Source organism: Mizugakiibacter sediminis (genome assembly GCF_000953855.2).
Classification (GTDB): Bacteria; Pseudomonadota; Gammaproteobacteria; order Xanthomonadales; family Rhodanobacteraceae; genus Mizugakiibacter; species Mizugakiibacter sediminis.
In genome coordinates this window covers 1-57304 of sequence record NZ_DF970163.1, presented here as the reverse complement: position 1 = coordinate 57304, position 57304 = coordinate 1, and the positions used below count along the sequence as shown (strand labels likewise).

The window sequence follows — 57304 nt, the reverse complement described above, 5'->3', positions numbered from 1 at the left end:
GGTGGCTTCGAAACTGGAGACGATGGCCGCGGTTTGATTAAGCGTCCTGGCATTGTCCGCCTGGTTGGCGACGCCGCATGGAACGTTCTGGCACAGAAGATTGGGGTTGGAGAAGACCTGGACCGATTCCTGCGTCATGTCCTCGTAGGCCATGATCGTGCCGAAGCCGGTGTTGCCGCTGACGGCGGTCTTGTAGCCATAGGAATAGGGATACGCGCCGGGAATCGGATTCTGGTTGCTGTCCTTGCTGGCGTGGGCGATGTCGTGCGCGGCCCCCATGGTATGGCCGAGCTCATGCGTCAACGTTTTGTCTTCGCAGTAATAAGTCTTGTTCGTGGCCGGATCGACACTCGTGCCGTCCTCGACGACCGCCATGCCCGCCGGATAATCGTCCTGGACGACTCCGACCGCACCGGCACCGTTCAGCCAGGCGATGCCGCAGCTTCCGTTGGAGGCGTAGTCGTACTTGCGCACCAACGCGACCAGGTCGGCACCGTACTGCACGCGCAGGGTCGGCAGCGTCGACAACGAGGACGGCATCGTCACGCTGTTGCCGTTGTTGTCGAAGCCGGAGAGATCGTACAGCGCGTTGTCGTTGAGGGTGTTGTCCGGATAGCTGACCTTGACCGTTTTCACCAGCCGCAGGCGCAGGTTGATCTGGCTGTTGACATAGCTCTGGTTCGCGTACGCCACCAGATAGTTGAGCCGGGTCAGGGCAGCGGCGTCCGAGCCCTGCGCGGCCGCGAAACCCGAGGTGTAGGCGATCATCAGATCGATCACCGGACCGGAGGTGGCGACCGCCCCCGCCGTGGCCTGCGCCGGCGCGGACTGCAACGGCGCGGTCGTGTCTTCGCTCGTCTTGAATCGCAGGTTGACGCCGCGACGGAAACGCGCCACCGGCGGCGCCAGCGCATCGTCGCGGCGCATCGCGGTGCCGACCAGCGCCGCGCTTTGCGCGGCCAGGCCGGGATCCACCTGCGCGAGCCACGCCTTGCCCTGCCGCCGCACGATGTGGAGTGCGCGGCCGGAGGGCGTGGGAATGGTGCCGAACACGGCGTCCTTGCCGAAGGTCAGCACCACCGGCTGCTTGCCGATCGCGGTGTCGGCTTCGCCGATCCAGCTCCAGTCGCCGTTCGCGTATAGTTCGTGCCGCACGTACTTGAGGTAGGTGCGTCCGCCCGAGGGCAGCGGCATCCACAGGCCGGTGCCTTCCGCGGCGGCTTCGATCGCCTGGTTCTCGTCGATGGCGGCGGGATAGAGTTTGCGCACGCCTTCGGTGACCGAATTGGCGTACGCTGATGCGCCGAGCAGATAGTGGTCTTTGGATTGCGCTGCGGTGACGGGGGCCAGTGCCGCCAGGATCATCAGGACCAGGAAGTAACGCACGCGGAGATTCCTCACTACTGCGATCGAACGTGTCCCTTTCCGGAAGGGATGGCGGGGGATTCTAGCGGACTCATCGGCATCCAAATCGTGCTTCGTCGTTAAGAGACGATTAAAATCCTCTGAATCTTTCGCTAGGCTTGCGTATACTATTTTGCATTTTTGACAACGCAGCCGCCCGATCACGAATAGCCCGCCGCATGGAAACGGAACGCATCTGGACCCCCAGCGAAGAGCGCATCGAGCGCTCGAACCTGAACCGCTTCCTGCGCTTCGCGCGCGAGGAGACCGGCAACGAGGATCTGCGCCGCTACGCGCCGCTGTACGACTACTCGATAGCCCATCCGGAGCGGTTCTGGACGCTGGTGTGGGACTTCTGCGGCGTGCGCGCCAGCGGCGAGCGCGAGCCGGTGCTGGTCGACGGCGAGCGCATGCCCGGCGCGAAGTGGTTCCCGAACGTGCGCCTGAACTTCGCGCAGAACCTGCTGCGCTACAAGGACGACAGGCCCGCGCTGGTGTTTCGCAACGAATGGGGCCATCGGCGCCAGTACACCTATGCCGAGCTGCACGCCGAGGTGGGCCGCGTCGCGCACGCGCTGCGCGAGGCGGGCGTGGTGGCCGGCGATCGCGTCGCCGGCTTCCTGCCGAACATGCCGGAGACGGTGATCGCCATGCTGGCGGCGACCTCGCTGGGCGCGACCTGGTCGTCGTGCTCGCCGGACTTCGGCATCAACGGCGTGGTCGACCGCTTCGGCCAGATCGCGCCGAAGGTGCTGTTCACCGCCGACGCCTATCCCTACGGCGGCAAGACGCACGATTGCCTCGACAGGATCCGCGGCGTGCTCGATCGCATCCCCAGCATCGAGCGCCTGGTGGTGATCCCCTACTCCGGCCAGCCGCTGCGACTGCAGGGCCTGCGCGGCGCCGTCGCCTGGCCGGAGTTCGCCGATAGCGTCGAGCACGCGCTCGAGTTCGTGCCGACGCCATTCGACCACCCGGTCTACATCATGTATTCCTCGGGCACCACCGGCGCACCGAAGTGCATCGTGCACGGCGCCGGCGGCACCCTGCTGCAGCACTTGAAGGAACTGGTGCTGCACACCGATCTCAAGCGCGAGGACCGCATCTTCTACTACACCACCTGCGGCTGGATGATGTGGAACTGGCTGGTATCCGGCCTCGCCGTCGGCGCCACCGTGGTGTTGTACGACGGCTCGCCGTTCCATCCCGACGGCAACGTGCTGTGGGACCTGGCCGACGAGATCGGCATCAGCGTGTTCGGCACCAGCGCGAAGTGGATCGCCGCGATCGAGAAGGCCGGCATCCGGCCGCGCGAGACGCACAAGCTGACGGCGCTGAAAACCATCCTTTCCACCGGCTCGCCGCTGGCGCCGGAGAGCTTCGACTACGTCTACCGCGACGTGAAGGAGCGCGTGCTGCTGTCGTCGATCTCCGGCGGCACCGACATCATCTCCTGCTTCGCGCTGGGCGCACCGGTGCTGCCGGTGTACCGCGGCGAGCTGCAGTGCCGCGGGCTCGGCATGAAGGTCGAGGTGCTGGACGACGCCGGCCAGCCGGTGCGCAACGCGCCGGGCGAACTGGCCTGTCTGGCGCCGTTCCCCTCGATGCCGGTCGGCTTCTGGAACGATCCGGACGGCGAGAAGTACCGCAACGCCTACTTCGCCCGCATCCCCAACGTCTGGTGCCACGGCGACTACGCCGAGCTGACCGATCGCAACACCGTGATCATCTACGGCCGCTCGGACGCCACGCTCAATCCCGGCGGCGTGCGCATCGGCACCGCCGAGATCTACCGCCAGGTCGAGCAGGTGCACGAGGTGCTGGAGTCGGTCGCGGTCGGCCAGAAGTGGGAAGGCGACGAGCGCGTGGTGCTGTTCGTGCGCCTGCGCGAAGGCCTCACCCTCGACGACGGCCTGCGCGAGAAGATCCGCCAGCAGATCCGCGCCAACACCACCCCGCGCCACGTGCCGGCGAAGATCCTGCAGGTGGCCGACATCCCGCGCACCATCTCCGGTAAGATCAGCGAGATCGCGGTACGCGATACCATCCACGGGCGCACGGTGAAGAACACCGACGCGCTGGCCAATCCGCAGGCGCTTGCGCACTTCTGCAACATCCCGGATTTAACCGTCTGACGAACATCGCCGGGCCGCGACGCCCGCCTGCATCAGGAACCGCACGGTGACGACGAGCGAGAGGATACTTGCGTATTCAGCACCCGACAGCGCGCGCTTTGGTTTTCACGTCGTGCGGGGGTACGCCCCCGATGCCGACCCCGATCGGCTGTGGAAAGCAATCGTCGATGCCAACGCGGATCTGGCGATCATCCGCACGCCGACGACCCTCGCGCATCGGATGTCGAAGCTAGGCGCCTTCGGCGCAGAAGTCATCCACGCCGATACGCTGGTTTACTATGCCGCCGAGCTCCGCAACCTCGATCTTGTCGCCCCTGCCAATACGCGCGTGAGCATCGCCACGGCCTCGACGGCGGACATGGCAGAACTCAGCGCGGTGGTCGCAAGCGTGTTTCGGGATTATCGCAACCACTACCACTCGAATCCCGTTCTCGACGCAGAAAAGGTGCTCGCCGGTTATTGCGAATGGGCCATTCGTCATCTCGGCGATCCCTCGAACAAGATTACCTGGCTCGCCCGCCATGAAGGGCGGATCGTGGGCTTCCTGTGCTGCAGCCACGATGTCGCCGCCTCGACGGGCGAATTCGTTCTGAACGGCGTCCTCCCCGAATTTGCCAGGAATGGCATCTACAGCAGTCTTGTGCGTATCGCGCTGCAGTGGTTTCACGAGAATGGCTTTGCGCGCGTGCGCGTCTCAACGCAGATTGGCAACCTCGCCGTACAGAAGGTGTGGCGGCGCGAAGGCTTTGCCATGGTGGAGGCTTACGACACTTTTCATGTCAACGCCTTTCTGCACGCGCCGGATGTCGAACACTGCGCTGCGTACAGCTTTTCGATTGAGCCGACGGCCCCACCATATACGTCATCGTCGGTGACCGACTTGATCGACTGGACTTCGCGCCGCGCAGTTCTCGATGCACCGCGTTTGCGCGTCCGTAGCTTGCGCGTGGCAAGCTTCGAAGACGCCTTCGCTTTGCAAACGGCGGCACACCGCGAGTACAAGCTGATTCCCTCGGCGAATTCCAGCGGTGCGATGAAAGCCGTAGGTATTCTTCGCGATGGCGAAGGACGGCCGTTGTATGCGGCGTACATCGATCTTTCACCTTAATAGAAACGTCTTTGCCACCATGGACGCGCTCATGGGCTATTTCCTCATCCTGTTGACGGTGCTTTTGACGGTTTACGGGCAAATCGTGATCAAATGGCAGGTCAATCTCGCCGGTGCGTTACCCGCGCAATTCTCCGAGAGAACACTTTTCCTGCTCAAACTTATCGTCAACCCATGGATCCTGAGCGCCCTGGCCGCCGCCTTCCTGGCATCGATCGCCTGGATGGCCGCCATGACGCGCTTCGAGTTGAGCAAGGCTTACCCTTTCATGGCACTCAACTTCGTGCTCGTCGGCATACTCGCCGTGCATCTTTTCGGGGAAACCGTCAACCCGGCCAAGATCGTCGGACTTGTCCTGGTGATCGCCGGACTCATCGTCTCCAGCCAAGGATGAATCATGCGGATTCCATTCAATAAGCCGTACATGACGGGCCGCGAGCTCGAGTACATCGCCGAGGCGCATGCCAGCGGCCATTTGTCGGGCGATGGTTTGTTCACGAAACGTTGCAACCAGTGGCTGGAAGCCCGACTCGGCGCAAAGCGCGCGTTGCTGACCCATTCCTGCACCGCCGCTCTCGAAATGGCGGCGCTATTGCTCGACCTGGCGCCCGGCGACGAGGTCATCATGCCCTCGTTCACTTTCGTGTCCACTGCAAACGCTTTCGCACTGCGCGGCGCGGTGCCGGTGTTCGTCGATGTCAGAGCCGACACGTTCAACATCGACGAAACCTTGATCGAGGCAGCCGTCACCCCGAGGACCAAGGCCATTTGCGCGGTGCATTACGCCGGCGTCGGTTGCGACATGGATGCCATCATGGCCGTTGCCGAGCGCCATCGATTGTTCGTAGTCGAAGATGCCGCGCAGGGTGTCCTTTCCAGCTACAAGGGCCGGCCGCTGGGCAGCATCGGTCATTTGGCCGCGCTGAGTTTCCATGAAACGAAAAACGTGATCTCGGGCGAAGGTGGCGCCCTCCTCATCAACGACGATCAGTTCGTCGACCGCGCCGAGATCATCCGGGAGAAGGGCACCAACCGATCCAAGTTTTTCCGCGGGCAGGTCGACAAGTACACGTGGGTCGACCTGGGTTCTTCGTATCTGCCTGGCGAGATCGTCGCCGCCTTCCTGTGGGCGCAACTCGAGGAAGCCGACAGGATCACGCGCGAACGGCTCGCGATATGGGAAACCTACCACCGCGCTCTGGAGGAACCCGAACGGGACGGGCTGCTCCGCCGCCCGATCGTGCCAGAAGGATGCGTACACAATGCGCACATGTACTATGTGATCCTGCCGTCGCTCGCCATACGCAGCGGCGTGATCGAGTACATGAAGCAGCAGGACATCCACCCCATCTTCCATTACATACCGCTGCATGATGCGCCGGCAGGCAAGCGCTACGCCCGCAGCATCGGCGATCTTCCGGTTACGCGTCGGGTAAGCGATACCCTGCTCAGATTGCCCTTGTGGTTGCCCGACCTCGATGCTCATCGCGTCATTGCCACGCTCCAGGATGCCCTGCGTGCCCACCGCCAAGCCTGACATAAGTGTGCTGGTCCCCGTGTACTGCTGCGCGGATTGTCTCCACGAGCTTTGTGCACGCGTCGACAAGGCCCTGACGGCCATCACGCAACGCTACGAGATTGTCCTGGTCTGCGACGGCAGTCCGGACGACTCCTGGCAGGTCATCGAACAGCTCGCGCGCTCCGACGCGCATGTGCGCGGCCTGCTGCTTTCACGCAATTTCGGCCAGCACTATGCCATCAGCGCCGGGCTCGACCGGTGCGAAGGCGAGTGGGTGGTCGTGATGGACTGCGACCTGCAGGACAGGCCCGAAGAAATCCCGCGCCTGTACGCGAAGGCCCAGGAGGGCTACGACATCGTTTTCGGTGCGCGGGCCCGCCGTCAGGACGGACTCCTCAAACGCTGGTTGTCCCGCATCTTCTACGCCGTGCTGAATTACCTCAGCAGCGCCGATTTCGACGCACGCACCGCCAACTTCGGCATTTTCCACCGGCGGGTAGTCGACGCGATCCGGCGCATGCCGGAGAAAACCCGCTTCTTCCCGGTCCAGGTGAAGTGGGTGGGATTCAGGCGTTGCGCGATCGAGGTCGAGCACGGCGCCCGCGAGCACGGGAGCAGCAGCTACGATCTGCATAAGCTGCTCAAGCTAGGCGCCGATATCATCCTGGCCAATTCGGACAAGCCCTTGCGCGTCTCGGCCGTACTCGGATTGCTCATCTCACTGCTGGCATCCGTCTACGCGTTGTGGACGCTGGTTCGCTACCTGCGCGGCGAGGTCAGCGTACTGGGCTATACCAGCTTGATCACATCCATTTGGCTGCTGGGAGGCCTGATCCTTTTCAGCCTCGGCGTGCTCGGCCTTTATCTCGGAAGGGTGTACGAGAGCGTAAAGGACCGGCCGATTTACCTCATCTATCGCGATACCCGAGGCACCGACGCTGCCGGCACTGGGGACAAGATGCCATGAAGAATGCGCAACACCTCATGTTCGACAGATTCTCGAGCGACGTGGCGCTGCGTCAAGCGCTGCTGTTCGCTTGGGTTTTGCTATGCGTCTTTTTGAGCAAGGGGTCAGCGCTTTTGGGAGGATACGCGCTAGACGACTACAAGCTTTCGCTTGGCGCCGATAGCGAATCCACTCGACAGCTCGCAGCGCACTTTCTGTCGCAGGGACGCTACACATTCGTTCCAATCACGCTGGCTCTTGATGCCGTCGGAATTAACTTCGTCCAAATACAGTTTCTTGCTGCTGCTCTTTGTATCAGCGCTTATGCATATTTCATCGCCACGGTTTTTTCTTACCCGTTATCCCTAGGAACATCATTTGCCGCGTGCTTAATCGGATCAGCAGTAGCCGCTTCCCATCCATACGCCGCTGAATACTTCACATTTCGCCAAGCCGATCTACCCATGGCCATTGCTTGGCTGCTATCCGCCCTATCGCTCCGTTTGGCGGCAAGGCAGTTCCGGCAGAGCACCGATGAGGCCATCGAAAAAAATTCTTTACGACAGCGAGTTCTGGTTTCGTCGTTGGTGCTCACATTGGCTGCAGGCATCAATCAGCTTGTGGTTCCGGCCACTTTTTGTGGGCTGATCGGCATGTTTGCGCTTCCGAGACACAGAAGCGGTCACGGAGATCAGTTCTCATATGACGGCATAAGAATTGCGTTTCTTGTTCCGGCATTCGCAACGATTGCGTATGTAATCATCAATCTTCTTTTGTCCCGCCTTTTTTCGCTTCCCCATGAGAATAGGGCCACATTGATCGGGGTGGCCGATATCCCTCAACGCTGCATCGAGGTGCTCTCGCTGCTGAAGCGCATGGTATGGGATGGTGAACCCATACTTTCACACGGAGCGAAAATCGCTTTCGTGGCAGCCCTTCTCCTCTCAGCGGGCCTCGCGTTCATCCAAAACCGCTACCGCACTGTCCTCATTTTGGCATGTGGCGTTTTGATGCTGGCAGCCACGATCGCCCCCGTCGCGGTAGGCAAGAGCTGGTGGCCTGTACCACGCTCGATCTCTGCTTATGCGATTGCTAGCGGTATCGTTGCCGCAGGTCTTGTTGGTGGCGCTCTGCTCTCCCGATCCGGAGCGTTTGTGATCTGGTCTTTCCCCCTATTGGCACTCTCTTTCAGCAGTGCGTCCGTATTTTTCGACCAGACGCGATTGAACCGCTGGGATCAATTGCGAGCTGCCTTAATCCTTCACGACGTCGAAACTCATTTTGGCAAGAATGACAGTCGACCTATACTGATCGGCAATCCCTCATGGGGATATCCTTCGGGCCTCGGTACAACTCAAGGCGACATGAATATTTCGGCATTTGCCAAGCCATGGTCCATCAGCGGTCTTTTTACTGAGGCCACGGGCACGACGCGGAAAGTGTTCATCGGTGACGACATTAATAAGGCATGTATCGGAAAGCCGAACTGGCCGACTGCAGGTTCTCTGTCCGAGCGTGGTGACGCCATACTTGTTTGCTTGTAAAGCACGATGCAAAGTGGGCACTTCTGGGATCCAGCCATCATTCCTTCGATGAACATCACTGCATTCAGTCCACGTCTCGTACCTGACGCGCTTGGTATTTACCGCCCCCAGAGGAATGATGCGCATTACTCCTACCCGGACGATGGACATGAGCGCTGCATGCAGGTGGAGGACCGCTCATTCTGGTTCCGCCACCGCAACGACTGCATCGTTGCGTCGATGCGCCGGTTCCCGCCTCCTGCGGGTGTCTTTCTCGACATCGGCGGCGGCAACGGCTACGTTACGGCGCGCCTGCTTGCCGAAGGACATCAGGCCGTTTTGCTGGAGCCCGGCCCTGTAGGCGCCAGGAATGCACGTTTGGCCAGGGGAATCCCCACCGTGATCTGCGCCACCTTTGAGCACGCGGGCATCTTGCCCGCCTCGCTTGCGGCGTCGGGCATGTTCGATGTCATCGAACATATCGAGCGCGACGCGGCCTTTCTGGATCGTGTGGCCGACGCTTTGCAACCTGGTGGACGCGTGTATGCGACTGTGCCGAGCTACGCGTGGCTGTGGTCGCGTGCCGACATCTCCGCAGGGCATTTCAGACGGCACACCCGCGCGACACTGGACAAGCTTTTTTCGGCCCGCTTCGACATCCTTTACGCGACCTATTTCTTCACGGCGTTGGTGTTTCCGATCTGGCTGCTGCGATCGCTGCCCTACCGACTGGGACTGGGCAGGCGCGATGGACTGATGAGCAGCGAGGATGAACACGGATCCGGCGGCAGCTGGGCCGCCTCGCTGCTGGAGAAGATACTGCGCCCCGAGGTCCGGGCGATCGCCGCGGGCCGCACCTTACCCTTCGGCGCCAGTTGCCTGGTGGTGGCGCAAAAGAAGTCCGTCTGACGGCGGAACCGGCGCGCTCGGCGCGCGAAACCATGCGCCGCCCCGCGCGGAAGGGGTTTGCGCGCGCTGCCGATACGACGGACGCCCATCAGCCGAGCGGCACGCTCACGTCGTCGCCGCACGCGCCATGCTCACGCCCTGCTTTCAGGCCACGTACCCCTCGATCCCCGCCAGCCGCCGAACGAACACTTCCCAGCGACGCTCGGCGAGCTTTATGCGCAACGATTCGACGCGCGCGGCCCGCAACGCGGGGTTCTCCGAGAGGTCGCGGATCGACTTCACGTAAGCGGGCACGTCGTCGGCGGATGCCACCAAATCGGCGGCAGGAATGAAATCGGTGATTCCGCCCACATCGGGCGCCACGACCGGCAATCCTGCTGCCGCAGCCTCCAAAAGAACGTTCGGCATGCCGTCCCACGCCGTCGTGTACAGCAACGCCAGATGGTCGTCTTTGACCACATCATCGAAGCATGCGTAGGCGCCGTGCATGACGACGTTGGGCAACTTGCGCAGCATGTCCAGGTCGCCCTGCTCGCAAACACTCGTTCCGTGCACATCGAACCGGAAATCCGGCATGGCGGCCGCGATGCGCGCAAGCAGATCCGGGCGTTTCTGCCGGTCGAGCCTCCCTGCCCATAGGATCGCCTTGCCAGCGCCGCGGGTGGTTGGCGCCGCTGTAGCGGGGGCCGGGAAAGGGAGGACATTGAAAAGCGAGGCCGGTACGCCCATCGTCTGCACCCAGGCGCGCCATGTCCGCGTGTTGTCGCTGAGTATGCCATCGAGCATGGTGTAGCAGCGCGGCAGATAGCTGCGCGCGTAGCCCACGGGAACGCCATGCGGCGTAAAGTCGTCGCAGTACAACGAGGCGAAAATTCTCATGTGCTGGCGCAAGGCCAGACCGTTGCGCACGACGGCATCCCACCCAAGACGCGAGTTCATGATGTGGAATACACGCGGCGAAAGCTGCAGCAGCAGGCGCACGAGGACATCAAGTCGGTGCCCCGGCGCGAGCGGCGCCAGTGGCCGTCCGATGGGCAGGAACTGCACTTTCGCCGAGAGCCGGGAGGCCCATGGTGAATCCTGGTCCTCGGTCGCCATGACCAGGACGCGCCGATCCAGATCTTCGGCGAGCGCATTGGCGACATGGACCGCTCCAAGGTCGGCGCCCCCGGTCTTGAGCCAAGGCACGGCAATGGCTACATCGACCGGCCGCTCGACGGAGTGCCACAACTGCGCATAGACCTGTCCCGGCTGGTCATAACACCACGGTGCCGAATAAAAGCTAGCCCGTGCGATCGCTTCGTTTTCCGGATGCAGCTCCGGATCGATGGCGGCAAGCGCGCGCAATTCATCCTTGACCCAAGCGGGCAAGGCCGGCGGCTGCCAGGGCCGATCGCTGCTCAGCGAACCCGACATGTCGACCAACTGGCTGGCGTGCGCCGCCTGGATGCGTTCGGGAAACATGCCGCGCGCTACGCGCAATACGCCGGCCTTGAGCGCCAACTGCTTCTGTAGGGGCATGCGTGAAAACAAAGCGCGATCGAGCGCGCGATAGGTGGCTCTGAATACGCGGTACATGGCTCAGAGTTGCTCGAAAAAGATGGAGGGGCGGATCACCGCGCCGACCTGCTGATGAGCGATATTAAGGGAGCCGCCGTGTTTCCTCCGCTCGAAGCGGACGGTTCCGCGCGCAAGTCGGTGCACGAATCCATGCGCGATGGTCTCGCAGTTCCAATGCCAATCCTCGAAACCGAAACCCGCCTCGCCGACGCGCGAGACATGGTATGGGCATCGCTCGAAAACCGAGCGAGCCGCGAATGCGCATGCATTCCAATAGTTGGTGATCAACAACGCGCCGGGACGGTAGTACTCATCGAGCTGGTCGACTTGCCACCAGTAGGCGTTCCATGCGCCAAAGGCGAACATGATCTCCGGGTGATAGATGAATTTCTCGCCATGCTGGCGGATGAGTTCGACGCAGCGCGCGATCCAATTGGCCGAGAAATAATCGTCTCCGTCGAAAGTGCCGATATACCGGCCGCGCGCGTGTTGTATGGCGTGGTTACGGCAAGTAGACAGGTCTCTGTAGTCGACCTCGTGGAGTTGGTCGCCGGGGCGGAGCGCCTGGTGCCCTTTCACCACTCGCAACGTCTCGACATCGGCGTTGTCCAGCGTGATGACGAACTCGACGGACAAGCCGGCTTCCTCAGCGAATCGCCGGCACCGCTCGATCGAAAGCAACGTGGTGTGAGCCAGAAGGCCCTCGCGATGAAACGTAATGACCGCGCTCACGTCATGGCTTGTGTGCGACATCCTTCGCCTCAATCCCCTTCGGTTTTCCAAATATCCTGAACACGCGCCGGACGGCCGGTCAATCGCTCCCGCAACGAGAGCCGGCGATGCTGTGCGGCCTCATGGCACTGGCGCAGCGCACCGAAGCGCTCGCGGAGATCGTTCAGTTCGCGCTTCAGGTGCTGGTGTTCGTCTCGCAGTGTCGCCCGTCCGGCCTGTTCGATGGCCAACGACTTCTCCAGATCGGAGGCCCGTTGCGCCGTCGCCTCGGCCTGCTCGCGGAAACGCTCTTTCTCATGCCATACGAATTCCGCTTCGGCCTGCTTGGCGGCGAGGTGTCTTTCCAACGCATCCACCTTCTGCCGCAACGCGTCCGTCTGTTCGCGGAACCATTCTTTTTCGCGCCATAGGCCTTCCGCTTCGCCTTGACGCGACACCATCGCGGCTTGCAGGTCTCGAATAAAAGCCGCGGCGTCCGCTCCGCGCGCGGTGACACCCGCCGCTTTCGCCGCATCCTCCGAAAACTCGAACACCCTGGAAAGATCATCCAGGCAGCGGCCGAACATGGAAAGCCCTTGCTCGTAGACCGCGCCTATGTGCGCGATGCGCGCCCAGGCGCGACTGTCGTCCCTGGCGTCGAGGCACGCAGCGTAAATCGTGCTCGAAACATTCTCGCTCGGCGCCTCCAAAGCGTTGAAACGATGATGCCGCAACCCGCTGTCGAGAAAACCGCGCACCTCCTCCTCGATCCCGGGCGACGTAGATAGACCGATGTCGAGCTGTGCCTCCACGCGAGCGACCACCGACCGCCAGTCGTCGAAAAGTTCGCCATAGGCCACCATCGCGCGTTTGTGCTCGCGCGTGGCGCGTTCGGGCTCCAGGACATGCTGCGCCCAGAGCAGCTCCCCGATCGGAGGCATGCGCCGGTCTCGCACCCACATCGATTCGACGACTTCGCGAGGATCACGCACCACGAAAAGAAATCGTGGCTCGACGTCACGTTCGGCCAGAAGGTCGATCCACATGGGCACGAGCCGGCACAGCCGCGGGTCCTTGACACCCCATACCGGCAATCCGGAAAACTCTTTGTCGATCAAAGCATGCAACCGCTCGCGCGCTTTGGCGGCCGCAGGGTGGTGACGCCATCCTGCCGGCATGGGCGCGACGGAAGCCCACCTGTGGTCCAACGCGGAGAGCAACTGCTCATGGATCGCCACAACCTCACGGTGCTCCCAGAAGCCGCGAGGGTTATCAGCGGAAGCGGGCACGAAATCGCTGCCCAGGGGCAAGCCGCAGAGATTAAGCACTCTGGTCAACGCCGAAGTTCCGCTGCGATGCATGCCCAGCACGAGGAGAGCCTTCACGGCCATCATTAGGTTCCTGCTGCCTGCACCCGTCTCAACAGATCGACGCTCGGTTTGACGTCAAAATCCACCAGCGCCGTCGCCAGGCGCGAAGAGTCCGGCATGACACGAAACATCGCGACGTCGATGTGGCGGTCGACGAAATCGTCTCCCTCGCCCAGGTCTGCAACGACACCGGCATTGAGGAAATAAACGCCGGGCGCCAACAGGCAACGGAATCGGAAACGCACACGCGCGCTGCAACCGGCATCGACGACTTCAATGGCCTCATTCGGCGTCGCCGAGATCGCGCCGCCGAGTTCGAGGCCGGTGATCGACTTTATCAGCATGCCGAAGCGGACACGGCACAGGCTGCGGGCGAAATCCGCTCGGTATGAATAAACATACTCCCTCCCTGCATGCAGCACGTTGACCCGCCGCCCTGCGAGGGTGGTCAGCATCGCGTCGTGGATCGTGGCTCCTTTGGAAACGTATTGAATCGTGCTCTTGGGCACGAGATAGGGGTCGAAATATTCATCATCGACGGTGCGGGCAGGCAGCGATTCATCGCGCGTTCCCGCATCCTCGCCAAGCACGGGTTCACCGCCGCACCCTTCGGCGCGGATCTGCTCGCGTATCTCCCTGGCGCGGGACTCAGGCGCATAGAGCAGCTTGTGGTATCGGGAAACCACATACTTTGGCGTCCCCTCGACCAGCTGCTCTCCACGGTCGAGAAGGATGGCCCTGTCGCAAAGTTCGACCACGGTGCCTGCCGAATGCGAAACGAACAACACCGTGGCGCCGTTATCGCGGATCGCGTTGATGCGTGCAAAACACTTGCGCTGAAACGCCTCGTCGCCGACGGAAAGGGCTTCGTCGACGATGAGAATGTCCGGATCCACGTTGATCGCCACGGCGAATGCCAACCTCACGTACATGCCGCTCGAATAGTTCTTGACCGGTTGATCGATGAACTCGCCGATGTCGGCGAAAGCGGCGATCGCATCGAACCGCGCGTCGATTTCACTCTTGTCGAGCCCGAGGACGGTGGCGTTGAGGATCACGTTCTCGCGGCCGGTGAACTCCGGATTGAAGCCGGTACCAAGCTCCAGCAGCGCCGCGATTCTTCCATTGACCTTGGCATCGCCACGGGTGGGTGCGAGGGTGCCACAGATGATCTGCAGCAGCGTCGACTTCCCCGAACCGTTGCGCCCGACGATACCAACCGTTTCTCCGCGCCGAACATCAAAATTGATGTCCTTCAGTGCGTGAAACTCGCGGTACCAGCGTTGCTTCGGCCCCGGCATCACCATTTGCAGGAATCGATGGTGCGGCTTGTCGTATATCGGGAAGACTTTCGACAGATTGCGCACGGTGATGGCAACGTCAGAGCACATCTGCGAACCCTCGTCGCGTCTTCTCGAAGAACGCATGCCCAAGATACGCCACGCACAGCGCCAGCAGGCAATAGAGGCCGAGCCCGGACCAATCCGGGAACTCCTGCCATAGCATCACGTTGCGCGCCTGATCAATGATGAATGTCAGTGGATTGATAAAAAATACCCATCGATACGATTCCGGAATGACTTCGATGGGGAGCATCGCCGAGGAGAGGAAGAACATGGCCGTGGCCAACACGCTCACGATCTGGCCGATGTCCCTGAAGTAAACCCCGGCCGAAGCCAGGAACCACGCGACCCCGAGCGTCAAAATGAACAGCGGCAACAGCACAATGGGCGCGAATACCATCGTCCACGCCACGTCGCCATCCAACAGCAGTCGCAATACGATGAAAATCAGTATGTTGGTGCACAGATGGAAGAGCGCCGAAAACACCATCGACACCGGCAGCACTTCCAGAGGGAAGATGACGCGTTTGACGAAATTCTGGTTACTCACCACCAGCCCGGGCGAACGCGTCAGACACTCGGCGAAGAAACTGTGCACGATCACACCCACGAAAAGGATGATCGAATAATGGGTGTGCCCGGCCTCGAGTTGGGGCCACTTCGATTTCAGCACCGTGCCGAACGCGAACGTGTACACCATGAGCATGAGGAACGGGCTCATCAGCGACCACAGCAGGCCAAAACTGGCGCCGCGGTAACGTCCGAGAACATCGCGCTTCGCCAACTGGTAAGTCAACGCCCGATGGCGGATAAACGCGGAGATTGGAGCAAGCATACGCGGCAGCGGCACAAACGTGCGGTCCATTGTATCGACGCCCACAGGGCGTTCGGTGGCGTACATCGCCATTCACTCATTCGAGGGCCGACGCCAGCTCAGCCCGCAAATCATCGAGGTCCTCCACCCCCACCGACAAACGCACCAGCGCGTCGCTGATGCCGAGCCGCTTGCGGTTGGCCGGCGGCACCGAGGCGTGGGTCATGATCGCCGGATGCTCGATCAGGCTCTCGACGCCGCCGAGCGATTCGGCCAGCGCGAACAGCTCGCAGCGCTCCAGCATGCGCCGCGCCTTCCTCAGGCCGCCCTTCACCACGACGGAGACGATGCCGCCGAAACCGTCCATCTGCCGCCGCGCCAGCGCATGCTGCGGATGCGATTTGAGGCCGGGGTAGATCACGCACTCGATCGCCGGGTGCTGCTCCAGCCACTTCGCCAGTTCCAACGCGTTGGCGCAATGCGCGCGCATGCGCAGATGCAGCGTCTTCAGGCCGCGCATGGCCAGGAACGCGTCGAACGGGCCGGCCACGGCGCCGACCGAGTTCTGCAGGAATGCCATCCGCTCGACCAGCTCAGGATGGTCGCCGGCGACGACGATGCCGCCGACCATGTCGGAGTGGCCGTTGAGATACTTCGTCGCGGAGTGCAACACCAGGTGCGCGCCGTACTCCAGCGGGCGCTGCACCATCGGCGAGCTGAAGGTGTTGTCGACGACGAGGAGCAGGCCGTGCTTCTTCGCGAACGCGCCCAGCTTGGCCAGATCGACCAGCTTCAGCATCGGATTGGTCGGCGTTTCCGCCCAGATCATGCGCGTGTTCGGCTTCAGCGCCGCCTTCAGCGCCTGCATGTCGTCGAGGTCGATGAAGGTGAAATCGAGTCCCGCGGAACGGCGCCGCACGCGCTCGAACAGGCGGTAGGTGCCGCCGTAGAGGTCGTCCATCGCGATCACGTGGCTGCCCGAGTCGAGCAGGTCGAGCACGGTGGCGGCCGCGGCCAGCCCGGAGGCGAATGCGTAGCCCGCCTTGCCGCCCTCGAGGTCGGCCACGCAGCGCTCGTAGGCCATGCGCGTCGGGTTCTGCGTGCGCGAGTACTCGTAGCCCTTGTGCTTGCCGGGGCTGGCCTGCACGTAGGTCGAGGTCGCGTAGATCGGCGTCATGATCGCGCCGGTGGACGGATCGGGGCTCTGGCCGGCGTGGATGGCGCGGGTGCCGAGGCCGTGCAAGGCAGCTTTGTGCTTCTGGGCAGTCATAGCTGAGGGTGGCTACGCCGGAGGCGGATTGCCGATTCTACCCGTTAAGCGGTCGGCTGCCTGAATCGCCCGCCGATGCCGCTGTCTTCCGCGACGATTGACGAATGGCCCACACTGACGGCATAAACCCGCCATGTTGATCCCCCTGATCCTGAGTGGCGGCAGCGGCACGCGCCTGTGGCCGGTGTCGCGGCGCAACCTGCCCAAGCAGTTCCTCGCCCTCAGCGGCGACGGCACGCTGTTCCAGCAGACGGTGCAGCGGGCGGAACAGCTGCCCGACGCGGCACCGCCGATCGTGGTCGCCAGCGAGGACCACCGCTTCCTGGTCGCCGACCAATTGCTGGATGCGGGCGTGGAGGGTGCGGCGATCATCCTCGAGCCGCTGCCCCGCAATACCGCGCCCGCCATCGCGCTGGGCGCGCTGAAGGCAATGGCGAGCGATGCCGACGCCGTGCTGCTGGTGCTGCCGGCCGACCACCTGATCGGCGATCCCGCCAGCTTCCGCAACGCTGTCGCACGCGCACGGCCCGCCGCCCAGCAGGGATGGCTGGTGACCTTCGGGATACGCCCGGATCGACCGGACACCGGTTTCGGCTATATCCGCCGCGCCGATCCCATCGACGCGCACACGTATCGGGTCGGCCGGTTCGTCGAGAAGCCCGATCTCGCCACGGCGCAGTCCTACCTGGCCGACGGCGGCTACGAATGGAACTCGGGGATGTTTCTGTTCAAGGCATCCCGTTATCTGCAGGAGTTGCAGCAGCACGCGCCCGCCATGCTCGCGGCCGCGCGCGAGGCCTTCGCCTCCGCGCGCGCGGACCTCGATTTCATCCGCATCGATCGCGACGCTTTCGCCCGGGTGCCCGAGAACTCCATCGACTACGCGGTGATGGAGAAGACCGCGCACGCCGCGGTGGTACCGGTGGACTGCGCCTGGAGCGACATCGGATCCTGGTCGGCGCTGTGGCTTGCGGGCACGCGCGACGCGGACGGCAACCTGCGCGAAGGCGACACCGTCGCCATGAACACGCGCAATTCGCTGCTGCGCTCGCATGCGCGGCACCTCGTCGCCACGGTAGGCGTGGAAGACCTGATCGTGGTGACGACGCCGGATGCCACCCTGGTCGCCCATCGCGACGCCGCGCAGGACGTCAAGCGCGTCGTCGACGAGCTCAAGGCCTCGGGGCGCAGCGAACATGCGCTCCATCGCGTCGTGCATCGCCCGTGGGGCTGCTACGACTCGCTGGAGGCAGGCGAACGCTTCCAGGTGAAGCGCATCGTGGTCAAGCCGGGCGCCAGCCTCAGCCTGCAGAAGCACCACCACCGCGCCGAGCACTGGATCGTCGTCTCCGGCACCGCCGAGGTGACCTGCGACGACAAGGTCTTCCTGCTCGGCGAGAACCAGAGCACGTACATCCCGCTGGGCAGCGTGCATCGCCTGCGCAATCCCGGCAAGTTGCCGCTCGAATTGATCGAGGTGCAGTCCGGCAGCTACCTCGGCGAGGACGACATCGTCCGCTACGACGACGCCTACGGGCGCAGCTAAGGCGCCAGCCACGCAGGCTGCGGGGCGCACCGGGCGCCCACAGCGCGTCTACTGCACGCGCCGCCGCAGGTAGTTCAACAGGTCGATGCGGGTGATCAGGCCGAGGAATTTCTCGCCGTCCATCACGATGGCGACGTGGCCGGCGCCGAACACCGGCAGCAGCGCCTCGATCGGCGATTTCACGTCCAGCACCTGCAGCTTGCTGATCATCGCGGTCGAGACGGGATCGCGGAAACGCGCCTCGTCGCCGTAGACGTGCATCAGCACGTCGGACTCGTCGAGGATGCCGACGATGCGGTCGTCCTGCATCACCGGCAGCTGCGAGACGTCGTACAGCTTCATGCGGTTGTAGGCGGTGACCAGCAGGTCGCCCGGCGCGACGACGACGGTGTCGCGCTGGGCGTAGGGGCGCAGGATCAGGTCGCGCAGGTCGCCGTACGCCGGGCGCTCGAGGAAGCCGTTGTCGAGCATCCAGTAGTCGTTGTACAGCTTCGACAGGTACTTGTTGCCGGTGTCGCACACCAGGGTGACGACGCGCTTCGGCGCGGTCTGCTCGCGGCAGTACTTCAGCGCCGCGGCCAGCAGCGTGCCGGTGGAGGAGCCGCCGAGGATGCCTTCCTTCTGCAGCAGCTCGCGCGCGGTGAGGAAGCTCTCCTTGTCGGTGATCGCGTAGGCCTTCTTCACGCGGGAGAAGTCGCTGATCGACGGCAGGAAGTCCTCGCCGATGCCTTCCACCATCCAGCTCGCCGACTTGGTCGAGAGCGTGCCTTCGTTGATGTACTGGGCGAGGATCGAGCCGACCGGGTCGGCCAGGATCAGCTCGGTCTGCGGCGAGACGCGCGCGAAGTAGCGCGACAGGCCGGTCATCGTGCCGGAGGAGCCGCAGCCGAACACGATGGCGTCGACCTTGCCGTCCATCTGCTCGAAGATCTCCGGGCCGGTGGTTTCCTCGTGCGCGGCCGGATTGTCCGGGTTGCCGAACTGGTTGATGAAGTAGGCGCCCGGTGTCTCGTCGGCGATCTTCTCGGCCAGGTCCTGGTAGTACTCGGGATGGCCCTTGGCGACGTCCGAACGCGTCAGCACCACCTCCGCGCCCATCGCCTTCAGGTTGAAGATCTTCTCGCGGCTCATCTTGTCGGGCACCACCAGGATCAGGCGGTAACCCTTCTGCTGCGCGACCAGCGCCAGGCCGATGCCGGTGTTGCCGGCGGTGCCTTCGACCAGGGTGGCGCCGGGCTTGATCTTCCCGGCGCGCTCGGCGGCCTCGATCATCTTCAGGCCGATGCGGTCCTTGATCGAGCCGCCGGGGTTGGCGCTCTCCAGCTTCAGGAACAGCTCGCAGCGGCCGGTGTCGAGGCGCTGCGCCTTGACCATCGGCGTGTTGCCGATGAGCGCGAGGACGCTGGATTGGACCTTCATGCGGACTCCGTGCGGGGCGCCGCCGCGGCGGATGCCGCGGCGGCGGGGATGTCGTCGGCTCGATCTGCCCGCGTACGGGCAGGCACGGATGATAGCCGAGCCGGCGGCCGGCCCGCGATGCGGGCCGCAGGGGGATCCTTCAGTGGGTGCGTCCTCGGTGCAGCTCCCACATCTTCAGCAGGCGGTCCTTGGCCCGCAGCTTTTCGCGTTTCATGGTGGAGAGCGTGATGTCGTCCATGGGCAGCACGCCCAGTTCCGCGTCGCGAACCTTGCTGTCGAGCTCCTGGTGGTGCTGATAAAGGCGGCGGAACTCGCTATTCGCCTTCATCAGCGCCTCGACATCTTCTCGCTGCTGGTTCTCGAACATCGTCGGACCTCCTCTGGCGTACGACAGGGCGCGACGCCGCGCTGGCGAAGCGGCGTCGCGGTGGGGAAACGGGCGGGCCTGGCCGATCCATCGGGCGCCCGAGCGCCGCGGGAGACCGGCGCAGGCGGGCGGGAGGTCGGCGGGCAGGAGCATGCGGGAGTGACCGTCGCTGCGGGAGGGCCGCACGACCCTCCATGAGCCCGACGCTACTCCTTTGCGCAGGGGGGCGCAACCGCGCCCGCGCGCACCTGCGCAAAACCGCGACTGGATGTGAAAATATCGCTAAAACAACGGTTTGGCGTTCAACCGCCGACCAGGCTGACGACCACCCCGCCGTCGTGCCGGCCGCCGTTTCCGCTGGTGCTGATGCGGCCGGCGTCCACCCCGGCGGCGATCAGCGCGGCACGCACCGCGTCGGCCCGCTTGCGCGCCAGCGTCTTGCTGCCGCCGGCGTCGGCGTGGCCCTCGATGCGGATGCGCTTGGCCGGCTCGGCCTGCACGAATTCGATCACCCGGCCGAGGTGGCGCTTCGCCTCCGGACGCAGGCTGGTGCCGTCGGCGGCGAAGATGTCGGCGCCCAGGGTCATCTGCCGTCCGTTCGCTCCGGATTCGGCCTTGAGGTTGTCCAGGTTGCCCTGCATCGCCGCGACGGCGGCCTCGGCCAGCGAAGCCTCCTTGCGTGCCAGCGCCGCCGCGCGCGCCTGCGCGCGGGCCAGCTTGTGCGCCTGCTCGGCTTCCTTGCGCGCCTGCTCGGCCTGCTGCGCCGCCTCCTCGCCCTGCGCCTGCAGCCGCGCCGCCTCCTCGGCGGCGGCCAGGTTCTGCAGGCGCTGGCGCTCGAGTTCGGCGCGCACGGCCTCGGCGTCGCGGCGGCTGGCCTCCAGCAGGATGCGGTCGTGCTCGCGTTCGAGCAGGACCACCTTGCGCTGGGCGTCCTCGATCTGCGCGGCGGTGACCGCCAGGTCGATCAGCTTTTCGGCGAGGAACAGCGCGTGCGGGCGCGTCTTGCGGTCGGCGTCGCGCAACCGCTGCAGCGCGTCGCGGGCGCGGGCCTGTTCCCCCTGGGCGAAACCGCCCAGCGTCGGATCGGCGGCGAGCTGCGCGAGGCTGACGCCGAGCCGCTGGTAGTCCAGGTCCGGCTTGGCGGCGCGGGCGGTCGCGATGCCGGCGAGCAGCGCCGCGCCAAGGACGATCGGCAGGGAGTGGCGTCCCGTCACGGCTGGCCTCCGTCGGTCGTGCCTTGGCTGCCGGCGGGCCTCGGCGTGCTGCCGGCCGGGGCCGGCGCCAGCTCGATCTGCGGCAATTGCACGCTGCTGCTGGCCGCGGCCGGCGCGCTGCCGGCGGCCGCCGGCGCGGCCGCGGCGCGATCCAGCATCTCGGCGCGCAGCCGGGCGTTCTCGGCGGTGCGGTCCTGCACCTCCGCGCGCAGCTTGGCCAGCCGCGCGCGGGCGCGCGCCAGTTCGCCGGCCACCCCCGCCTCGTCGGCGAGGTCGGCGGCATCGGCGTATTTCTTCGCGGCCATCGCCGCCTTGGCGGCGTCCAGCTTCTGTTCGGCGAAGCCGAGGTCGACCGGCGCGTAGTCGCGGGCGCCGGCGGCGCGCGCCGACTCGACCTGCGCCTGGGCGCGCGCCAGCGCGTCGGTCGGCGGCGGGGTGGTGCCGCAGGCGGCCAGCGCCAGCAGCGCGAAAAGCGGAAGCGCGTATTGGATTTTTGCGAACGTACGTGCCATAAACGGCCCCTGCGAAGCGCGGGCTATTGTGGGGAACCGCGCTCCATCATTGCAATGCGGGCGGTCACATGGACATCGGTTACTTCCTGAAGCTGATGGTAGACAAGGGCGCGTCGGACATGTTCCTGACCACCGGCGCCCCGGTGAACATCAAGGTCGAGGGCAAGCTCTACCCCCTCGGCAACACCGGCCTGCCCAGCGGCATGGTCAAGAAGATCGCCTACTCGCTGATGGACGAAGGCCAGGTGCCGCAGTTCGAGCGCGACCTCGAGCTGAACATGGCGATCGCGGTGAAGGACGCCGGCCGCTTCCGCATCAACGTGTTCAAGCAGCGCGGCGAGGTCGGCATGGTGATCCGCGCGATCAAGAGCGAGATCCCGACGATCGACCAGCTCAAGCTGCCGCAGATCTTCAAGGACATCATCATGGAGCCGCGCGGCCTGATCCTGGTGGTCGGCGCCACCGGTTCGGGCAAGTCGACCACGCTGGCGGCGATGATCGACCACCGCAACGCCAACTCCTCCGGGCACATCCTCACCATCGAGGACCCGATCGAGTATCTGCACCGGCACAAGAAGTCGATCGTCAACCAGCGCGAGGTCGGCCTCGACACGCACAGCTACCACGAGGCGCTGAAGAACGCGATGCGCGAGGCGCCGGACGTGATCATGATCGGCGAGATCCGCGACGTCGACACGATGGAGGCGGCGATCGCGTTCTCCGAGACCGGCCACATCTGCCTGGCCACGCTGCACTCCAACAACGCCGACCAGACCATCGAGCGCATCCTCAATTTCTTCCCGGAATCGGCGCACAAGAACATCCTGATGAACCTGGCGCTGAACCTGAAGGCGGTGATCAGCCAGCGTCTGGTGGTCGGCAAGGACGGCCGCCGCCTGCCGGCGGTGGAGGTGCTGATCAACACGCCGCACATCCGCGACCTGATGCGTCGCGGCCAGGTGCACGAGATCAAGGACGCGATGGACCGCAGCCTGCAGGACGGCATGCAGACCTTCGACCAGTCGCTGTACCGCCTCTACAAGGAAGGCAAGATCGAGCTGGAGGAAGCGCTGGCCAAGGCCGACTCCCGCGACGGCCTGGCGCTGAAGATCCGCCTCGCCGAAGGCGGCGGCGGCAACACGCTGGGCGAGCCCGATCCCTACGACGTCAACGCGTTCTGAGCGCGGCGGTCATTCCGGTCTGGGCGCGTCCGGCTGCGCTTCCGGGCGCGCGCGCTGGAAGGCGTCCAGCTGCATGCAGGCGTCGTGGATGCGGCGGATGGTCGGATACGGCTCCAGCGACAGCCCCCAGCGTTGCGCGTTGTACACCTGCGGCACCAGGCAGAGGTCGGCGTAGCCGGGCGTGTCCGCCTCGCAGAAGCGGCCGGTGCAGGGGTTGTCGGCCAGCAGCTTCTCCAGCGCGTCGAAGCCGGCGGCGATCCAATGCCGCATCCACTGCTCGCGCTCGACCTGCGGCACGTTGAACTCGCGATCGAGGTACTGCAGCACGCGCAGGTTGCCGAGCGGATGGATGTCGCAGGCGACGATCTGCGCCAGCGCACGCACGCGCGCGCGGTCGCGCGCCGCCACCGGCAACAGCTTGGTTTCGCCCTCGTAGGCTTCCTCGAGATACTCGACGATGGCCAGCGACTGGCGGATCACCCGCTCGCCGTCCTTCAGCACCGGCACCAGTTCCTGCGGGTTGAGCGCGCGGTAGGCCGGCAGATGCTGCTCGCCGCCTTCGCGCACCAGATGCACGGGACGGATCGCATACGGCAGCCCCTTCAGGTTGAGGGCGATGCGCACGCGGTACGACGCGCTGGAACGCCAATAGCTGTAGAGCACCAGTCCGTATTGCATGAACGTCCTCCGCGTGCCGCCGGGATCGCGCAGCGTACGCCGAGCCGCGGTGGCTTTGAAGGGCCGATTTGCCTGCCCCGCGGCGGCCGCGGACAATACGCGGCTCGTTCGCCGGCACGCCGCGGCGCGGATGCCTCCTTTTCCACGATACGGAACCGAAACCATGGCCGTCCTCCGCATGACCGACCTCGACCTGCACGGCAAGCGCGTGCTGATCCGGGAAGACCTCAACGTGCCGATCAAGGACGGCAGGATCACCTCGACGCAGCGCCTCGACGCCGCCCTGCCCACGCTGCGCCTGGCGCGCGAGGCCGGCGCGCGGGTGATGGTGATGTCGCACCTCGGCCGGCCGAAGGAGGGCGTGTTCGAGGAATCCGAGTCGCTGGCGCCGGTCGCCGACTGGCTGAGCCAGGCGCTGGGCTGCCCGGTGCGTCTGGTGCGCGACTATCTCGGCGGCGTCGACGTCGCGCCCGGCGAGGTGGTGCTGCTGGAGAACTGCCGCATGAACGTCGGCGAGGGCAAGGACGACGAGACGCTGGCGAAGAAGTACGCCGCGCTGTGCGACGTGTTCGTGATGGACGCGTTCGGCACCGCGCACCGCGCGCAAGCCTCCACGCACGGGGTGGCGAAGTTTGCCCCGGTCGCCTGCGCCGGCCCGCTGCTCGGCGCCGAGCTGGACGCGCTGGCCAGGGCGCTGCACGCGCCGGCGCGACCGCTGCTGGCGATCGTCGCCGGCTCCAAGGTGTCGACCAAGCTGACCCTGCTGGAGAACCTGGTCGCCCGCGTCGACCAGCTGATCGTCGGCGGCGGCATCGCCAACACCTTCATCCTCGCCGCCGGCCACGGCATCGGCAAGTCGCTGGCCGAGCCGGACCTGCTGGATGCCGCACGCAAGGTGATCGCCGACGCCAAGGCGCGCGGCGCCGAGGTGCCGATCCCGAGCGACGTGGTGGTGGCGCCGGAGTTCTCGGCGACCGCGCCGGCGACGGTCAAGCCGGTCGATCAGGTCGGTGCCGATGAGATGATCCTCGACATCGGCCCCGAAACCAGCGCGCGCTACGCCGCGCTGATCGCCAAGGCCGGCACGGTGGTATGGAACGGCCCGGTCGGCGTGTTCGAGTTCGACGCCTTCGGCCGCGGCACCGAGACGCTGGCGAAGGCCATCGCCGCATCGAACGCCTTCTCCATCGCCGGCGGCGGCGACACCCTGGCCGCGGTCGACAAGTACGGCGTGGAGAGCGGCATCTCCTACATCTCCACCGGCGGCGGCGCGTTCCTCGAATTCCTCGAGGGCAAGACCCTGCCGGCGGTGGCGGTGCTGGAGCAGCGCGCGAAGGGTTGAGCGCGAACGTGCTCTGCCTGTTCGACCTCGACGGCACGCTGATCGACTCCGAGCGCGGCATCCTCGCCTGCATGCGCCACGCCTTCGCGTGCATGGGCGTCGAGGCGCCGCCGGCGGAAACGCTGCGCGGCTGGATCGGCCCGCCGCTGCGGCAGACGTTTCCGGACGTGGTCGGCGACGATCCCGCGCGGGTCGAGCAGGCCGTGTGCCATTACCGCGAGCGCTTCGACGCCGTCGGCTGGGCCGAGCACGAGGTCTACACGGGCATGCCGGACCTCATCGAGGCGCTCGCCGCCGACGGTCATCGCCTCGCGATCGTGACCACCAAGATGCGCCCGCAAGCCGAACGGATCGTCGCCCACCTGCCGTTCGGCGGCGCCTTCGCGCGCGTCTACGGGCCGGACGCCGAAGGTCGCCATTGCAGCAAGGCGGCGATGATCGCCGCCGCACTGGCCGACTTCGGCGCCGCGCCCGGCGACACCGCCATGATCGGCGACCGCCGCTTCGACATCGAAGGCGCGCGCGCCAACGCGGTCGCCGGCATCGGCGTGCTGTGGGGCTTCGACAGCCGGGAGGAACTGCAGGCCGCCGGCGCCGATGCGCTGGCGCGCGATCCCGGTCACCTGGGCCGCCTGCTGACAGCCTGAGCCTCTCCCGGCCCGCGGCGATTGGTTCCGGCCGCGCGCCCCCCCAAAAAACGATGCCGCGCAGGCGCGGCATCGTCATCAGCCCGCAAACGCAGATCAGCGCAGCGTGCGCTTCACCGCGTCCATGACGTTGGCGACGGTGAAGCCGAAGTGCTCGAACAGCACGTGCGCCGGCGCGGACGCGCCGAAGCTCGTCATGCCGATCACCGCGCCGTCCAGGCCGACGTACTTGCGCCAGTAGTCGGCGGTGCCGGCCTCGATCGCCACGCGCGCGCGGCACCACGACGGCAGCACGCCCTCGCGGTACTCCACGGGCTGCGCGTCGAACACCTCCGCGCACGGCATCGACACCACGCGCACGGCGATGCCCTGCTGCGCCAGCGCGCGCATCGCTTCCATCGCCAGCTCCACCTCCGAGCCGGTGGCGATCAGGATCGCCTGGAACTTCGCCTCGGGCGGATCGGACAGCACGTAGGCGCCACGCGCGATCGCGGCGAGCTGGGCCTCGTCGCGCGGCTGGTGCGCGAGGTTCTGCCGCGAGAACACCAGGCAGGTCGGGCCGTCGCGGCGCTCGATCGCCGCCTTCCACGCCGCCGCCGATTCCACCGCGTCGCACGGGCGCCACACGTGGTTGCGCGGGATGTAGCGCAGGCTGGCCAGGTGCTCGACCGGCTGGTGGGTGGGGCCGTCCTCGCCGAGGCCGATGGAGTCGTGCGTGTAGACGTGGATCACGCGCGCCGGGATCAGCGCGGACATGCGCACGGCGTTGCGTGCGTAGTCGGAGAACACCAGGAAGGTGGCGTCGTAGGGCAGGAAGCCGCCGTGCAGGGCGAGGCCGTTGGCGATCGCGCTCATGCCGAACTCGCGCACGCCGAAGTAGACGTAGTTGGCGCGGCCGTCACTGCCGTTGACGTCCTTCGAGCCCTTCCACACGGTCAGGTTGGAGCCGGCGAGGTCGGCGGAACCGCCGATCAGCTCCGGCAGCAGCGGGCCGTAGGCGTCCAGCGCCATCTGCGAGGCCTTGCGCGAGGCGACCACCGGGCCTTCCGCCTGCAGGCGGCGGATGTAGGCCTCGGCGTGCGCTTGCCAGCCGGCCGGCAGTTCGCCGGCCAGACGCCGCTTGAACTCCGCGGCCAGTTCCGGGTAGGCCTGCTCGTAGCGCGCGAACAGCGCGTTCCATGCGGCTTCGCGCTCGGCGCCCTTGGCCTCGGCGTTCCAGGCGTCGTAGATCGCGTCGGGGATCACGAACGGCGGGTGCGTCCAGCCGAGCTGCTGGCGCGCGAGGGCGACCTCGTCCTTGCCGAGCGGGGCGCCGTGGCTGACCTCCTTGCCCTGCTTGTTCGGCGCGCCGAAGCCGATCACGGTCTTGCAGCAGATCAGCGTCGGCTTCCCGGGATCGAGCGCAGCCGAGACCAGCGCCGCCTTGATCGCCTCCGGATTGTGGCCGTCGACGTCGCGGATCACCTCCCAGCCGTAGGCCTCGAAGCGCTTCGGCGTGTCGTCGGTGAACCAGCCGTGCACTTCGCCGTCGATGGAGATGCCGTTGTCGTCGTACAGCACGATCAGCTTGCCGAGCTTGAGCGTGCCGGCCAGCGAGGCGGCCTCGTGCGAGATGCCCTCCATCATGCAGCCGTCGCCGGCGAACACGTAGGTGTAGTGGTCGACGATCGGAAAGCCTTCGCGGTTGAAGCGCGCCGCCAGCACTTTCTCCGCCAGCGCCATGCCGACGGCGTTGGCGAGGCCCTGGCCGAGCGGACCGGTGGTGGTCTCCACGCCGGGCGCTTCGCGCGCTTCCGGATGGCCGGGGGTCCGCGAGTGCAACTGGCGGAAACGCTTCAGCTCCTCGATCGGCAGGTCGTAGCCGGTCAGGTGCAGCAGCGCGTACTGCAGCATCGAGCCGTGGCCGTTGGAGAGCACGAAGCGGTCGCGGTTGGGCCAGCCGGGATTGCCGGGGTTGTGGCTGAGGAAGTCGTTCCACAGCACCTCGGCGATGTCGGCCATGCCCATCGGCATGCCCGGATGACCGGACTTCGCCGCCTCCACGGCGTCCATCGCGAGGGCGCGGATGGCGTTGGCAAGTTCGCGGCGCGTCGGCATCGGGATCTCCGGGAAAGGCGGGCAACAAAGCCGAAATTGTCGCCGATGGGGCGGCGTTTGTCGCGCGCTCAGGTTCCTGAGCAAATACTGAACGCATGAGTGTTGTAATTGCGTTCAGGGCGCCCCAACTACGGTCGCCGCGTGACCCGGCCGCGATGGCGAACAAAGGCCGGGCACCTTCGCCGCGACGCATCCCCGCGCCGCGGTTTCCAACAAAGATCGGAGATTCTCCCCATGAAGAAGTCCCTGACTGCCCTCGCCCTCATCGCCGCCGGCGTCGCCGCGGCCCCGGCCTTCGCCCAGGACGGCGGCGCCACCAACGGCTGGTTCGTCAACGGCAACGTCGGCCAGGCCTCGGTCAACAAGGGCCCGTACGACGACAGCGACACCGGTTACGCCGTCAACGGCGGCTACCGCTGGGCGGTGAGCCCGTCGGCGCTGCTCGGCGTCGAGGTGGGCTACAACGACCTCGGCAACATCAAGCTGAAGAACGTCTTCAACAGCGATCCGGTGGTGGCCCACGACAAGTCGCACCTGCACGGCTGGACGGCGGGCGTGAACGGCCACTTCAACTTCACGCCGAACTGGTACGCCAGCGCGCGCGCCGGCATCTACGGCTGGACCGGCCACGGCGTCAACGACAACGGCACGGCGCCGGTGCGCATCAGCGCCGACAACACCGACTGGTACGGCGGCGTCGGCTTCGGCTACGACTTCAGCAACAACTTCGGCGTCGGCCTGAACTACGACTACTACAAGGCCGACAACAAGGGCCTCGACCTCAGCACCGACATGTGGTCGGTGAGCGCCGAGTACCGCTTCTGACGAGCGGCCGCCGCGGCGCCGGCGCACCCGGCGCCGCGGCCCCTTGAAGGTCCGCGCGCCGCGCGGACCAACCCATCCAGGCATCCGCGGACGGCGCCCGCCGTTCCGCCGGCGGCGTGCCGTCCGCGGATGGAGAACGAGAGGAGTGACCCCGTGCATATCAAGATGCCGAGTGCCGCGATCGCCGTCGCCGCGGCGGCCCTGCTGGCGGCTCCGAGCCACGCGGCCGAAACCGATGCCGCGGCGTCCGCCGCGCAGACTTCCGGCTGGTTCGCCAACGTCGGCGCCGGCCAATCCACGTTCAACCACTATCCGTACCGCGAGAACGACACCGCCGGCCAGGCCAGCTTCGGCTACCGCTGGGCCGCGGGTCCGGCGCTGTTCGGCGTCGAGGCCGGCTACGCCGACCTCGGCAACTTCCGGCCGAAATCCTCGGCCAGCGTCAGCGGCTACGACCCCGCGCGCCTGCGCGGTTACACGTTGGGCGTGAACACGCACGTCAACGTCGCCAGCCACTGGTATCTCAGCGGCCGCCTGGGCGCGTTCGACTGGATCGGCGGACGCACCTACACGGACGCCGCCGGCGTGCCGGTGAACTACGACCACGACAACCGCGGCTGGGGCGTCGACTACTACGCCGGCGTCGGCGCGGGCTACGACTTCAACCCGCACCTCAGCCTCGGCCTGAACTACGACTACTTCCGCGCCAAGCAGGACACGGTGAACCTGAGCGGCGGCCTGACCACGGTTTCCGCCGAGTACCGCTTCTGACGCGGCGGGCGCGGCGCGCGGGCGCCGCGCCTTCCCATCGACATGCGCCGCGCGCCCCACACGCGCGGCGCAGCCAGGGTTCGAAGGCCGGACACAGGGCCTTCCGACCGGCCCGCGCAGGCGGGCCGCGTGTGGCCACGAGCACCGACGCCTCGGGACAGGCGCCGCCCCTCCCCCCGCTCGCACCACACTCTCCAACTGAACGGGCGCCGTACGGCGCCCGTTCTTTTCCTCACGCCTTGACCCAACGCATGGCGGGCCGACGCACGCGTCCCTAAAATCGCCGTGCTGCGCTCACAGGAATCGAGCGCGGCAGGGAGCGCCGACCGCGCATCGGCCGGCGGCGCCGAAACATCGCCAGACTACAGGACATCCGAAAATGAAGAAGAGCATGCTTGCGCTCGCGCTCGTCGCCTGCGCCTTCGCTGTCCCGACCCTCAGCCAGGCCGCCGACTACAGCAACGGCGCCTTCATCAACGGCCAGGCCGGCCAGTCCAAGCTGAAGGGCATCCACGCCTCCGACGACACCGACACCGGCTTCGCCATCAACGCCGGCTACCGCTGGGCGGTGTCGCCGTCCGTGCTGCTCGGCGTCGAAGGCGGCTACGTCGACCTCGGCAAGTTCACCGACCGGGCCCCCGGCGCCAGCGCCGAGTTCAAGCTGAGCGGCTGGAATGCCGGCGTCAACGGCAAGTTCGCCATCGCCGACCAATGGTACTTCTCCGCGCGCGCCGGCTTCTTCAGCGCGCACCGCAAGCTGAGCGGCAATGCCTTCGGCATCTCCGTCAGCGGCAGCGACACCAAGAGCAAGTACTACGGCGGCATCGGCTTCGGCTACGACTTCAGCAACAACGTCAGCGTCGGCCTGAACTACGACCGCTACTGGGCCAACGACTCCGACGTCGACGCCAAGGGCGACCTGCTGTCGGTCGGCGCCGAGTACCGCTTCTGACGCAGCCGCGCATCGCCCAGGCGATGCCGCAAACGAAAACGGGCGCCGCGAGGCGCCCGTTTTTTCGTCCCCTGGCGCTACCGCTCAGGCGGCCTTGGACCACTGGCCGAGCGCGGCGAGGCCGTTCTCCTTGGCGCGCTGCGCGACGGTCTTCTGCGCGGCGGCGAAGTTGCCGGTCATGTCCTTGGCCCACAGCTTCAACGCGGCCTGCTGCATGGCGCGGCCGTAGGAGAACGACAGCGGCCACGGATGCGGGCCCATCTGGTTCATCGCGTTCAGGTGCGCGGTGGCCTGCTCGTCGCTCTGGCCGCCGGACAGGAACACGATGCCCGGCAGCGCGGCCGGCACGGTGGTCTTCAGGCAGCGGATGGTGGCCTCGGCAACTTCATCGATGTTGGCCTGCTCCGGGCAGTCCTTGCCGGACAGCACCATGCTGGCCTTGAGGATGGTGCCCTCGAGCATCACGTTGTGCTCGTACAGCGAGGCGAACAGGCTGCGCAGCGTGGCCTCGGTGACGTCGTAGCAGACGTCGATGTCGTGGTCGCCGTCCATCAGCACTTCCGGCTCGACCATCGGCACCAGCCCCGCCTCCTGGCACAGCGCGGCGTAGCGCGCCAGCGCGTGGCAGTTGGCGTCGATGCAGGTGGAGCTCGGCATGTCCTCGCCGATGGTGATCACCGCGCGCCACTTGGCGAACTTGGCGCCGAGGCGCGCGTACTCGTTCAGGCGGTCGCGCAGACCGTCCAGGCCCTCGGTCACCACCTCGCCGGGGAAGCCGGCCAGCGGGAACGGCCCCTTGTCCACCTTGATGCCCGGCAGGATGCCGTTGTCCATCATCACCTTGGTGAACGGCACGCCGGCCTTGGTCGACTGACGGATGGTCTCGTCGAAGAGGATCGCGCCGGAGATGTGCTCGTTCAGGCCCGGCGTGGTCAGCAGCATCTCGCGGTAGGCGCGGCGATGCTCCTCGGTGTTCTCCACGCCGACGGCATCGAAGCGCTTCTTGATGGTGTTGTTCGACTCGTCGATCGCGATGATGCCCTTGCCCGGGGCGACCATCGCCTGGGCGATGCTCTCAAGCTGTTCGATGCTCATGACCACTCCGAAAAAACGATGCGGGACGTGCCCGGCCGATGCGCCGCCTCCGCCGGAGCGCGGCTCCCTCCCGAGGGGAATGCGCATTATAGGCCAGCCGCCGCTCCGCTGCCCGGAGCTGGCCGGGTTCAGCCGGCCGGCCCGCCGTAGCCGGGCAGCCGGCAGGCCGCGCCGATGCGGTCGCGCTCGGCCTGCACCTCAGCCTGCGCCGCCGAGGAGGCGTCGGCCGGCGGCCGCGGCAGGTTGAACGGCACGATCAGGTAGGTGCGCACCGGCTCGCGGGCCAGATTCCCCGGCGCGAACGCATAGCGCATGTTCGCCACCAGGCTCATCGCGACCTTGCCGAGATCGCCCGGCGGCACCACGCGCTCCAGCTTGAGATCGTAGGTGGCGCCGTCGGAGCCGATGGTGTAGCTGACCGCGGCGCAGCTCGGCTTGTCGAGGTTCCGGCCCGAGATCGGCGCGTCGGCGGTGAGGTCGGCGCGGTTGGACAGGATCCAGTAATGCTCCAGCCGCTCCGGCGCGACGCGGCGGGTGGCGGCTTCGGCCGTCGCGGCCGTGGCGAGTAGCGCGGCACAAGCCAGCATATGCCCGATGCGCAAGCAACGTTCGCGAGCTTTCATGTCCGTCTCCGCCACGTGGCCGGATGAGCAATCTACCAGCGCGACGCCCGCTTGACGATCCGGCGCCGTTTCGCCCAAAGCTTGCGCAAGGCCGGCGGCGCGCGATCTGCGTCAGATCAAGCCGGCAACGCGGCTTTCCGGGAGGGTCCGCACACATCGGCCGACGTCAAGCCCGCTTTCGCGGGCACGACGGCTGATTCGGGGTTTCCCGGCGACATGTCCAGGCGGCGCCGGGCGCGGCTCACAGATCGCGCAGGCTCTCGGCGATGCCGTCCGGCCCCACGCGCAGCAGCTTCAGCGTGTTGGTGCCGCCGAGGCGGCCGGTGTGGTCGCCGTGGGTGAGGATCACGCGGTCGCCTTCGCCGAGCGCGCCCAGCGCGAACAGGTGCTGCACCGCGCTGCGGGCGACGTGCGCGGGATCGACCTCGCCCGGATCGAAGCGCACCGGCACGACGTCGCGCAGCAGCAGCATGCGCCGGCGCGCGGGGTCGCTGCGCGACAGCGCGTAGATCGGCACCGCCGAGCGGTAGCGCGACAGCCACTGCGCGGTGGCGCCGGATTCGGTCAGCGCGACGATCGCGCGCGCGCCGACGCGGCCGGCGAGGAACATCGCCGCCATGGCGATCGCCTGGTCGGTGCGGTCGAGCTGGGCGGCGACCTGCGACAGATCCTCGGTGGGCTCGAACTGCCGCTCGGCGCCGAGGCAGATGCGGCGCATCGCCGCCACCGCCTTGTCGGGGTGGCGGCCGGAGGCGGATTCCTGCGACAGCATCACCGCGTCGGTGCCGTCGATCACCGCGTTGGCGACGTCCAGCACCTCGGCACGGGTCGGGATCGGCGCCTCCACCATCGACTGCAGCATCTGCGTGGCGGTGATCACCGCGCGGTTGCGCGCCAGCGACTCGCGGATGATCTTCTTCTGCAGGCCGGGCAGCTCGGCGTCGCCGATCTCCACGCCGAGGTCGCCGCGCGCCACCATCACCGCGTCGGCGGCGTCGATGATCTCGCCGAGCGCGTCGATCGCCTCGGCGCGCTCGATCTTGGCGACCAGCGCGGCGTGGCCGCCGGCGGCGCGCAGCAGCGCGCGCGCCTCCTCGAGGTCGGCGGCGCTGCGCACGAAGGAGACGGCGAGGAAATCGGCGTCCAGCTGCGCGGCCAGGCGGATGTCGGCGCGGTCCTTGTCGGACAGCGCGGCGACGCTCAAGCCTCCGCCCTGGCGGTTCAGGCCCTTGCGGTCGGACAGGCGGCCGCCGAAGCGCACGCGGCAGCGCACCTCCGGCGGCGCCACCTCGACCACGTCCAGCGCGATCAGGCCGTCGTCCAGCAGCAGCACGTCGCCGGCGTGCACGTCGCCGGGCAGGCCGAGGTAGCTGACGCCGACGCGACTGGCGTCGCCGGGCGGCGCGTCGGCGCGGCAGTCCAGCGTGAACGGCTGGCCGACGGCCAGCTCGGCGGCGCCGGCGGCGAAGCGCTCGATGCGGATCTTCGGTCCCTGCAGGTCGGCCAGCACGCCGACCTCGCGGCCGATCGCGGCGGCGGCTTCGCGCAGCGCGGCGGCGCGGCGCCGGTGGTCGTCGGCGGTGCCGTGCGAGAGGTTCAGGCGGACCACGTCGACGCCCTCCTCCAGCAGCCGGGTCAGCATGCCGGGCGCGTCGGTGGCGGGGCCGAGGGTGGCTAGGATCTTGGTGCGGCGGATCGTGCTCATGCGCGCCAAGCTAGCACAGGCCGGCGGCCATGCCGCGACCGCCGCATACGTTTTCAGCGCGCCAGCGCGCGGTTCAGCAGCGCGGCGAGGCGCGCGCCGGCTTCGCGCAGGCGGCGTTCGGCCAGCGGCCGGCGCGAGGCGAGGTAGGCGTCGTCGATGACGCGGCCGCGCGGATACACGCCGTCGTCGCGCACGATGCGGCAGGACTCCTGCGCCCACTGCGCCGGCGGGTCGTCCAGCGGCGGCGTCGGCGGCGGCAGCGACACCGGACCGTCGTCGTCGAGGGCGTCGGCGTAGGCCCGCCAGCGCAACCCGCGCGCATCCAGCAACAGCGAGTCCCACACCGCGTGCAGGTTGGTGCCTTCGCCGCGATAGCGCACCTGGTAGTCGTTGCCGCCCTTGTCGTCGCGGTAGCCGGCGTGCAGCGGCTGGTGCACGTCGGCGACGAAGTGCACGACGAACTTCAGCGCCTCGCGGCGCTCGGCGTCGGGGCGGCGGCGGTCGGCGAGGATCGCCGCGTAGCGGTCGATGGCGGCGACCACGCACTGGCCGTCGCGGCAGTCGCGCGGCGGCACGTAGTCGCAGTCGGCGCTGCGGAAGTTGACGTAGTGCAGCTTGCGCGTGCGCTCCGCCAGCTCGGCCTGCGCCGGGTCGTCGCGAATGTCGTCGGCCCAGGTGGCGACGTCGGCCAGGGTGCGCCCATGCTCGGGCGCCAGCAGGCGCTCCGCTTCGGCGCGCGCGGCGGGCGTCAGCCGTCGCTGCGCCAGTTCGGCGACGACACGGTGGCCCAGCGGGCCCCAAGCCGCGGCGGGCGCGGCGACGGCGGCGGCCAGCAGGCAGGCGATCCAGCGCAATCGGGACATGGGAAAGAACGAGGTCGGGGAGGAAGGCTCGCGAGTGTGCCACAGCGCGCGTCGGGCGAGGACGTCGCGCGGAGGCGGCGGCGCTCAGCGCCCCGCCGCCTCGCGATGCGCCAGCCAGGCGTAGTACAGCAGCGGGATCACCAGCAGGGTCAGCAGGGTCGAGACCAGGATGCCGAAGATCAGCGATACCGCCAGGCCCTGGAAGATCGGGTCGTCGATGATGAAGAAGCCGCCGATCATCGCCGCCAGCGCGGTCAGCGCGATCGGCTTGGCGCGCACCGCCGCCGCCTCGATCACCGCTTCGCGCAACGGCCGGCCGGCGGCATGCGCGTGGTTGATGAAGTCGATCAGCAGGATCGAGTTGCGCACGATGATGCCGGCCAGGGCGATCATGCCGATCATCGAGGTGGCGGTGAACTGCGCGCCGAACAGCGCGTGTCCCGGCATCACGCCGATCACCGTCAGCGGGATCGGCGCCATGATGATCAGCGGCACCAGATAGCTGCGGAACTGGCCGACCACCAGCAGGTAGATCAGCACCAGGCCCACCGAATAGGCGAGGCCCATGTCGCGGAACGTCTCGTAGGTGATCTGCCACTCGCCGTCCCACTTCACCGCGTAGCGCGTGGTGTCGTCCGGCTGGGCGATGAAGCGCTGCTGCAGCGGCTGCCCGGCCACCGCCTCGCGGCGCAGCTTGCCCACCATCGCGAACATGCCGTACAGCGGGCTGTCGGTATGGCCGGCGTCGTCGCCGGTGACGTAGGCGTAAGGCAGCAGGTCCTTGTGGTAGATCGCCTTCTCCCAGTTCGCCGGGCGCACGTCGACCACCTCCGACAGCGGCACCAGCGCGCCGCCCTGCGCGCGCACGCGCAGGGCGAGCAACTGCGCCAGCGCGGCCTGGTCGCCGGCGGGCAGGCGCAGGCGGATAGGCACGGCGTACTTGGAGCGGCCGTCCATCAGGTAGGACGCATCGTCGCCGGACAGCGCCGCGCGCAGCGCGCGCGCGATGCGCGCCTGATCGAGGCCGAGCCGCGCGGCGCGCTCGCGGTCGACCACCATCACCTCGCGCGGCGCGTCCGCTTCGACGCTGGTGTCGATGTCGACGAGATCCGGATTGGCGTGGAAATCCCTGGCGAGGCCCAGCGCCACTTCGCGCACCTTGGCGTAGTCGGGGCCGTAGACCTCGGCGACGATCGGCGCCAGCACCGGCGGACCGGGCGGCACTTCCACCACCTTGACCGAGGCACCGTAGCGCGCGCCGATCTCGGCGAGCATCGGCCGCACGGCCAGCGCGATGGCGTGGCTCTGGCGCTTGCGCTTGGTCTTGTCGACCAGCGTCACCTGCAGGTCGCCGACGATCGGCCCGCTGCGCAGGTAGTACTGGCGCACCAGGCCGTTGAAGGTCATCGGCGAGGCGGTGCCGGCGTAGCCTTGGTAGTTCTCCACCTCGGGCACGCGGTCGAGCGCGCGCGCCAGCTCGGTCAGCAGGCGGTCGGTGGTCTCCAGCGTGCTGCCCTCGGGCATGTCGACGACGACCTGGAACTCCGACTTGTTGTCGAACGGCAGCATCTTCAGGATCACCGCCTTCACCACCACCAGCCCGGCCGCGGCCAGCACCAGCACGCCCATCGCGAGGAACAGCCGCCGGCGCCGGCGCGGCGCGCGCTCGCCTTCGAGGAACGGCAGCATCAGGCGCCGGAACAGCCGCAGCAGGCGGCTGCCGCGCGCCGCTTCGCGCGCTTCCTCGGCCGGCGGCGCGTGGTGGCGGCCGAGCAGCTTCAGCGCCAGCCACGGCGTCACCACCAGCGCCACCGCCAGCGACAGCAGCATGCCGGCGGAGGCGTTGATCGGGATCGGCCGCATGTACGGCCCCATCAGGCCGGAGACGAACGCCATCGGCAGCAGCGCGGCGATCACGGTGAAGGTGGCGAGGATGGTCGGGCCGCCGACCTCGCTGACCGCCGCGGGAATCGCCTCGCGCAGGCTGCGCCCGCCGAGCGCCATGTGGCGGTGGATGTTCTCCACCACCACGATGGCGTCGTCGACCAGGATGCCGATCGAGAAGATCAGCGCGAACAGCGACACGCGGTTGATGGTGAAGCCCATCGCCCAGGAGGCGAACAGGGTCAGCATCAGGGTGATGATCACCGCCGCGCCGACCACGATCGCCTCGCGCCAGCCCAGCGTCGCCAGCACCAGCAGCACCACCGAGAAGGTGGCGAAGATCAGCTTGTGGATCAGCTTGTCGGCCTTGTCGGTGGCGGTCTGGCCGTAGTCGCGGGTGACCACCACGTGCACGCCGGCCGGGATCGACACGCCCTTCAGCGCCTCGACGCGGCGCGCGATCGCGGTGGTGATATCGGCGGCGTTGGTGCCGGACTTCTTGGCGATGGCGATCGTCACCGCCGGCGCGGTGCCGGTGGCCGGCCCGCCCTTCCCCGGCGGCGTGCCGAACCAGACGTAGCGGCTGGGCAGATCGGCGCCCTTGCGGATGGTCGCCACGTCGGAGAGGAACACCGGCTGGCCGTGCTTCAGGCCGATCACCAGGTGGGCGACGTCGTCGGCGTCGGCGAGGAAGGTGCCGGCGGTGACCGGCACGTCGCGATCGCCGGCGACGCGCTCGCCGGCCTGGCCGACCACGTTGGCGGCCTTGAGCGCGCCGGCGAGGTCGTCGATGGCGAGGCCGTAGGCGGCCATCTTCGCCGCGTCGAGCTGCACCACCACGGCGCGGTCCGGCGCGCCGATCGTGTAGACGTCGCGCGTGCCGGGGATGCGCTTCAGTTCGGTTTCCAGCGTGTGCGCCACCTCGGCCAGCTCGGTGGCGCCGCGCTGCGCGTCGTCTGTCCACAGCGTCAGCGCCATCACCGGCACGTCGTCGATGCCCATCGGCCGGATCAGCGGCGGACCGACGCCGAGGTTCGGCGGCACGAAGTCCTGGTTCTGGAACACCTGGTTGTACAGGCGCACGATCGCCGTCTGCCGCGGCACGCCGACCTGGAACTCGACGGTGATCACCGCCAGCCCCGGCCGGCTGACCGAGTAGACGTGCTTGACGCCCTGGATCTCGGCGAGCTTCTGCTCGAGCGGGAACGCGACCAGGTTCTCGACGTCGTGCACGTCCGCGCCGGGGAACGGCACGAACACGTTGGCCATGGTCACGTCGATCTGCGGCTCTTCCTCGCGCGGCGTGATCAGCATCGCCGCGAAGCCGAGCAGCAGCGCCGCCAGCGCCAGGATCGGCGTCAGCGGGTTGTCCTGGAAGGCGCGGGCGATGCGCCCGGAGAAACCGAGCCGCGGCTCGCTCATCGCCCCGCCTCCGCGGCGTGAAGCTTGGCGAGATACAGGGCGGCGGCGTCCGGGTCGGCGGCGACCTTCTCGCCGGCGGCGAGCCCGGCGAGGATCTCCACCTGCTCGCCGAAACGATGGCCGAGGCGCACCTGGCGCAGACTGACGCCGTTGTCGGCGCCGATCACGTACACGCCGCTGACCTCGCTGCGCTGCACCAGCGCGCTGGCCGGCAGCAGCAGGCGCCTGGCCTCGCCGACCGCGAACGCCGTCTTGACGGTCATGCCGGGATACAGCCCGGTCTCCTGCTGCGGCAGGTCAAGGCGCACGCTGAAGGTGTGCGTGTCGGGGTCGGCGTAGGGGAACACCGTCACCTTGGCGGCAGGCACGCGGCGCGCGCCGCTGGCGTCGAGCAGCACGTCGGCGGCGTGGAAGCGACGGATGGCGTCGACCGCGCTCTGCGGCACCTGCACGTTGACGCGCAGTTCCTCCAGCGACACGCCGGCGATCAGCGGCTGGCCGGGCTGCACCGCCTCGCCGACCTGCACGTAGCGCTTGGTGACGATGCCGGAGTACGGCGCGCGCACCACGGTGTAGTCGAGCTGCTGGCCGCTCTCGCGCAACGCCGCCTGCGCGGACTGCAGCGCCGCGCGCGCGGCGTCGCGCCGCGCCAGCGCCTGGTCGAGCTGGGCCTTGGCGATCAGCTTGCGCGCGTAGATCTCGGCGGTGCGCTGGTAGGACGCCTGCGCTTCGTCGTAGGTGGCCTGCGCCGCCGCCAGCGCCGCCTGCGCGCGCCGCTGCGCCGACTGCTGCTCGACGTCGGTGAAGCGCACGATCACCGCGCCGGCCGGCACGTAGTCGTTGACGTCGAACGGCAGCTCGACCACGCGGCCGCTGGTCTGCGCCGACATGGTCGCCTGGTGCACCGCCTCGACCACGCCGTCCCAGGACTGCTCGCGGCGCGCCTGCTGCGGCTGCACGGTCAGCGTGGCCAGCGGCGGCGGCGGCAGCGGCGCTGCCGCCTGCTTGGCGCCGCCGCAGGCGGCGAGCAGCGCGACTGCGGCCAGCGGCAGCAGCCAGCGCGATGCCTGGAAGACACCGATAGTGCGCATCAGCGGGCCTCGTCGATCATGCGCCGGGTCGCGTCCTCGACCTCGCGCGCGATCGCGGCCAGCGCGGGATCGTCGGACAGCATCGCCAGCATGCGCTGCGGCTCGATCATGCCGATGCGCGTCTCGCCGCCCTCGGTGTACACCGAGATGCGGCAGGGCAGCGCCATGTTCAGGCGCAGGTCGCTAGCCAGCACGCCGGCGGCATGGCGCGGGCTGCACACCTCGAACACCTTGCACTCGCCGGCGAACGCCTGGCCCTTGTTGCGCAGCGTGGCGCCGAGATCGTGCACGTGCAGCACGCCGAACCGGTGGCGCCGGACGGCGGCGTCGAGATCGTCCACCGCCTGTGCGAAGCTCTTGTCCGATTTCACGATGTAGTACACGTCCCGCTCTCCGTTCGCCGTGCGTGCGCGTCCGTCACGAAGGGAAGGCGCAGCCGGGCTTCATGCCGAGCCTGCGCAGGATGCGCGCCAGCGGGCAGAAGCCGGTGAACGAGGCCTGCAGCAGGTTGGCGCCGACGAACAGCGTCAGCAGCAGCCACCACGGCGAGAAGAAATGGGCCAGCGCCAGGCTCAGGATCACCATGCTGCCGGCGAAGCGCATCACCATGCGGTCGATGTTCATGCGAGGACTCCCGAAGTTTTCGCGTCGGATCCGGATCAGCGCCCGCCGCCGGCGGCTTTCAGCCGCTCGATGCCGAGCGCCTTGAGGATGTATTTCTCGTAGATCGGCTCGGTGTTGCCCGAGCGCATCTTGGCGAGGTAGTACTTCTCGAACGCCACCTTGGCGACGTGCACCCACTTGCCGATCTTCGTCCAGGTGACGTTGCGCGGCGGGATCTGCGGCAGCGCCACGAACGCCGCGCCGGTGTCGCCCATGTCGGCCAGGCACACCGCGTTCCAGGTCGCCTCCGCCGCGGGCGGGCGGCCGGCCAGCTCGTCGCGCAGGTTGGCGGCGATCGCCGTCACCATCGACTCGATCATGAAGCCGGTCTTCGGCGCGCCGGTCGGCACCGGCGTCTGCTCCACCGGCGGGATCGCCACGCACACGCCGGCGGCGAAGACGTTGGGGAACTTCGGGCTGCGCTGGTGCCTGTCGATCAGCACGAAGCCGCGCGGATTGACCAGGCCTTCCACGCCGCGCACCGCGTCGACGCCGGTGAATGCCGGGATCACCATCGAATAGGCGAACGGCAGCACGTGCTCCTGCGCCACCTTGCCCTGCGCGTCCAGCTCCTCCACGCGCATCTCGGCGAGGCGCACCTCCTTGATGCGCGCGTTGGTGATCCAGCGGATGTGCCGCTTGCGCAGCTCCGATTCCATCAGCCCCTTGGAATCGCCGACGCCGCCGAGCCCCATGTGGCCGACGTACGGCTCGCTGGTGACGAAGGTCATCGGCACGCGGTCGCGCAGCTTGCGCTTGCGCAGGTCGGCGTCGAGGATCATGGCAAACTCGTAGGCCGGGCCGAAGCAGCTCGCGCCCTGCGCCGCGCCGACCACGATCGGCCCCGGCTGCTTCAGGAACGCCTGGTAGGCGGCCCAGGCCTGCTCCGCGTGCGGCGTGGTGCACACCGACTGCGTGTGGCCGGACGGGCCCAGCCCCGGCACCTCGTCGAAGGCGAGGCGCGGGCCGGTGGTGATCACCAGGTAGTCGTACGCCACGCTGCGTCCGCTCACCGTCACCAGCCGGTTCTCGGCGGCGCGGATCTCGGCGGCCGCTTCGTCGACGAACTCGATGCCGCGCTTGCGCAAGTGGGTGCCGGCGTCGAGCGTCATCTCGTCCGGCCGCCGCCAGCCGACCGCCACCCAGGGATTGGACGGCGTGAAGGAGAAACGCGGGCCGTCGCCGACCACGGTCACCGTGTGCGCGGCGCCCAGCGCCGCCTTGATCTCGTAGGCGGCGCTCATCCCGCCCAAACCTGCCCCGAGCACGACGATCCTGGCCATGACCGAACCCTCTGCGATACCTCGATGGCAGCCTATGCCCCGGTGCCCCCGGGGATTTGATCGCCGTCAGGCCGCCACATAATGAACGATATCTAATTTAGCATTATCTTATTTAGTGGAGTGTATGATGTCAACCGTCGCCGCGCGGTGCGCGGCGCCGCTGCGCGAACGCCCATGGACCCACGCCCCCTCCCCGATCTCGACGTGATGCAGGAACGCGCCGGCGAGGCCTCGCGCTTGCTGAAGGCGCTGGCCAACGCGCAGCGCCTGCGCGTGCTGTGCCTGCTGGTCGGCCAGGAGCTGACCGTCGGCCAGATCAACGAGCGCCTGCCCGAGCTCTCGCAGTCCGCGCTGTCGCAGCACCTCGCCAAACTGCGCGAGGAAGGCATGGTGCAGACGCGCCGCGAGTCGCAGCAGATCTGGTACCGGCTCAGCGACGGGCCGGTGCACCGCCTGATCGGCACGCTGCACGACATCTATTGCGGCGTGCCGGGCGGCGGCGACGCCTGCGCGCCGGCGGCGCGCGCCGCTCAGCCGCGCGTGTCGAAGCGCAGCGGCGTGCGCAGGTAGGCGACGCCGTTCGCCTCCGGCGGCGGCAGGCGGCCGCCGCGGATGTTCACCTGCAGCGCCGGCCACAGCAGACGCGGCACCGGCAGGGCGGCGTCGCGCCGCGCGCGCAGCGCGACGAACGCCGCCTCGTCGACGCCGTCGCGCACGTGCGCGTTGTGCGCGCGCTGCTCGGCCAGCGTCACCTCCGCGCGCGGCGCCGCGCCCGGCGGCGGATAGTCGTGGCAGAGGAACACGCGCGTCGACGGCGGCAGCGCGTACAGGCGGCGGATCGAACGGTACAGCGTGGCGGCGTCGCCGCCGGGGAAATCGCAGCGCGCGGTGCCGGCCGGCGGCGAGAACACGGTGTCGCCGACGAACACCGCATCGCCGATGCGGTAGCTGACGCTGTCGGAGGTGTGGCCGGGCGTCGCCAGCACCTCGACCTCGAGGCTGCCCAGCGCGAAGCGCTCGCCGTCGGCGAACAGGCGGTCGAACTGCGAGCCGTCGGCGCGGAAGCCGTCGTCGAGGTTGAGCAGGCGCTTGAAGGTGCGCTGCACCTCGACGATGCCGGCGCCGATGCCGACGCGCGCCGGCCCGCCCAGCGCGTCCTTCAGCCAGCCGGCCGCGGACAGATGATCGGCGTGGGCGTGGGTCTCCAGCAGCCACTGCACCTCGAGGCGGTGCGCCAGCACGTGGTCGAGCAGCGCCCGCGCCGGCGCGGTGCAGACCAGCCCCGCCGCAGGGTCGTAGTCCAGCACCGGATCGATCAGCGCCGCCGCGCTGCCGGCGGGGTCGCGCACCACGTACGACCACGTCGAGGTGGGCGCGTGGAAGAACGGCGTGACGTCAGGGCGCATGGCTGCTCCGGCGGGGCCTCGGCCGCCATCGACGCGCGGCGGCCTCGGTACGCCATCATATGCCCGATGGCGGGCGCCGCCGCGGCGATCCGCGACAGTCCGCCGCAGCCCGGCCGGGCGGAAGGCGCCGGTTCCCTGTAAAATCGCGTTTTTCCCACCGCATCCGCTCCGGAGGACGCTGCCCCATGGCCATCAAGGTCGCCATCAACGGTTACGGTCGCATCGGCCGCAACATCCTGCGTGCGCTGTACGAATCGAAGCGCACGAACGAGATCCAGGTGGTCGCGGTCAACGACCTGGGCGACGCGGAAACCAATGCGCACCTCACCCAGTACGACACCGCGCACGGCCGCTTCCCGGGCGAGGTCGGCGTCGACGGCGGCGACCTGATCGTCAACGGCGACCGCATCAAGGTGTTCGCCGAGCGCGATCCGTCCAGGCTGCCGTGGGGCCAGCTCGGCGTCGACGCGGTGCTGGAGTGCACCGGTCTGTTCACCTCCAAGGCCAAGGCCGGCGCGCACATCGCCGGCGGCGCCAAGAAGGTGATCATCTCCGCGCCGGGCGACAAGGACGTGGACGGCACCTTCGTCTACGGCGTCAACCACGACACCCTGAAGGCCAGCCACCAGGTCATCTCCAACGCCTCCTGCACCACCAACTGCCTGGCGCCGCTGGCCAAGGTGCTGCACGAGAAGATCGGCATCGTGCACGGCCTGATGACCACGATCCACGCCTACACCAACGACCAGGTGCTGACCGACGTCTTCCACAAGGACCTGCGCCGCGCCCGCTCGGCGACGATGAGCCAGATCCCGACCAAGACCGGCGCCGCCGCCGCGGTCGGCCTGGTGCTGCCCGCGCTGAACGGCAAGCTGGACGGCTTCGCGATGCGCGTGCCGACCATCAACGTCTCGGTCGTCGACCTGTCGTTCGTCGCCTCGCGTCCGACCGACAAGGCCGAGATCGACGCCGTGATCAACGAGGCGGCCAACGGCGCGATGAAGGGCATCCTCGGCGTCAACACCAAGCCGCTGGTGTCGGTCGACTTCAACCACAACCCGTTGTCGTCGGTCTACGACGCCACCCTGACCAAGGTGATGGGCGGCACGCTGGTGAAGGTGCTGGCCTGGTACGACAACGAGTGGGGCTTCTCCAACCGCATGCTCGACATGACGCGCGCGCTGATGGCGGCGAAATAAGCGCCGCAGGCGATGTTCGCGCCGAAAACCCGCACGCTCCGGCGTGCGGGTTTTTCTTTGCCCGACGCCGGGCGGCAGCTTAGGCCTCGGCTCGTCGCCGCGGCACCCTGCCGTGCGGCGTCGGCAGGCGTGCAATGGCGGGCTGCCGCCCCCTCCACAGGCTGCCGTAGACCGCTACACTCGAGTACACGCGGAACGGACATCGCCATGGCCATCGTCTTCATCCCCGGCATCAAGGGCTCCGAGCTGGTCGACAGCTATCCGCTGGACTGGCCGGTGCGCTGGAGCCTGGAGGACATGACGGTCGGCGACATCTTCGAGAATCCGCTCGACCTGATGCTCGGCGACGGCCGCCACGACCTCGGCGACGCGCACTGGATGCGCCCGTTCCGCCTGATCCGCTACGCCTACGCGCCGCTGCTGGCCAAGCTGCGCGCGTGGAAGGCGCCGGAGCCGGTGCACGTGTTCACCTACGACTGGCGCAAGCCGGTGGAGCTGGCCGCGGCGCGGCTGGTGCAGTTCATCGGCGAAGTCGAGGACCGCGAGCGCATGCACGGCCGCGGCGCGCCGCTGTCGCTCGTCACCCACAGCATGGGCGGGCTGGTGCTGCGCTCGGCGCTCGGCCTGCGCAACGCGCGCGATCCGTTCGCCGGCATCGGCCGCGTGGTGTTCATCGCGCCGCCGTTCCGCGGCGCGATCGGCGCCGCCGAGTCGCTGGTCAAGGGCGAGCGCGACGGCATGTTCGGCACCGACGAGGACTACCGCCGCATCGCCCGCACCTTCCCCTCGGTGTACGCGATGACGCCGTCCTACCGCGACGCCGCGGTCGACGAGGCCGGCAAGCCGCTGGACCTGTTCGACGCCGCCCGCTGGCAGGCCAACGTGCGCGACGGCGGCGAATTCAGCGCGCGCTTCCTCGCCGACGCCGAGGCGCTGGTGCGTGGCCGCGCCGCGGTCCACGGCGGCGGCAGTCCGGCGCCGCTGCTGCCCGACGCCGCGCTGGCTGCGGCCGCCGACCGCGTGATGGTGATGATCGGCGCCGGCGTCGCCACGCCGCGCACGCTGCCCGTGCAGACGCGCAACACGCGCAACCCCAACTGGTTCGACTTCGCCGGCGTGCGCACGGACGCGCAGGGCGATGGCCGCGTGCACTTCCTCTCCGCCGCCGTGCGCGGCGTCACCTTCGCCGCCTACACCGACGCCGCGGACCACGCCCGCGTCTGCCGCAGCGCGCGCATCGCCAACGCGGTGTCGCTGTGGCTGGAAGGCCGCAAGGCGCTGCGCATGACGCCGCGCGGGCCGCAGCACTCGGTGGCGCGCGCCGGGCGCAGCTATTTCGATCCCTGGGACGGCGACCCGGCCAGCCTGGCCGCACACGTCGCCTGAACGACGCTCAGCGCGCGGCGGCCAGCCGTCGCACCGCCGCGACGAAGGCGGCGTCGGGTTCGCCGAGGCGGCTGCTGCGCGCGACGATGCGGCCGTCGGCGTCCAGCAGCGCGATCACCACGTTGTGGCTGAAATCGCCGTCGCCGCGCGGCCGGTAGGCCACGCCCAGCGTCGCCGCGAACGCCTCGACGTCGCCGCGCTCGGGACGCGCCAGCCGCCAGTGCGCGGCGTCGACGCGGTGCATGGCGGCCATCGCCGCCAGCGCGGCGACGTCGTCGTGGGCCGGATCGAAGCTGACCATCAGCACGTCCGGCGCGCCCGCGCCGGCCGCGCGGCGCGCGCGCGCGATGGTCTCGATGGTCAGCGGGCAGGCCGAATGGCACGAGGCGTAGAACACGCTGACCAGCAGCGGCCGCCCGCGCAGCGCGGCGAAATCGAAGCGCCGGCCCTGCTGGTCCTGCAGCGCCAGCGCGGTCTGGTACAGCGAGTCGCCGGGCGGCGGCGCGGCGGCGGCCGCGCCGGCGGCGGCGAGCAGCAGCGCGGCGCAACGGACGAGCATGCGGCGCATGGCGGTCATGGATGCTTCACTCCCTCGATGTCCTGCACGCAGCGGAAGCCGACGTTGTCGGCGCCGTCGGCCGGCGCCAGCGCGGCCAGCGCCGCCACGCGCATCAGCAGCGCGTAGTCGCTGCGGTCGGCGAAGGCCAGCGCGGCACCGCCGCACAGGCCGAGCAGCGCGGCCTCGCCGGGCTGGCGCGCGTCGCTGTTGACGAACAGCGCCGCGTAGTCGTCCACCCACTCCCACACCAACGTGCGCATGTCGTGCAGGCCGTAGAGGTTGGGCGCGTCGCCGCCGACCTCGGCGGGCGCCGCGCCGAAGGCGGCGGTCAGTCGCGCCAGCGCCTGCGCCTGCCAGGCGGCGTCGCTGCGCGCGTCGCGGCGCGTCGCGTCGGCCGCGGCGGCGTATTCCCATTCGATCCAGCGCGGCAGGCGCGCGCCTTCCGATGCGCAGTAGGCGCGCGCGGCGAACCAGCTGACCCGCGTCGCCGGCTGGTTCGGCGGCGCGCCGGCGCCCAGCGTCGACGCGCCCGCCCAGCGCGACAGGTAACCCGGCGAGGCGAACAGCGCGGCGACGCGGTCGCGCCGCCAGCGCGGCGCGCGCCGCACGAAGGCGAGGAACTCGGCGTTGGTCACCGGCGTGGCGCGCATGCGGAACGCCGGCACCTCGACCGCGCGCGCGCCGCCTTCCTGCGCCAGCACGCTGCGGAAGGCGCCGCCCGGCACGCGCACGTACTCCGCCGCCCCTGCTGCCGGCAGCGCCGACAGCGCGAGCAGCGACGCCAGCAGCAGCGAGCGGATCATGCACCTGCCCTCGCCCGCCTCAGCGCGAGGCCTCGTTGCGGGCGCCGCCGCGGCGCGCCGCGGCGACGTCGTCGCTGTGGATGCGGCCGCCCGGGTTGCCCCAGCTGTTCAGCACGTAGGTCAGCACGTGGGCGACGTCGTCGTCGCTGAGCTGCGGGCCGAACGGCGGCATCATCGCGTCGTAGTGCTGGCCGTTGACCGTGACCTTGCCGCTCAGGCCGTGCAGCACGATGTGCACCGCGCGTTTCGGATCGGCGGCGAGATAATCCGACTTCGCCAGCGGCGGGAACGCGCCGGGGATGCCGCTGCCGGTCGGCTGGTGGCAGGCCGCGCAGGTGCTGTCGAACACCTGCTTGCCGCGCGCGATCGGGTCCGCCGCCGCGGTCTTCTGCGGAGGCGTATCGGCGGCGGGCGCCGGATGCGCGTGCTCGGCCGGCATCGCCACCGGCGCATCCGCCGGCGCGGCGTGGTAGATCGCCGGCGCCTCGGGGCCGTCCACCTGCAGCACTCCCATCGCGCCCTTGTTGAACGTGCGGAAGATCGAATGGTCGACCAGCAGGTACTTGCCCGGCACCTCGCTGCGGAACTCGACCACCTTGGAGCCGCCGGCCGGGATCAGCGTGGTCTGCACGTTCTCCTCGAAGTGGCTCGACTTGCCGTCCCAGACCTTGTCGAAGATCGCGCCGATCACGTGGAAGCTCGACACCAGGTTGGGGCCGCCGTTGCCGACGAACAGGCGCACGGTCTCGCCGACCTTGGCGTGCAGCGCGTTCGCGCCGGTCAGCGCGCCCTCGCGGCCGTTGAACAGCACGTAGGTCGGGCGCTCGTCGATCGCCTTCTCGAGGTCGAACGCCTGCAGGCCGGGCTCGTGGTACTTGCCGGTGGTGTAGAAGTCGCCCTGCATCACGTAGTACTCGCGGTCGACCTTGGGCAGGCCGCCGGGCGGATCGACCTGGATCAGGCCGTACATGCCGTTGGCGATGTGCATGCCCACCGGCGTCGTCGCGCAGTGGTAGACGTACAGGCCGGCCTTCAGCGCCTTGAAGGTGAACACGCGCTCGTGGCCCGGCGAGGTCAGCGTCGGCTCGGCGCCGCCGCCCGGGCCGGTGACGGCGTGCAGGTCGATGTTGTGCGGCATGTGCGAGCCGGCGGGGTTCTTCAGATGCAGCTCGACGGTGTCGCCCTCGCGCACGCGGATGAAGCTGCCCGGCACGGTGCCGCCGAAGGTCCAGAAGTCGTAGAAGACGCCGTCGGCGATCTCCTTCTTCACCTCCTTCACTTCCAGCTCGACGATCACCCGCGCCGGGTGGTCGCGCGTGACCGGCGGCGGCACGTTCGGCGGGCTGGTCAGCACGGCGCGGATCGGTTCGCCCTGCGGCGCGCCGGCGTCCGCCTGCGCCGTGGCCGGTCCGCGCTGGCAGCCGGCGGCCGCCAGCGCCATCCCCAACAGCACGCATCCCCTGATGAAGCGTTTCATTGCAGGCTCCTTCCCGGACCGCTCGTCCGGCGATGGCGCCAGCGTACGCAGCGGCATGCGCGCGTCCCTGATGGTCATCAGCGGGGTGCGACGGGTTGCCGCATGTGCGCACCGGCGCACGCGCCGCGGCATCGCGGCGAACCGCTGCAAGCCGCGCCGCTGTTGGGCTGCGGCGATTCCGCGGCGCGCCTGCGGCAACCGTGCGCAGGCGCGTGACCGCCGTCAGCGGCGTGCGACAGCGCGCCGCAGCGCGCGCTCCTGCGCGTCGCCGGCCGCGTGCTAAGGCACGAGGGCGAATGCCAGCCAGGCGGCGACGTTCATCAGCACGATGGCCACGATCAGCGGCATCGCATAACGGCGGCCGCCGGTGGCCGCGGCGCCGACCTTCAGCAGCGAGTTGCTGCCGAACGCGGCCAGCACGGCGGAGGCGGCCGCGGCGACGCCCAGCTCGCCGCTGGCGGAGAGCTGGCCCGCCGACACCGCCGCCGCATGCGCATCGGCGAAGCCGGCGGCGGCCAGCGCCGCCACCGCGCCGGCGTCGCCCAGCCAGCGGTGCAGCCAGGCGCCGAACAGCAGGGCGACGGCGACGATCGCCGCGAACAGCAGCGCCTGCTCGAAGCGGAACGCGCGTCCCGCCGGCAGCGGCGCCGCCAACCCGCGCGTGCCGCGCATGCGCCAGCCGACCGCGCCCGCGGCCAGCGCGGCGACCGCGCCCGCGGCGACCAGCGCCGGCATGACCCGCGCCAGCAGCGCGTGGTCCAGCACGGCGAGGATGATCGCCAGCTGCACCACGGTGGAGACGTTGGCGAGCATCGCGCCGGCGACGCAGGCCGGCAGCAGCGCGGCTTGTTCCCGCGCGCGCTGGCCCATGCCGGCGATCGTCGCCGTGGAGGAGACGAAGCCGCCGGTCAGTCCGCTCAGCGGCAGGCCCAGCGCCGGGCCGAACGCGCGCAGGGCGATGTAGCCGGCGGCGTTGATCGCCATCACCAGCACCGCCAGCAGCCACAGCTTGCGCGGGCTCAGCACGCCGAACGGATCGATCGCGCGCTCCGACAGCAGCGGCAGCACGATCAGCACGGAGGCGGCGAGGATCAGCGCATCGCGCAGCTCGCGCTCGCTCAGCACCTGGCGCACGAAACGGTGCATGCGCTGCTTGCCGGCCAGCACGATCGTCACCAGCACGAACAGCGCCGCGGCGAACTGCGCCGCGTGCAGCGCCAGCGCGCCGAGCAGGAACACCAGCAGCAGGGCGATCTCGCTGGTCAGGCCGGGATCGTGTTCGCGCGAACGCAGGTAGCCGATCGCGACCAGCGCCAGCAGGCCGGCGCCGGCCAGCAGCAGCGCCGGCGTGCCCAGCATCGCCGCCACCGCGCCGAGCAGCGCGGCCAGCGTGTAGGTGCGCAGGCCGGCCACGCCGCGGGTGGGGCCGACGCCCTTGCGGCGCTCGCGCTCCGCGCCGACCAGCAGACCGCCGCCGAGGGCGGCCAGCAATCCGAGCAGGGTGCCTTCGTCGTAGCCCATGCGCCGTCCCTCGCCGTGGCCGGTCCTCAGCTTAGCAGCGCGAACACGCCGCGCGGATCGTGCGCGATCGCCACCGAGACGATGAAGGCGTACACCGCCAGCGCGGCGACGAAGGCGACGGCGCGCGCGCGCGGCGTGCGCCCGCGCTTCAGCGCCAGCGTGCCGAGCGCGATGTACACCGCCAGCAGCAGCACCTTCACGGTCAGCCAGCCCTGCACGAACGGGTACTGGCGCAGGATCGCCACCAGCATCAGCGCCGCGGTCAGCAGCGTGGTGTCGATCGCGTAGGACAGATAACGCAGCGCGGCGTGATTGGCGAAGCCGACGCCGGCCATGCGCAGCGAGCCGCGCAACAGGAACAGCGTGCCCGACAACGCGACGCACCAGATGTGCAGCAGCTTGATCTGCGGGTAGAAGTAGGCCAGCGCCATGCGGTTCACCGTGCGAGCGGAAAGCGCGCAGGGTACCGCACGACGGCCGTCCGCTCAGCCCGGACGGCCGTCGCGGCGCGGCGTGAGGTAGATGTACGCCGCGCGCAGCGCCCACGGCAGGAACGCCAGCAACCAGCCGCTCGCGGCCAGCGCGTAGGCGCGCGGCGCGTCGGCGGCGAACTCGGCGCCGATGCGGCCGAGCGCCACCGCCTGCACGGCGAGGAAGGTGAACCAGGGCACCGGCCCCATCGCCAGCGGCCGGCCGGAATGGCCGTGCGTGACGCGCGTGACCATCGCCACCAGCATCGAGCCGAAGAAGCCGACGGTCAGCGCGTGCACCGGCGCGCGTCCCAGCGGACTGGCGCCGCGCAGCAGCGCGCACAGGCTGTCCGCGCCGAACAGCGCGAACGCCGCCGGCAACCAGGCCAGCGCGAGGTACAGCACCGCCAGCAGGCCCGGCCGACGCGCCTTCCACGGCTGCCACGCCAGCCAGTGGCCGAGGAAGAACAGCGCCAGCGGCAGGTCGGCGAGGAAGCGCCAGCGCTGGGCCTGCGCGAACTCGAAGCCGAGGTGCGCGGCGAGCAGTGCCCACAGCAGCGGCAGCGACCACGCCGGCCGCACCACGCGGTAGCCCGCGACCACGTTGTTGCTGAAGAACGGCACCATGCGGTGCGCCACCGTGAAGTACACCGGCAGCAGCAGGCCGAACGTGCCCAGCTTGATCGCCGCAAGCGCCAGGCGCGGATCGGCGCCGAGCATGAAGGCGAGGAACAGCGCGAGGCCGCAGGCGCCCACCGACAGCGCGCCGAAGCACGACAGCGCCCAGCGGTCCTTGAACCCATGCCGGCGCAGCACGCCGAACAGATGCGACAACCCGATCAGCCAGCCGGACATCATCAGCACCGCGCCGCCGACCAGCAGCGGCCGCAGCCCGAACAGTCCGGCCTGCGCGATCACGTAGCCGCCGAACACGCCGCCGAACACCGGCACGTAGTGCGCGCGCGTCAGCTCCGGCTGGTTCATCCAGCGCGGGAACACGGTCAGCAGGAAGCCGAAGACGAACGGCGCGAGCATGCCGTACTGCGCGAACATCGCGTGCGCCCAGCCTGCGGGCACCGCCGGCTGCGGCAGCCAGGTCCAGCCCCAACGCCCCGCCGACAGCTCCAGCGCCCACCAGCCCATGCTCGCCAGCACGGCGACGGCGCCGGCGAAGAACATCATGCGGTGCGGCGCCGCGGCGAGGATGCGCGGCAGCTCGGCGAGCGCGGGCGGGCGCGTCGAGGCGGGCGGCGGGACGACGGACTGGTCCATGAGAAGCGGGGTGGCGCGCGTCGCGGAGGGGCGCCGGCATGGTCCGGACAGCGTCGAGCATGCGCCGCGGACGCGCCGCATCGCACTGACCCAGGTCAACGCGTCGGGGCGGACGGCCGGCGCCGTCCGCCCCGCAGCGCCCCGCCCGGCCCCTGCGCCGGGCGGGGAACCCTGGCGGCCGCCGCTCAGTCGGCGCGGCGCCGCAATGCGGCCAGCGGCTCGCCGCGCGGCGCGGCCATCGTGCGCGGCGCGATCCACAGACGCAGCGTGAACCAGCCGATCAGCAGCGCGCCGATGCTGAAGATGGTGTCGCCGGGCACGCGCAGCCACACCAGCAGGTGGATGATCGGCTGCTGCATGAACTGCTCGGAGCGCGCGAACCAGTAGCCGCGGCCGAGCACGGCCTCGAGCTGCAGCACGCCCATCGGCAGCAGGGTCAACAGCGCCATCAGCGCCAGGCCGAGGTTGAACGCCCAGAACGCCTTGCCGAGCAGCGCATCGTTCCATACCGCGTCCGGCTTCAGCAGGCGCAGGCAGAACAGCATCAGGCCGATGCCGAGCATGCCGTACACGCCGAACAGCGCGGTATGGCCGTGCAGCGCGGTCAGGTTGAGGCCCTGCATGTAGTACAGCGACAGCGGCGGGTTGATCAGGAAGCCGAACAGGCCGGCGCCGACCAGATTCCAGAACGCCACCGCGACGAAGAACGCCAGCGGCCAACGCCAGCGCGCCATCCACGGCGCGGCCTGGCCGTGCTTCCAGGTTTCCCAGGCCTCGAAGCCGATCAGCGCCAGCGGCACCACTTCCAGCGCGGAGAACGAGGCGCCCAGCGCGATCACCGCGGTCGGCGTGCCGGTGAAGTACAGGTGGTGGAACGTGCCGAGCACGCCGCCCGCCATGAACACGATGGTGGCGAACAGCACGCTGGCGGTGGCGGTGGCGGCGCGCACCAGGCCGAAGCGGGTGAACAGGAAGGCGATCACCGCGGTGGCGAACACCTCGAAGAAGCCCTCGACCCACAGGTGCACCACCCACCAGCGCCAGTACTCGACCATCGCGATGTGCGTGTGCCGCCCCCACATCAGCGCCGCGCCGTAGAACAGCGCGATCGCCACCGTGGACAGGAACAGCAGGCCGACGATGCTGCCGCTGCCGTCGCGCCTGCGCAGCGCCGGCCACAGCGCGCGCCCGACCAGGAACAACCACAGCAGCAGGCCGGCGAACAGGCCGATCTGCCAGACGCGGCCGAGATCGGTGTATTCCCAGCCCTGGTGACCGAACCAGAAGTTCTCCGCCAGGCCGAGCTTCTGCATCACGCCGAACCACTGGCCGGCGAACGCGCCGACGACCACGGCGACCAGCGCGCCGAACAGCACGTTGACGCCCAGCCGCTGGAAACGCGGTTCGCGGCCGCCGATCGCCGGCGCGATCAGCAGGCCGGTGGCCAGCCACGCGGTGGCGATCCACAGCACGGCCAGTTCGGTGTGCCAGGTGCGGGTCAGCGCGTACGGCAGCACGTCGGCCAGGCGCATGCCGTACACCATCTGTCCTTCGACCTGGTAGTGCGCGGTGGTGGCGCCGAGCAGGATCTGCACGAGGAACAGCGCGATTACCAGCCAGAAGTACTTGGCGGTGGCGCGCATCGACGGCGTGATGGCCAGCGCGGCCAGCGGATCGGCGGCCGGCACCGGCGGCGGCGCCTCCTGCCTGCGCGCGGCGTGGTGCCAGGCCAGCGCGCCGATGCCGGCGACCAGGAACAGCACGCTGAACACCGACCACAGCAGCAGCGACGGCGGCGCCTCGTTGCCGACCAGCGGATCGTACGGCCAGTTCTGCGTGTAGCTGACGCCGGCGCCCGGGCGCCCGGTCACCGCCGCCCACGCGCTCCAGAAAAAGAACGCGGTCAACGCATGGCGGTGCGCCGCCGTGTCCACGGTGGCGTCGCGCATCGCGTAGTCCTCGCGCAGCTTCGCCAGCGCGGGGTCGCTGCCGAACAGCGCCTCGTAGTGCGCGGCGACTTCGCGGATGGCGGCGGCGCGGTCGTCGGAGACGGTCAGCGTGCCGGTGGCGGCGTCGTAGGTGTTCGGCCTGAGCGCGGCGCGCATCTCGGCCTCGAGCCCGGCCTTGCGCCCGGCGTCCAGCGCGGCATAGGCCTCGCCGTAGCGCGCCTGCGCCATGCGTTCCAGCAGCGCCAGCGCCTCGCGGTGCAGCCAGTCCGCGCTCCAGTCGGGGGCGACGTAGGCGCCGTGGCCCCAGATCGAGCCGAGCTGCTGGCCGCCGGTGGTCTGCCAGACGTCGCGGCCGGCCAGGATGTCGTCGCGCGTGTACAGCAGCCGGCCGCCGGCATCGACCACGCGCTCGGGTAGCGGCGGCGCGGCGTGGTAGATCTCGCGTCCCATCCACAGCAGGACCGCGAACGAGGCCGCCAGCAGCAGGCCGAGCGTGGTCCACAGTTTGCGTGTCGCGTTCATCGGGCGTCTCCGCGGGACCCTCCGGTCCGACGGCGCCCATCCTCGCGATCCGCGGCGCCCGCGCCGCTGATCCCGGTCAAGCGCCGCCGGCGCGGGACCGCGGCGCGATGTCGCACGCGGCTGACGCGGCGCGCGGCGCCGCGACGGCGCATCGCGCGGGCGCAGCCGCGCGGCGGATTCCGCCTGCGGCCCGCGTCGGGCGAACGGAACGGGCGCGGCCGGCCGCGCGGGGTTCAGCGGTGCAGGATGCAGCGGGCCTGCGCGCGCAGGCGTCCGTCGTCGAGGATCTCGACGTCGCGGCCGTCGACGTGGATCAGCTTCTGCTCGCGGAAGCGGCCGAGCACGCGGCTGACCGTCTCCGCGGCGAGGCGCAGGTAGTTGGCGATGTCGCCGCGCGACATGCTCAGGCGGAACTTGTGCGGCGAGAAGCCGCGCGCGGCGTAGCGGTCGGCCATGTCCACCAGGAACGCGGCCATGCGCTCGTCGGCGCTGTAGTCGCCGGCCAGCAGCGAGGCGGTGCCGACTTCCTTGCTGAGCAGGCGGAACAGGTGCGACTGCACCGCCGGCATGCGCGCGGCGAGCTGGCTCATCGCCGGGAACGAGAAGCGGCAGAAGTAGGCGGTGTCCAGCGCCACCGCGTCGCAGGGGTAGTGCTCGGGATAGATCGCGTTCAGGCCGACCAGCTCGCCCGGCAGATAGAAGCCCAGCACCTGCTCGCGGCCGTTCTCGTCTACCACTGCGGTCTTGACCGTGCCCGCGCGCACGGCATACACCGCCTTGAACGGATCGCGCGTGCGGAACACGTGCTCGCCGGCACGGAACGGCCCGACGTGCTCGACCAGGCAGTGCAGCTCGCGCAGCTCCGGCTTGCCGTAGCCGTTGGCCTGGCAGGAGGCGCTGAACGCGCAGGTGGTGCAGAAACGGACGTCGTCGCCGTCGTCGGCGATCGGGTTCGGATCGGGCGGCAGCCTGCCTGCCGGGTTCGCAGCCTTCATCGCGGAAGCCTTGGCGTGCGGATCTCAGATCGCGCGCGAGTAACGCGCCGTCTGCGCCTGGCGCCCCAGATAGGCGTCGAAGCACATCGCAATGATACGCACCAGCAGGCGTCCGCGCGAGGTCACCACCAGCGAATCCTGGCGGATTTCCACCAGTCCGTCCGCGGCAAGCTGTCGCAGGCGCAGCAGCTCCTCGGCGAAGTAGACGGGAAAATCGAGGCGCCAGGCCGCACCGAAGCTGCGGTAGTCGATGCGGCCGTGGCACATCAGTTCGGTGATCAGGGCGCGGCGGATCAGGTCGTCTTCGTCGAGGTGGATGCCGCGCGCCACCGGCAGGCGGCCGGCGTCCAACGCCGCGTAGTAGCCCGCCAGATCCTTGGCGTTCTGGCTGTAGGAGTCGCCGATGCGGCTGATGCCGCTCATGCCGAGCGCGATGATGTCGCAGTCGCCGTGGGTGGAGTAGCCCTGGAAGTTGCGCTGCAGGGCGCCCTCGCGCTGCGCGCGCGCCAGCTCGTCGAACGGCAGCGCGAAGTGGTCCATGCCGATGTAGACGTAGCCGGCCGCGGTCAGCATCTGCAGCGTGCGCGCGAACAGCGCCAGCCGCGTGGCCGCGTCGGGCAGCTGCGCGGCGTCGATCTGCCGCTGCGCCTTGAACAGCTCCGGCATGTGCGCGTAACTGTAGGCGGCGATGCGGTCGGGGCGCAGCGCGATCACCTTCTCCAGCGTCTGCGAGAAGCTGTCCACGGTCTGCAGCGGCAGGCCGTAGATCAGGTCGACGTTGACCGAGCGGAAACCGGCCTCGCGCGCCGCCTCGATCGCCGCGCGCGTCTGCTCGACGCTCTGCACGCGGTTGACCGCGGCCTGCACCGCCGGGTCGAAGTCCTGCACGCCGAGCGACATGCGGTTGAAGCCGAGCGGGCCGAGCGCGCGCACGTAGTCGGCGTCGGCGAAGCGCGGGTCGATCTCGATGCCGAATTCGCGCGTCGGCGCGCGCGTCAGGCTGAAGTGCCGGCCCAGCGAGTCCATCAGCTCGCTCATCTGGCCGACGTCGAGGAAGTTCGGCGTGCCGCCGCCGAAGTGCAACTGCACCGTCGGCCGGTCGCGGTCGAACATCGCCGCGGTCAGTTCGATCTCGCGGTACAGCCGCGACAGGTAGACGTCGGCCTTGGACTTGTCGCGGGTGATGATGCGCGTGCAGCCGCAGTAGAAGCACGGGCTCATGCAGAACGGCACGTGCACGTACAGCGACAGGGGGCGCGGGATCGGATCCTCGTTGGAGGCGCGCGCGTGGGCGCGCAGCTCGGCCTCGCCGAAGTCCGGCCGGAACTGCGGCGCGGTGGGGTACGAGGTGTAGCGCGGTCCGAGCGTGTCGTAGCGCGCGATCAGGTCCGGATCGAAGGCAGGGGCGGCGATGACGGCGTTCATGGACGCAGGCTAGCGCCCGCGGGCGGCCGCGCCTTGATCCGGGTCAGGCGCGGCGCCGGCGCGCGCTCGACGCGCTGCTCGATGGCGCCGAAGATGCTGCGGCCGCCGGCGTCGGTGACGTCGATGCGCACGCTGTCGCCGAACTTCAGGAACGGCGTCGACGGCTTGCCGTCGCGCAGCGTCTCCACCGTGCGCTGCTCGGCCAGGCAGGAGGCGCCCTTCGACGTGTCCTGGTTGGCAACCGTGCCGGAGCCGACCAGGGTGCCAGCGACGAGCGGGCGCGTCTTCGCCGCGTGCGCGACCAGCTCGGCGAAGCTGAACTGCATGTCGACGCCGCATTCGGCCTCGCCGAACCAGCGGCCGTTGATCCAGGTGCGCATCGGCAGGTGCAGCTTCTCGCCGCGCCAGGCGTCGCCCAGTTCGTCGGGGGTGGCGAACACCGGCGACAGCGCCGAGCGCGGCTTCGACTGCAGGAAGCCGAAACCTTTCGCCAGCTCGGCCGGGATCAGGTTGCGCAGCGAGACGTCGTTGACCAGACCGACGAGCTGGATGTGCGCGGCCGCCTGCGCCGGCGTGACGCCCATCGGCACGTCGTCGGTGACCACCACCACCTCGGCTTCGAGGTCGATGCCCCACTCCTCGCTGCCGGCGAGGATGGGATCGCGCGGGCCGTAGAAGCCCGCGCTGGTGGCCTGGTACATCAGCGGGTCGGTGTAGAACGAGGCGGGCACCTCGGCGCCGCGCGCGCGGCGCACGCGCTCGACGTGCGGCAGGTAGGCGGAACCGTCGACGAACTCGTAGGCGCGCGGCAGCGGCGCGGCCAGCGCCGCCATGTCGAGATCGAACGCGCCCCTGGCGCTGCTGGCCGCGAGCGCCTCGGCCAGCGCGTTCAGCCGCGGCGCGCACTGCGCCCAGTCGTCCAGCGCGGCCTGCAGGGTCGGCGCGATGCCGTCGGCGCGCACCGCGCGCTGCAAGTCGCGGCTGACCACCACCAGCGTGCCGTCGCGACGGCCTTCCTTCAAGGATCCGAGTTTCATGCAGTTTCCCTTGTCGCGTGCGGGACGCACGCTGCCTTTGCGGATGCGCCGCGGCGCGTCACGAACAGCCCTCGACGTAGTCCACCTGCGGCGGCAGGCCGATGCGCCAGGCCGTCACCGCGCCGTCGGCGCCGACTTCGAACACCAGCCGCGCCGCGCCGCCGAACGGCGGCGTCACCACCAGCGTCTGCCCGCCGGCGACGTACTTGTGCGGCTGCGCCTCGATGCGGCCGGCGTACAGCCGGCGCAGCGTCTCGGCGTTCATGCCGACGCGTCCGCCGCCGGGCGCGACCTTGCCGGCGGTGCGCACGTCGACGCGGCGCAGGCGGTCGCCCTCGAGCATGAACAGCAGGTCGCGACGATCCGCGTGCGGCGACAGGTAGTAGCAGGCCTGCGCATCGGCGGGCGGCTGCGGCGGATACAGCGGCCGGCCCCAGGCACGGCGCACCGCGGCCGCGTCCATGTCCCAGTGCAGCGGGCCGATGCCGTTG

50 protein-coding genes and 1 pseudogene (1 of these 51 cut by a window edge) are annotated in these 57304 nt (G+C 68.8%); 17 read left to right on the top strand and 34 right to left on the bottom strand.

Going from position 1 to position 57304, the window contains the following annotated elements; translation table 11 throughout:
• Positions 1-1386 carry the 5' portion of a reprolysin-like metallopeptidase gene (locus MBSD_RS04835; protein ID WP_062535590.1) on the bottom strand. The gene continues 879 nt to the left of window position 1, outside the view, so 1386 of the gene's 2265 nt are visible here — the first part of the coding sequence; the start codon lies at positions 1384-1386; the stop codon falls past the left edge of the window.
• Between the two features lie 197 nt (positions 1387-1583).
• Here MBSD_RS04835 and MBSD_RS04830 point away from each other — a divergent pair, with 197 nt between their 5' ends.
• Genes MBSD_RS04830 through MBSD_RS04800 form a run of 7 tightly spaced genes read left to right on the top strand, consistent with a single transcriptional unit; the run spans position 1584 to position 9544 of the window.
• Positions 1584-3539: an acetoacetate--CoA ligase gene (locus MBSD_RS04830; RefSeq protein ID WP_062535588.1), complete on the top strand. Its 1956-nt coding sequence runs from the start codon at positions 1584-1586 to the stop codon at positions 3537-3539.
• Between the two features lie 46 nt (positions 3540-3585).
• Complete coding sequence (locus MBSD_RS04825; protein ID WP_062535586.1) at positions 3586-4647, top strand: GNAT family N-acetyltransferase; 1062 nt, start codon at positions 3586-3588, stop codon at positions 4645-4647.
• 19 nt (positions 4648-4666) lie between these two features.
• Complete coding sequence (locus MBSD_RS04820) at positions 4667-5041, top strand: DMT family transporter (protein ID WP_237071748.1); 375 nt, start codon at positions 4667-4669, stop codon at positions 5039-5041.
• Positions 5042-5044: 3 nt separating this feature from the next.
• The gene (gene rffA / locus MBSD_RS04815; protein WP_062535584.1) at positions 5045-6184 is read left to right on the top strand and encodes a dTDP-4-amino-4,6-dideoxygalactose transaminase; all 1140 of its coding nucleotides are present in this window, start codon (positions 5045-5047) and stop codon (positions 6182-6184) included.
• Positions 6165-7133, top strand: coding sequence for a glycosyltransferase family 2 protein (locus tag MBSD_RS04810; protein WP_237071747.1), 969 nt, complete (start codon positions 6165-6167; stop codon positions 7131-7133). Before rffA ends, MBSD_RS04810 begins: the two co-directional genes overlap by 20 nt.
• On the top strand, positions 7130-8656 hold the full coding sequence (locus MBSD_RS04805) for a glucosyltransferase domain-containing protein (protein ID WP_082306489.1): 1527 nt from the start codon (positions 7130-7132) through the stop codon (positions 8654-8656). The genes MBSD_RS04810 and MBSD_RS04805 overlap by 4 nt, the downstream gene beginning before the upstream one ends.
• A 48-nt stretch (positions 8657-8704) precedes the next feature.
• The gene (locus tag MBSD_RS04800; RefSeq protein ID WP_187300556.1) at positions 8705-9544 is read left to right on the top strand and encodes a class I SAM-dependent methyltransferase; all 840 of its coding nucleotides are present in this window, start codon (positions 8705-8707) and stop codon (positions 9542-9544) included.
• Positions 9545-9688: 144 nt separating this feature from the next.
• Here the strand turns inward: MBSD_RS04800 and MBSD_RS04795 are convergent, their stop codons facing one another.
• Genes MBSD_RS04795 through MBSD_RS04770 form a run of 6 tightly spaced genes read right to left on the bottom strand, consistent with a single transcriptional unit; the run spans position 9689 to position 16612 of the window.
• On the bottom strand, positions 9689-11122 hold the full coding sequence (locus MBSD_RS04795; protein WP_082306487.1) for a glycosyltransferase family 4 protein: 1434 nt from the start codon (positions 11120-11122) through the stop codon (positions 9689-9691).
• Between the two features lie 3 nt (positions 11123-11125).
• Positions 11126-11836 carry a glycosyltransferase family 2 protein gene (locus MBSD_RS04790; protein WP_187300555.1) on the bottom strand — a complete coding sequence of 237 codons (711 nt, stop codon included), beginning with the start codon at positions 11834-11836 and terminating at the stop codon, positions 11126-11128.
• Positions 11837-11865: 29 nt separating this feature from the next.
• Entirely contained in the window at positions 11866-13206 is a 1341-nt protein-coding gene (locus MBSD_RS04785) for a sulfotransferase family protein (protein ID WP_187300554.1), read from the bottom strand.
• A 2-nt stretch (positions 13207-13208) separates the two neighbouring features.
• Entirely contained in the window at positions 13209-14576 is a 1368-nt protein-coding gene (locus tag MBSD_RS04780) for an ABC transporter ATP-binding protein (RefSeq protein WP_062535574.1), read from the bottom strand.
• On the bottom strand, positions 14566-15429 hold the full coding sequence (locus MBSD_RS04775; protein WP_336603250.1) for an ABC transporter permease: 864 nt from the start codon (positions 15427-15429) through the stop codon (positions 14566-14568). Before MBSD_RS04775 ends, MBSD_RS04780 begins: the two co-directional genes overlap by 11 nt.
• A 10-nt stretch (positions 15430-15439) precedes the next feature.
• Positions 15440-16612 (bottom strand): trans-sulfuration enzyme family protein, encoded by a 1173-nt coding sequence (locus MBSD_RS04770; protein WP_062535572.1) that lies wholly within the window; start codon positions 16610-16612, stop codon positions 15440-15442.
• Between the two features lie 133 nt (positions 16613-16745).
• Between MBSD_RS04770 and MBSD_RS04765 the strand changes: the two genes are divergently transcribed.
• Complete coding sequence (locus tag MBSD_RS04765) at positions 16746-18158, top strand: mannose-1-phosphate guanylyltransferase/mannose-6-phosphate isomerase (RefSeq protein ID WP_062535570.1); 1413 nt, start codon at positions 16746-16748, stop codon at positions 18156-18158.
• A 48-nt stretch (positions 18159-18206) separates the two neighbouring features.
• Here the strand turns inward: MBSD_RS04765 and MBSD_RS04760 are convergent, their stop codons facing one another.
• The 4 genes from MBSD_RS04760 to MBSD_RS04745 form a co-directional block, all read right to left on the bottom strand.
• Positions 18207-19577, bottom strand: a complete 1371-nt coding sequence (locus MBSD_RS04760) for a pyridoxal-phosphate dependent enzyme (protein ID WP_062535568.1) — start codon at positions 19575-19577, stop codon at positions 18207-18209.
• Positions 19578-19716: 139 nt separating this feature from the next.
• Positions 19717-19944 (bottom strand): HP1242/YdcH family protein, encoded by a 228-nt coding sequence (locus MBSD_RS04755; RefSeq protein WP_062535566.1) that lies wholly within the window; start codon positions 19942-19944, stop codon positions 19717-19719.
• A 302-nt stretch (positions 19945-20246) separates the two neighbouring features.
• Positions 20247-21158, bottom strand: a complete 912-nt coding sequence (locus MBSD_RS15345; protein ID WP_187300553.1) for an OmpA family protein — start codon at positions 21156-21158, stop codon at positions 20247-20249.
• Positions 21155-21670, bottom strand: coding sequence for a DUF4398 domain-containing protein (locus MBSD_RS04745; protein WP_062535564.1), 516 nt, complete (start codon positions 21668-21670; stop codon positions 21155-21157). Before MBSD_RS04745 ends, MBSD_RS15345 begins: the two co-directional genes overlap by 4 nt.
• 68 nt (positions 21671-21738) lie before the next feature.
• Here MBSD_RS04745 and MBSD_RS04740 point away from each other — a divergent pair, with 68 nt between their 5' ends.
• The gene (locus MBSD_RS04740) at positions 21739-22851 is read left to right on the top strand and encodes a PilT/PilU family type 4a pilus ATPase (RefSeq protein WP_062535562.1); all 1113 of its coding nucleotides are present in this window, start codon (positions 21739-21741) and stop codon (positions 22849-22851) included.
• Positions 22852-22860: 9 nt separating this feature from the next.
• Here the strand turns inward: MBSD_RS04740 and maiA are convergent, their stop codons facing one another.
• Entirely contained in the window at positions 22861-23529 is a 669-nt protein-coding gene (gene maiA / locus MBSD_RS04735) for a maleylacetoacetate isomerase (RefSeq protein WP_062535560.1), read from the bottom strand.
• A gap of 163 nt (positions 23530-23692) precedes the next feature.
• Between maiA and MBSD_RS04730 the strand changes: the two genes are divergently transcribed.
• Together MBSD_RS04730 and MBSD_RS04725 are read left to right on the top strand one after the other, a co-directional pair.
• On the top strand, positions 23693-24871 hold the full coding sequence (locus tag MBSD_RS04730; RefSeq protein WP_062535559.1) for a phosphoglycerate kinase: 1179 nt from the start codon (positions 23693-23695) through the stop codon (positions 24869-24871).
• Positions 24868-25518, top strand: a complete 651-nt coding sequence (locus MBSD_RS04725; protein WP_336603249.1) for an HAD hydrolase-like protein — start codon at positions 24868-24870, stop codon at positions 25516-25518. Before MBSD_RS04730 ends, MBSD_RS04725 begins: the two co-directional genes overlap by 4 nt.
• A gap of 96 nt (positions 25519-25614) precedes the next feature.
• Here MBSD_RS04725 and tkt read toward each other — a convergent pair whose 3' ends face one another.
• Entirely contained in the window at positions 25615-27615 is a 2001-nt protein-coding gene (tkt, locus tag MBSD_RS04720; RefSeq protein ID WP_062535557.1) for a transketolase, read from the bottom strand.
• A 234-nt stretch (positions 27616-27849) separates the two neighbouring features.
• Between tkt and MBSD_RS04715 the strand changes: the two genes are divergently transcribed.
• The 3 genes from MBSD_RS04715 (at position 27850) to MBSD_RS04705 (ending at position 30163) form a co-directional block, all read left to right on the top strand.
• Positions 27850-28440, top strand: coding sequence for an outer membrane protein (locus MBSD_RS04715; RefSeq protein WP_062535555.1), 591 nt, complete (start codon positions 27850-27852; stop codon positions 28438-28440).
• A gap of 153 nt (positions 28441-28593) precedes the next feature.
• The gene (locus MBSD_RS04710) at positions 28594-29211 is read left to right on the top strand and encodes an outer membrane protein (protein WP_187300552.1); all 618 of its coding nucleotides are present in this window, start codon (positions 28594-28596) and stop codon (positions 29209-29211) included.
• Positions 29212-29590: 379 nt separating this feature from the next.
• Positions 29591-30163 (top strand): outer membrane protein, encoded by a 573-nt coding sequence (locus MBSD_RS04705; protein ID WP_062535551.1) that lies wholly within the window; start codon positions 29591-29593, stop codon positions 30161-30163.
• Between the two features lie 84 nt (positions 30164-30247).
• Here the strand turns inward: MBSD_RS04705 and MBSD_RS04700 are convergent, their stop codons facing one another.
• The 9 genes from MBSD_RS04700 to MBSD_RS04660 form a co-directional block, all read right to left on the bottom strand.
• Positions 30248-31258: a class I fructose-bisphosphate aldolase gene (locus MBSD_RS04700; protein ID WP_062535549.1), complete on the bottom strand. Its 1011-nt coding sequence runs from the start codon at positions 31256-31258 to the stop codon at positions 30248-30250.
• 128 nt (positions 31259-31386) lie between these two features.
• On the bottom strand, positions 31387-31845 hold the full coding sequence (locus MBSD_RS04695; protein WP_062535547.1) for a hypothetical protein: 459 nt from the start codon (positions 31843-31845) through the stop codon (positions 31387-31389).
• A gap of 277 nt (positions 31846-32122) precedes the next feature.
• A complete protein-coding gene (pyk, locus tag MBSD_RS04690; protein WP_062535545.1) occupies positions 32123-33586 on the bottom strand; it encodes a pyruvate kinase in 1464 nt (487 codons plus the stop codon).
• 53 nt (positions 33587-33639) lie between these two features.
• Positions 33640-34449: a S1/P1 nuclease gene (locus MBSD_RS04685; protein WP_062535543.1), complete on the bottom strand. Its 810-nt coding sequence runs from the start codon at positions 34447-34449 to the stop codon at positions 33640-33642.
• Positions 34450-34533: 84 nt separating this feature from the next.
• Complete coding sequence (locus MBSD_RS04680; RefSeq protein ID WP_062535542.1) at positions 34534-37755, bottom strand: efflux RND transporter permease subunit; 3222 nt, start codon at positions 37753-37755, stop codon at positions 34534-34536.
• The gene (locus MBSD_RS04675) at positions 37752-38846 is read right to left on the bottom strand and encodes an efflux RND transporter periplasmic adaptor subunit (RefSeq protein ID WP_062535540.1); all 1095 of its coding nucleotides are present in this window, start codon (positions 38844-38846) and stop codon (positions 37752-37754) included. Before MBSD_RS04675 ends, MBSD_RS04680 begins: the two co-directional genes overlap by 4 nt.
• Positions 38846-39229, bottom strand: a complete 384-nt coding sequence (locus MBSD_RS04670) for a DUF302 domain-containing protein (protein ID WP_062535538.1) — start codon at positions 39227-39229, stop codon at positions 38846-38848. The genes MBSD_RS04675 and MBSD_RS04670 overlap by 1 nt, the downstream gene beginning before the upstream one ends.
• 34 nt (positions 39230-39263) lie before the next feature.
• Positions 39264-39470 (bottom strand): YgaP family membrane protein, encoded by a 207-nt coding sequence (locus MBSD_RS04665; protein ID WP_062535536.1) that lies wholly within the window; start codon positions 39468-39470, stop codon positions 39264-39266.
• A 35-nt stretch (positions 39471-39505) separates the two neighbouring features.
• Positions 39506-40753, bottom strand: coding sequence for an NAD(P)/FAD-dependent oxidoreductase (locus tag MBSD_RS04660; protein ID WP_425478094.1), 1248 nt, complete (start codon positions 40751-40753; stop codon positions 39506-39508).
• Positions 40754-40966: 213 nt separating this feature from the next.
• On the opposite strand from MBSD_RS04660, the gene MBSD_RS04655 reads away from it, so the two are divergent.
• Positions 40967-41362: an ArsR/SmtB family transcription factor gene (locus MBSD_RS04655; protein ID WP_062535531.1), complete on the top strand. Its 396-nt coding sequence runs from the start codon at positions 40967-40969 to the stop codon at positions 41360-41362.
• Here the strand turns inward: MBSD_RS04655 and MBSD_RS04650 are convergent.
• Positions 41323-42198: an MBL fold metallo-hydrolase gene (locus MBSD_RS04650; RefSeq protein ID WP_062535529.1), complete on the bottom strand. Its 876-nt coding sequence runs from the start codon at positions 42196-42198 to the stop codon at positions 41323-41325. The genes MBSD_RS04655 and MBSD_RS04650 overlap by 40 nt on opposite strands.
• A 185-nt stretch (positions 42199-42383) precedes the next feature.
• Here MBSD_RS04650 and gap point away from each other — a divergent pair, with 185 nt between their 5' ends.
• Both gap and MBSD_RS04640 read left to right on the top strand, forming a co-directional pair.
• Positions 42384-43397 (top strand): type I glyceraldehyde-3-phosphate dehydrogenase, encoded by a 1014-nt coding sequence (gene gap, locus MBSD_RS04645; RefSeq protein ID WP_062535528.1) that lies wholly within the window; start codon positions 42384-42386, stop codon positions 43395-43397.
• A gap of 207 nt (positions 43398-43604) precedes the next feature.
• Complete coding sequence (locus tag MBSD_RS04640; RefSeq protein WP_062535526.1) at positions 43605-44783, top strand: esterase/lipase family protein; 1179 nt, start codon at positions 43605-43607, stop codon at positions 44781-44783.
• A 7-nt stretch (positions 44784-44790) separates the two neighbouring features.
• Here the strand turns inward: MBSD_RS04640 and MBSD_RS04635 are convergent, their stop codons facing one another.
• The 11 genes and pseudogenes from MBSD_RS04635 to MBSD_RS15340 form a co-directional block, all read right to left on the bottom strand.
• A complete protein-coding gene (locus MBSD_RS04635; RefSeq protein WP_082306484.1) occupies positions 44791-45360 on the bottom strand; it encodes an SCO family protein in 570 nt (189 codons plus the stop codon).
• A complete protein-coding gene (locus tag MBSD_RS04630) occupies positions 45357-46145 on the bottom strand; it encodes a formylglycine-generating enzyme family protein (protein WP_062535524.1) in 789 nt (262 codons plus the stop codon). Before MBSD_RS04630 ends, MBSD_RS04635 begins: the two co-directional genes overlap by 4 nt.
• Positions 46146-46164: 19 nt before the next feature.
• On the bottom strand, positions 46165-47622 hold the full coding sequence (gene nirK, locus MBSD_RS04625) for a copper-containing nitrite reductase (RefSeq protein ID WP_062535522.1): 1458 nt from the start codon (positions 47620-47622) through the stop codon (positions 46165-46167).
• A gap of 279 nt (positions 47623-47901) precedes the next feature.
• On the bottom strand, positions 47902-49143 hold the full coding sequence (locus MBSD_RS04620; protein WP_062535520.1) for an MgtC/SapB family protein: 1242 nt from the start codon (positions 49141-49143) through the stop codon (positions 47902-47904).
• Between the two features lie 26 nt (positions 49144-49169).
• On the bottom strand, positions 49170-49574 hold the full coding sequence (locus MBSD_RS04615; RefSeq protein WP_062535518.1) for a SirB2 family protein: 405 nt from the start codon (positions 49572-49574) through the stop codon (positions 49170-49172).
• A 54-nt stretch (positions 49575-49628) separates the two neighbouring features.
• On the bottom strand, positions 49629-50885 hold the full coding sequence (locus MBSD_RS04610; RefSeq protein ID WP_062535516.1) for an NnrS family protein: 1257 nt from the start codon (positions 50883-50885) through the stop codon (positions 49629-49631).
• 185 nt (positions 50886-51070) lie between these two features.
• The gene (locus MBSD_RS04605; RefSeq protein WP_062535514.1) at positions 51071-53356 is read right to left on the bottom strand and encodes a nitric-oxide reductase large subunit; all 2286 of its coding nucleotides are present in this window, start codon (positions 53354-53356) and stop codon (positions 51071-51073) included.
• 233 nt (positions 53357-53589) lie between these two features.
• Complete coding sequence (locus MBSD_RS04600) at positions 53590-54351, bottom strand: helix-turn-helix domain-containing protein (protein WP_062535513.1); 762 nt, start codon at positions 54349-54351, stop codon at positions 53590-53592.
• A gap of 24 nt (positions 54352-54375) precedes the next feature.
• A complete protein-coding gene (hemN, locus tag MBSD_RS04595) occupies positions 54376-55776 on the bottom strand; it encodes an oxygen-independent coproporphyrinogen III oxidase (protein WP_062535511.1) in 1401 nt (466 codons plus the stop codon).
• On the bottom strand, positions 55773-56813 hold the full coding sequence (locus tag MBSD_RS04590) for a fumarylacetoacetate hydrolase family protein (protein WP_062535509.1): 1041 nt from the start codon (positions 56811-56813) through the stop codon (positions 55773-55775). The genes hemN and MBSD_RS04590 overlap by 4 nt, the downstream gene beginning before the upstream one ends.
• A 58-nt stretch (positions 56814-56871) precedes the next feature.
• Positions 56872-57304: pseudogene (locus tag MBSD_RS15340) on the bottom strand (hypothetical protein); the annotation flags it as partial.

Bases quoted from the DNA above. Each gene is read 5' to 3' on its own strand.
- MBSD_RS04780 (WP_062535574.1), bottom strand. From the start codon at position 14,576: ATGTGCTCTGACGTTGCCATCACCGTGCGCAATCTGTCGAAAGTCTTC.
- MBSD_RS04820 (WP_237071748.1), top strand. From the start codon at position 4,667: ATGGACGCGCTCATGGGCTATTTCCTCATCCTGTTGACGGTGCTTTTG.
- nirK (WP_062535522.1), bottom strand. From the start codon at position 47,622: ATGAAACGCTTCATCAGGGGATGCGTGCTGTTGGGGATGGCGCTGGCG.
- MBSD_RS04795 (WP_082306487.1), bottom strand. From the start codon at position 11,122: ATGTACCGCGTATTCAGAGCCACCTATCGCGCGCTCGATCGCGCTTTG.
- MBSD_RS04765 (WP_062535570.1), top strand. From the start codon at position 16,746: ATGTTGATCCCCCTGATCCTGAGTGGCGGCAGCGGCACGCGCCTGTGG.
- MBSD_RS04830 (WP_062535588.1), top strand. From the start codon at position 1,584: ATGGAAACGGAACGCATCTGGACCCCCAGCGAAGAGCGCATCGAGCGC.
- MBSD_RS04605 (WP_062535514.1), bottom strand. From the start codon at position 53,356: ATGAACGCGACACGCAAACTGTGGACCACGCTCGGCCTGCTGCTGGCG.
- MBSD_RS04700 (WP_062535549.1), bottom strand. From the start codon at position 31,258: ATGAGCATCGAACAGCTTGAGAGCATCGCCCAGGCGATGGTCGCCCCG.
- MBSD_RS04640 (WP_062535526.1), top strand. From the start codon at position 43,605: ATGGCCATCGTCTTCATCCCCGGCATCAAGGGCTCCGAGCTGGTCGAC.
- MBSD_RS04715 (WP_062535555.1), top strand. From the start codon at position 27,850: ATGAAGAAGTCCCTGACTGCCCTCGCCCTCATCGCCGCCGGCGTCGCC.
- MBSD_RS04680 (WP_062535542.1), bottom strand. From the start codon at position 37,755: ATGAGCGAGCCGCGGCTCGGTTTCTCCGGGCGCATCGCCCGCGCCTTC.
- MBSD_RS04590 (WP_062535509.1), bottom strand. From the start codon at position 56,813: ATGAAACTCGGATCCTTGAAGGAAGGCCGTCGCGACGGCACGCTGGTG.
- MBSD_RS04675 (WP_062535540.1), bottom strand. From the start codon at position 38,846: ATGCGCACTATCGGTGTCTTCCAGGCATCGCGCTGGCTGCTGCCGCTG.
- MBSD_RS04730 (WP_062535559.1), top strand. From the start codon at position 23,693: ATGGCCGTCCTCCGCATGACCGACCTCGACCTGCACGGCAAGCGCGTG.
- MBSD_RS04600 (WP_062535513.1), bottom strand. From the start codon at position 54,351: ATGAAGGCTGCGAACCCGGCAGGCAGGCTGCCGCCCGATCCGAACCCG.
- MBSD_RS04805 (WP_082306489.1), top strand. From the start codon at position 7,130: ATGAAGAATGCGCAACACCTCATGTTCGACAGATTCTCGAGCGACGTG.
- rffA (WP_062535584.1), top strand. From the start codon at position 5,045: ATGCGGATTCCATTCAATAAGCCGTACATGACGGGCCGCGAGCTCGAG.
- hemN (WP_062535511.1), bottom strand. From the start codon at position 55,776: ATGAACGCCGTCATCGCCGCCCCTGCCTTCGATCCGGACCTGATCGCG.
- MBSD_RS04785 (WP_187300554.1), bottom strand. From the start codon at position 13,206: ATGGCCGTGAAGGCTCTCCTCGTGCTGGGCATGCATCGCAGCGGAACT.
- MBSD_RS04610 (WP_062535516.1), bottom strand. From the start codon at position 50,885: ATGGACCAGTCCGTCGTCCCGCCGCCCGCCTCGACGCGCCCGCCCGCG.
- MBSD_RS04650 (WP_062535529.1), bottom strand. From the start codon at position 42,198: ATGCGCCCTGACGTCACGCCGTTCTTCCACGCGCCCACCTCGACGTGG.
- MBSD_RS04620 (WP_062535520.1), bottom strand. From the start codon at position 49,143: ATGGGCTACGACGAAGGCACCCTGCTCGGATTGCTGGCCGCCCTCGGC.
- maiA (WP_062535560.1), bottom strand. From the start codon at position 23,529: ATGCAATACGGACTGGTGCTCTACAGCTATTGGCGTTCCAGCGCGTCG.
- gap (WP_062535528.1), top strand. From the start codon at position 42,384: ATGGCCATCAAGGTCGCCATCAACGGTTACGGTCGCATCGGCCGCAAC.
- MBSD_RS04770 (WP_062535572.1), bottom strand. From the start codon at position 16,612: ATGACTGCCCAGAAGCACAAAGCTGCCTTGCACGGCCTCGGCACCCGC.
- MBSD_RS04775 (WP_336603250.1), bottom strand. From the start codon at position 15,429: ATGTACGCCACCGAACGCCCTGTGGGCGTCGATACAATGGACCGCACG.
- MBSD_RS04745 (WP_062535564.1), bottom strand. From the start codon at position 21,670: ATGGCACGTACGTTCGCAAAAATCCAATACGCGCTTCCGCTTTTCGCG.
- MBSD_RS04615 (WP_062535518.1), bottom strand. From the start codon at position 49,574: ATGGCGCTGGCCTACTTCTACCCGCAGATCAAGCTGCTGCACATCTGG.
- MBSD_RS04655 (WP_062535531.1), top strand. From the start codon at position 40,967: ATGGACCCACGCCCCCTCCCCGATCTCGACGTGATGCAGGAACGCGCC.
- MBSD_RS04755 (WP_062535566.1), bottom strand. From the start codon at position 19,944: ATGTTCGAGAACCAGCAGCGAGAAGATGTCGAGGCGCTGATGAAGGCG.
- MBSD_RS04660 (WP_425478094.1), bottom strand. From the start codon at position 40,753: ATGAGCGCCGCCTACGAGATCAAGGCGGCGCTGGGCGCCGCGCACACG.
- pyk (WP_062535545.1), bottom strand. From the start codon at position 33,586: ATGAGCACGATCCGCCGCACCAAGATCCTAGCCACCCTCGGCCCCGCC.
- MBSD_RS04800 (WP_187300556.1), top strand. From the start codon at position 8,705: ATGAACATCACTGCATTCAGTCCACGTCTCGTACCTGACGCGCTTGGT.
- MBSD_RS04685 (WP_062535543.1), bottom strand. From the start codon at position 34,449: ATGTCCCGATTGCGCTGGATCGCCTGCCTGCTGGCCGCCGCCGTCGCC.
- MBSD_RS04635 (WP_082306484.1), bottom strand. From the start codon at position 45,360: ATGACCGCCATGCGCCGCATGCTCGTCCGTTGCGCCGCGCTGCTGCTC.
- MBSD_RS04695 (WP_062535547.1), bottom strand. From the start codon at position 31,845: ATGCTGGCTTGTGCCGCGCTACTCGCCACGGCCGCGACGGCCGAAGCC.
- MBSD_RS04740 (WP_062535562.1), top strand. From the start codon at position 21,739: ATGGACATCGGTTACTTCCTGAAGCTGATGGTAGACAAGGGCGCGTCG.
- tkt (WP_062535557.1), bottom strand. From the start codon at position 27,615: ATGCCGACGCGCCGCGAACTTGCCAACGCCATCCGCGCCCTCGCGATG.
- MBSD_RS04665 (WP_062535536.1), bottom strand. From the start codon at position 39,470: ATGAACATCGACCGCATGGTGATGCGCTTCGCCGGCAGCATGGTGATC.
- MBSD_RS04630 (WP_062535524.1), bottom strand. From the start codon at position 46,145: ATGATCCGCTCGCTGCTGCTGGCGTCGCTGCTCGCGCTGTCGGCGCTG.
- MBSD_RS04705 (WP_062535551.1), top strand. From the start codon at position 29,591: ATGAAGAAGAGCATGCTTGCGCTCGCGCTCGTCGCCTGCGCCTTCGCT.
- MBSD_RS04760 (WP_062535568.1), bottom strand. From the start codon at position 19,577: ATGAAGGTCCAATCCAGCGTCCTCGCGCTCATCGGCAACACGCCGATG.